General features: G+C 73.6%; 53 protein-coding genes and 1 pseudogene (1 of these 54 only partly in view). 24 read left to right on the plus strand and 30 right to left on the minus strand.

What is annotated here, in order from left to right:
• Nucleotides 1-454: 454 nt before the first annotated feature.
• A complete protein-coding gene (locus tag ACFWUQ_RS10005) occupies nt 455-1297 on the minus strand; it encodes an alpha/beta fold hydrolase (protein WP_384535390.1) in 843 nt (280 codons plus the stop codon).
• A gap of 283 nt (nt 1298-1580) precedes the next feature.
• Here ACFWUQ_RS10005 and ACFWUQ_RS10010 point away from each other — a divergent pair, with 283 nt between their 5' ends.
• Nucleotides 1581-2345, plus strand: coding sequence for a GntR family transcriptional regulator (locus ACFWUQ_RS10010; protein ID WP_384535392.1), 765 nt, complete (start codon nt 1581-1583; stop codon nt 2343-2345).
• A gap of 89 nt (nt 2346-2434) precedes the next feature.
• On the opposite strand, the gene ACFWUQ_RS10015 is transcribed toward ACFWUQ_RS10010, so the two are convergent.
• The 3 genes from ACFWUQ_RS10015 to ACFWUQ_RS10025 all read right to left on the minus strand — a co-directional run bounded on the left by ACFWUQ_RS10015 (nt 2435) and on the right by ACFWUQ_RS10025 (nt 5528).
• Nucleotides 2435-3592, minus strand: a complete 1158-nt coding sequence (locus ACFWUQ_RS10015) for an ROK family transcriptional regulator (protein WP_384535395.1) — start codon at nt 3590-3592, stop codon at nt 2435-2437.
• Between the two features lie 105 nt (nt 3593-3697).
• Nucleotides 3698-4348, minus strand: a complete 651-nt coding sequence (locus ACFWUQ_RS10020) for a response regulator (protein ID WP_384535399.1) — start codon at nt 4346-4348, stop codon at nt 3698-3700.
• A gap of 4 nt (nt 4349-4352) precedes the next feature.
• A complete protein-coding gene (locus tag ACFWUQ_RS10025) occupies nt 4353-5528 on the minus strand; it encodes a sensor histidine kinase (protein ID WP_384535401.1) in 1176 nt (391 codons plus the stop codon).
• A 108-nt stretch (nt 5529-5636) separates the two neighbouring features.
• On the opposite strand from ACFWUQ_RS10025, the gene ACFWUQ_RS10030 reads away from it, so the two are divergent.
• The 3 genes from ACFWUQ_RS10030 to ACFWUQ_RS10040 are packed head-to-tail and all read left to right on the plus strand — an operon-like array spanning nt 5637 to nt 7815.
• Nucleotides 5637-6548 (plus strand): ABC transporter ATP-binding protein, encoded by a 912-nt coding sequence (locus ACFWUQ_RS10030; protein ID WP_384535404.1) that lies wholly within the window; start codon nt 5637-5639, stop codon nt 6546-6548.
• A gap of 36 nt (nt 6549-6584) precedes the next feature.
• The gene (locus tag ACFWUQ_RS10035; protein WP_384535406.1) at nt 6585-7337 is read left to right on the plus strand and encodes an ABC transporter permease; all 753 of its coding nucleotides are present in this window, start codon (nt 6585-6587) and stop codon (nt 7335-7337) included.
• A 40-nt stretch (nt 7338-7377) separates the two neighbouring features.
• Nucleotides 7378-7815: a hypothetical protein gene (locus ACFWUQ_RS10040; protein ID WP_384535409.1), complete on the plus strand. Its 438-nt coding sequence runs from the start codon at nt 7378-7380 to the stop codon at nt 7813-7815.
• Nucleotides 7816-7859: 44 nt separating this feature from the next.
• Here ACFWUQ_RS10040 and mug read toward each other — a convergent pair whose 3' ends face one another.
• From mug to bioB, 9 genes are all read right to left on the minus strand, one after another.
• The gene (gene mug / locus ACFWUQ_RS10045; RefSeq protein WP_384535566.1) at nt 7860-8408 is read right to left on the minus strand and encodes a G/U mismatch-specific DNA glycosylase; all 549 of its coding nucleotides are present in this window, start codon (nt 8406-8408) and stop codon (nt 7860-7862) included.
• A complete protein-coding gene (purB, locus tag ACFWUQ_RS10050) occupies nt 8405-9838 on the minus strand; it encodes an adenylosuccinate lyase (protein WP_384535412.1) in 1434 nt (477 codons plus the stop codon). Before purB ends, mug begins: the two co-directional genes overlap by 4 nt.
• 92 nt (nt 9839-9930) lie before the next feature.
• On the minus strand, nt 9931-10737 hold the full coding sequence (locus ACFWUQ_RS10055; RefSeq protein WP_384535414.1) for an SGNH/GDSL hydrolase family protein: 807 nt from the start codon (nt 10735-10737) through the stop codon (nt 9931-9933).
• A gap of 79 nt (nt 10738-10816) precedes the next feature.
• Nucleotides 10817-11836, minus strand: a complete 1020-nt coding sequence (locus ACFWUQ_RS10060; RefSeq protein WP_384535417.1) for a hemolysin family protein — start codon at nt 11834-11836, stop codon at nt 10817-10819.
• The gene (locus ACFWUQ_RS10065; protein ID WP_384535420.1) at nt 11833-13173 is read right to left on the minus strand and encodes a hemolysin family protein; all 1341 of its coding nucleotides are present in this window, start codon (nt 13171-13173) and stop codon (nt 11833-11835) included. The genes ACFWUQ_RS10060 and ACFWUQ_RS10065 overlap by 4 nt, the downstream gene beginning before the upstream one ends.
• A gap of 309 nt (nt 13174-13482) precedes the next feature.
• On the minus strand, nt 13483-14166 hold the full coding sequence (locus ACFWUQ_RS10070) for a class I SAM-dependent methyltransferase (RefSeq protein ID WP_384535568.1): 684 nt from the start codon (nt 14164-14166) through the stop codon (nt 13483-13485).
• A gap of 518 nt (nt 14167-14684) precedes the next feature.
• Nucleotides 14685-15428, minus strand: coding sequence for a dethiobiotin synthase (bioD, locus tag ACFWUQ_RS10075; RefSeq protein ID WP_384535423.1), 744 nt, complete (start codon nt 15426-15428; stop codon nt 14685-14687).
• A 1-nt stretch (nt 15429) separates the two neighbouring features.
• Complete coding sequence (locus tag ACFWUQ_RS10080) at nt 15430-16758, minus strand: adenosylmethionine--8-amino-7-oxononanoate transaminase (protein ID WP_384535426.1); 1329 nt, start codon at nt 16756-16758, stop codon at nt 15430-15432.
• Nucleotides 16751-18022, minus strand: a complete 1272-nt coding sequence (gene bioB, locus ACFWUQ_RS10085) for a biotin synthase BioB (RefSeq protein ID WP_384535429.1) — start codon at nt 18020-18022, stop codon at nt 16751-16753. Before bioB ends, ACFWUQ_RS10080 begins: the two co-directional genes overlap by 8 nt.
• 156 nt (nt 18023-18178) lie before the next feature.
• Between bioB and ACFWUQ_RS10090 the strand changes: the two genes are divergently transcribed.
• Nucleotides 18179-19375: an 8-amino-7-oxononanoate synthase gene (locus tag ACFWUQ_RS10090; RefSeq protein WP_384535432.1), complete on the plus strand. Its 1197-nt coding sequence runs from the start codon at nt 18179-18181 to the stop codon at nt 19373-19375.
• Here ACFWUQ_RS10090 and ACFWUQ_RS10095 read toward each other — a convergent pair.
• Nucleotides 19372-19605 (minus strand): DUF397 domain-containing protein, encoded by a 234-nt coding sequence (locus tag ACFWUQ_RS10095; protein WP_384535435.1) that lies wholly within the window; start codon nt 19603-19605, stop codon nt 19372-19374. The two genes, ACFWUQ_RS10090 and ACFWUQ_RS10095, sit on opposite strands and share 4 nt — an antisense overlap.
• Before the next feature lie 13 nt (nt 19606-19618).
• Nucleotides 19619-20503 carry a helix-turn-helix domain-containing protein gene (locus tag ACFWUQ_RS10100; RefSeq protein WP_384535438.1) on the minus strand — a complete coding sequence of 295 codons (885 nt, stop codon included), beginning with the start codon at nt 20501-20503 and terminating at the stop codon, nt 19619-19621.
• Nucleotides 20504-20700: 197 nt separating this feature from the next.
• Between ACFWUQ_RS10100 and ACFWUQ_RS10105 the strand changes: the two genes are divergently transcribed.
• Entirely contained in the window at nt 20701-21150 is a 450-nt protein-coding gene (locus ACFWUQ_RS10105; RefSeq protein WP_384535441.1) for an ATP-binding protein, read from the plus strand.
• A gap of 77 nt (nt 21151-21227) precedes the next feature.
• Here ACFWUQ_RS10105 and ACFWUQ_RS10110 read toward each other — a convergent pair whose 3' ends face one another.
• Nucleotides 21228-21617, minus strand: a complete 390-nt coding sequence (locus tag ACFWUQ_RS10110; protein WP_384535444.1) for a VOC family protein — start codon at nt 21615-21617, stop codon at nt 21228-21230.
• 312 nt (nt 21618-21929) lie between these two features.
• Between ACFWUQ_RS10110 and ACFWUQ_RS10115 the strand changes: the two genes are divergently transcribed.
• The 6 genes and pseudogenes from ACFWUQ_RS10115 to ACFWUQ_RS10140 all read left to right on the plus strand — a co-directional run bounded on the left by ACFWUQ_RS10115 (nt 21930) and on the right by ACFWUQ_RS10140 (nt 26542).
• Nucleotides 21930-22232, plus strand: a complete 303-nt coding sequence (locus ACFWUQ_RS10115; protein WP_384535446.1) for an urease subunit gamma — start codon at nt 21930-21932, stop codon at nt 22230-22232.
• Between the two features lie 10 nt (nt 22233-22242).
• The gene (locus ACFWUQ_RS10120; protein WP_384535449.1) at nt 22243-22554 is read left to right on the plus strand and encodes an urease subunit beta; all 312 of its coding nucleotides are present in this window, start codon (nt 22243-22245) and stop codon (nt 22552-22554) included.
• Nucleotides 22547-24269 (plus strand): annotated as a pseudogene (locus ACFWUQ_RS10125) (urease subunit alpha). The gene ACFWUQ_RS10120 and the pseudogene ACFWUQ_RS10125 overlap by 8 nt, the downstream one beginning before the upstream one ends.
• On the plus strand, nt 24269-24943 hold the full coding sequence (locus ACFWUQ_RS10130; protein ID WP_384535452.1) for an urease accessory protein UreF: 675 nt from the start codon (nt 24269-24271) through the stop codon (nt 24941-24943). Before ACFWUQ_RS10125 ends, ACFWUQ_RS10130 begins: the two are co-directional and overlap by 1 nt.
• Nucleotides 24944-24995: 52 nt before the next feature.
• Complete coding sequence (gene ureG, locus ACFWUQ_RS10135) at nt 24996-25682, plus strand: urease accessory protein UreG (RefSeq protein WP_384535455.1); 687 nt, start codon at nt 24996-24998, stop codon at nt 25680-25682.
• A gap of 113 nt (nt 25683-25795) precedes the next feature.
• On the plus strand, nt 25796-26542 hold the full coding sequence (locus tag ACFWUQ_RS10140) for an urease accessory protein UreD (RefSeq protein ID WP_384535570.1): 747 nt from the start codon (nt 25796-25798) through the stop codon (nt 26540-26542).
• 108 nt (nt 26543-26650) lie between these two features.
• Here the strand turns inward: ACFWUQ_RS10140 and ACFWUQ_RS10145 are convergent, their stop codons facing one another.
• The 6 genes from ACFWUQ_RS10145 to ACFWUQ_RS10170 form a co-directional block, all read right to left on the minus strand.
• Complete coding sequence (locus tag ACFWUQ_RS10145) at nt 26651-27361, minus strand: lysophospholipid acyltransferase family protein (protein WP_384535458.1); 711 nt, start codon at nt 27359-27361, stop codon at nt 26651-26653.
• 102 nt (nt 27362-27463) lie between these two features.
• A complete protein-coding gene (locus ACFWUQ_RS10150; RefSeq protein ID WP_384535460.1) occupies nt 27464-27622 on the minus strand; it encodes a hypothetical protein in 159 nt (52 codons plus the stop codon).
• Between the two features lie 32 nt (nt 27623-27654).
• A complete protein-coding gene (locus tag ACFWUQ_RS10155; protein ID WP_384535462.1) occupies nt 27655-28605 on the minus strand; it encodes a cytochrome c oxidase assembly protein in 951 nt (316 codons plus the stop codon).
• Nucleotides 28606-28703: 98 nt separating this feature from the next.
• Nucleotides 28704-29729, minus strand: a complete 1026-nt coding sequence (locus tag ACFWUQ_RS10160; RefSeq protein WP_384535464.1) for a 6-phosphofructokinase — start codon at nt 29727-29729, stop codon at nt 28704-28706.
• A 191-nt stretch (nt 29730-29920) separates the two neighbouring features.
• Nucleotides 29921-30649, minus strand: coding sequence for a type 1 glutamine amidotransferase (locus ACFWUQ_RS10165; protein WP_384535467.1), 729 nt, complete (start codon nt 30647-30649; stop codon nt 29921-29923).
• Between the two features lie 30 nt (nt 30650-30679).
• Nucleotides 30680-31918, minus strand: a complete 1239-nt coding sequence (locus ACFWUQ_RS10170) for a MurT ligase domain-containing protein (protein ID WP_326592547.1) — start codon at nt 31916-31918, stop codon at nt 30680-30682.
• 123 nt (nt 31919-32041) lie between these two features.
• Here ACFWUQ_RS10170 and def point away from each other — a divergent pair, with 123 nt between their 5' ends.
• Nucleotides 32042-32587: a peptide deformylase gene (gene def / locus ACFWUQ_RS10175; RefSeq protein WP_384535470.1), complete on the plus strand. Its 546-nt coding sequence runs from the start codon at nt 32042-32044 to the stop codon at nt 32585-32587.
• An 85-nt stretch (nt 32588-32672) separates the two neighbouring features.
• Here the strand turns inward: def and ACFWUQ_RS10180 are convergent, their stop codons facing one another.
• Nucleotides 32673-33317: a TetR family transcriptional regulator gene (locus ACFWUQ_RS10180; protein ID WP_384535473.1), complete on the minus strand. Its 645-nt coding sequence runs from the start codon at nt 33315-33317 to the stop codon at nt 32673-32675.
• 206 nt (nt 33318-33523) lie between these two features.
• Between ACFWUQ_RS10180 and ACFWUQ_RS10185 the strand changes: the two genes are divergently transcribed.
• A complete protein-coding gene (locus ACFWUQ_RS10185; RefSeq protein WP_384535476.1) occupies nt 33524-34753 on the plus strand; it encodes an acyl-CoA dehydrogenase family protein in 1230 nt (409 codons plus the stop codon).
• Between the two features lie 62 nt (nt 34754-34815).
• Here ACFWUQ_RS10185 and ACFWUQ_RS10190 read toward each other — a convergent pair whose 3' ends face one another.
• A complete protein-coding gene (locus ACFWUQ_RS10190; protein ID WP_384535478.1) occupies nt 34816-35253 on the minus strand; it encodes an SRPBCC family protein in 438 nt (145 codons plus the stop codon).
• Nucleotides 35254-35408: 155 nt separating this feature from the next.
• Here ACFWUQ_RS10190 and ACFWUQ_RS10195 point away from each other — a divergent pair, with 155 nt between their 5' ends.
• On the plus strand, nt 35409-35594 hold the full coding sequence (locus ACFWUQ_RS10195; protein ID WP_384535481.1) for a DUF5999 family protein: 186 nt from the start codon (nt 35409-35411) through the stop codon (nt 35592-35594).
• Nucleotides 35595-35795: 201 nt separating this feature from the next.
• On the opposite strand, the gene ACFWUQ_RS10200 is transcribed toward ACFWUQ_RS10195, so the two are convergent.
• Both ACFWUQ_RS10200 and ACFWUQ_RS10205 read right to left on the minus strand, forming a co-directional pair.
• Complete coding sequence (locus ACFWUQ_RS10200; protein ID WP_384535484.1) at nt 35796-37895, minus strand: ATP-binding protein; 2100 nt, start codon at nt 37893-37895, stop codon at nt 35796-35798.
• Nucleotides 37896-37957: 62 nt separating this feature from the next.
• Nucleotides 37958-38932, minus strand: coding sequence for a fibronectin type III domain-containing protein (locus ACFWUQ_RS10205; protein ID WP_384535487.1), 975 nt, complete (start codon nt 38930-38932; stop codon nt 37958-37960).
• A gap of 183 nt (nt 38933-39115) precedes the next feature.
• On the opposite strand from ACFWUQ_RS10205, the gene ACFWUQ_RS10210 reads away from it, so the two are divergent.
• The 7 genes from ACFWUQ_RS10210 to ACFWUQ_RS10240 all read left to right on the plus strand — a co-directional run bounded on the left by ACFWUQ_RS10210 (nt 39116) and on the right by ACFWUQ_RS10240 (nt 46313).
• Complete coding sequence (locus tag ACFWUQ_RS10210; protein ID WP_384535490.1) at nt 39116-40717, plus strand: ABC transporter substrate-binding protein; 1602 nt, start codon at nt 39116-39118, stop codon at nt 40715-40717.
• Nucleotides 40718-40763: 46 nt separating this feature from the next.
• Nucleotides 40764-41729 carry an ABC transporter permease gene (locus ACFWUQ_RS10215; protein ID WP_384535493.1) on the plus strand — a complete coding sequence of 322 codons (966 nt, stop codon included), beginning with the start codon at nt 40764-40766 and terminating at the stop codon, nt 41727-41729.
• Nucleotides 41722-42678, plus strand: coding sequence for an ABC transporter permease (locus ACFWUQ_RS10220; RefSeq protein WP_384535496.1), 957 nt, complete (start codon nt 41722-41724; stop codon nt 42676-42678). Before ACFWUQ_RS10215 ends, ACFWUQ_RS10220 begins: the two co-directional genes overlap by 8 nt.
• Before the next feature lie 86 nt (nt 42679-42764).
• Nucleotides 42765-43655 carry an oligopeptide/dipeptide ABC transporter ATP-binding protein gene (locus ACFWUQ_RS10225; RefSeq protein ID WP_384535572.1) on the plus strand — a complete coding sequence of 297 codons (891 nt, stop codon included), beginning with the start codon at nt 42765-42767 and terminating at the stop codon, nt 43653-43655.
• The gene (locus tag ACFWUQ_RS10230) at nt 43648-44307 is read left to right on the plus strand and encodes an ABC transporter ATP-binding protein (protein ID WP_384535499.1); all 660 of its coding nucleotides are present in this window, start codon (nt 43648-43650) and stop codon (nt 44305-44307) included. Before ACFWUQ_RS10225 ends, ACFWUQ_RS10230 begins: the two co-directional genes overlap by 8 nt.
• 99 nt (nt 44308-44406) lie before the next feature.
• Nucleotides 44407-44601 carry a hypothetical protein gene (locus ACFWUQ_RS10235; RefSeq protein ID WP_384535501.1) on the plus strand — a complete coding sequence of 65 codons (195 nt, stop codon included), beginning with the start codon at nt 44407-44409 and terminating at the stop codon, nt 44599-44601.
• Between the two features lie 143 nt (nt 44602-44744).
• The gene (locus ACFWUQ_RS10240) at nt 44745-46313 is read left to right on the plus strand and encodes a hypothetical protein (RefSeq protein WP_384535504.1); all 1569 of its coding nucleotides are present in this window, start codon (nt 44745-44747) and stop codon (nt 46311-46313) included.
• A gap of 28 nt (nt 46314-46341) precedes the next feature.
• Here the strand turns inward: ACFWUQ_RS10240 and ACFWUQ_RS10245 are convergent, their stop codons facing one another.
• The 4 genes from ACFWUQ_RS10245 to ACFWUQ_RS10260 all read right to left on the minus strand — a co-directional run bounded on the left by ACFWUQ_RS10245 (nt 46342) and on the right by ACFWUQ_RS10260 (nt 53505).
• Entirely contained in the window at nt 46342-47241 is a 900-nt protein-coding gene (locus tag ACFWUQ_RS10245) for a C40 family peptidase (RefSeq protein WP_384535507.1), read from the minus strand.
• A gap of 155 nt (nt 47242-47396) precedes the next feature.
• Complete coding sequence (locus ACFWUQ_RS10250; RefSeq protein ID WP_384535510.1) at nt 47397-51242, minus strand: helix-turn-helix domain-containing protein; 3846 nt, start codon at nt 51240-51242, stop codon at nt 47397-47399.
• Nucleotides 51243-51402: 160 nt separating this feature from the next.
• Nucleotides 51403-51768, minus strand: coding sequence for a hypothetical protein (locus ACFWUQ_RS10255; protein ID WP_384535513.1), 366 nt, complete (start codon nt 51766-51768; stop codon nt 51403-51405).
• Between the two features lie 234 nt (nt 51769-52002).
• Nucleotides 52003-53505 carry a SulP family inorganic anion transporter gene (locus ACFWUQ_RS10260; protein WP_384535516.1) on the minus strand — a complete coding sequence of 501 codons (1503 nt, stop codon included), beginning with the start codon at nt 53503-53505 and terminating at the stop codon, nt 52003-52005.
• 425 nt (nt 53506-53930) lie between these two features.
• Between ACFWUQ_RS10260 and ACFWUQ_RS10265 the strand changes: the two genes are divergently transcribed.
• Nucleotides 53931-54956: a nitrous oxide reductase family maturation protein NosD gene (locus ACFWUQ_RS10265; protein WP_384535575.1), complete on the plus strand. Its 1026-nt coding sequence runs from the start codon at nt 53931-53933 to the stop codon at nt 54954-54956.
• A 34-nt stretch (nt 54957-54990) separates the two neighbouring features.
• On the plus strand, nt 54991-55419 hold the beginning of the coding sequence (locus tag ACFWUQ_RS10270) for a methyltransferase (RefSeq protein ID WP_384535519.1). 663 nt of this gene lie beyond the right edge of the window; only the first 429 of its 1092 coding nucleotides appear in the window; the start codon lies at nt 54991-54993; the stop codon falls past the right edge of the window.

Genomic DNA, 55419 nt, shown 5'->3' on the forward strand with positions numbered 1-55419 from the left:
TTGCGAACCTGAGCGGGGCCGGAGGAGTGGGACGGGGCTGGGTTCGCTTCGCCTGCGGGGACACCCCCCACCGTCCCCGCACCCCCACCCTGCGGGTCCTCATCTGCCCCGCGCCCCGCCCCGCGGACCGCTATCTGCGCCTGCTGCCTGCGGACCCTTTGCCCTGCGCCTGCTGCCTGCGGACCCTTGTCTGCGCTGCGCCGCCGGTCTGCGGACCTTCATCAGCCCTGCGCCTCCGCCCTGCGGACCCTTATCTGGGCTGCGCCGCCGGTCTGCGGACCCTTATCTGGGCTGCGCCGCCGGTCTGCAGACCGCCCTGGTCATGCGTGCCGCTTCCGCGGACTGTGATCGGGGCCGTGCTCTGCCCTGGGGGACGCCTCGCTTTGCTTCGGGCTTCGTGCCACGAGGGTGGCCGGGCGGTAGGTCTTCGTGGGGGGTCGGGGGCCGGGGGTGGTCAGGTGGTGGTGTTGCGGGTTGTGTCGAGGATTACCCGGGCCACCAGTGCGGGGTCGTCGTGCATCGGTACGTGGCCGCAGCCCGGCAGTCGGACCAGCCGGGCGCCCGGGACGGTCTGCTTGGCCCGTACGCCCTGCCGGCGCAGCAGCAGCCGGTCGCGTGAGCCCCAGGCGATGGTGACCGGCAGGCCCGGTACGTCGTGGGTGAACCGGACGGAACCACCCGCCGCCAGCGTCTGCTCGAAGCCGGTCGCCCCGCGCAGCGCGAGGGTCTCGGCGACGACGGCCTCGGGCGAACGGCGGCCGGGGCGGGCGTAGATGCTGCCGGTGAGTGCGGCGCGCCCGGCCGCGCTGCGCGAGAGGCGTTCCAGCGCCGGGCCGGGCAGAGCCCTCGCGCCGGCGCGCATCGCGAGGAGCGCGGCGAAGGCGTAGCGGCGCTCGCCCGGGGTCCAGAACCCGGCGGGGGAGAGCGCGGTGATCGACCGGACCAGGCCGCTCCGGCCCATTTCGAGCGCGAGCAGTCCGCCGAGGGAGTTGCCGGCCACGTGCGGACGCTCGACGCCGAGCGCCGCGCAGAGGGCGCCGAGTACGGGGGCGACGGTTCCCAGGTCGTACGGAACCCCTTCCGGCAACGGCTCGGAGAGGCCGAAGCCCGGCAGGTCGACGGCTATCACGTCGTGCTCGGCGGCCAGGATGTCCGTCACCGGGTGCCAGGCCTGCAGGTGGTGGCCTATGCCGTGGAGCAGGAGGAGCGGTTCGCCGGAGCCTTTGCGCTCGTAGGCGACGGTGGTGCTGCGGGGGCCCCGCGGCGAGTCGATGGTGACGGAGACCGTGGCGGTCATGCTGCTCCTCGTCGGGATGCATACGAGACGGGCTGTCAGTAGTGCTTCCGTCATGACTACCGCCCGGTAGCCCTTGACTACAAGCCTTCGGGGCGTACGAGAACATCCCATGAACGGCTTGATACCTATGCCCGATCTGCCCGGCAAGGGATGAGTATTGGTCTTGACCAAGGGGGTGCGCCGTCCTATCGTCGCAGGGATAGTGCAGGAACCTTTAATAAACAAAGGCGCGGAACTGCCGCTGGATCACACGGCGAGTGCAGCGATGGCAGGAGGACTCAGGGTGGGGACCATGCAGCTCGAAACGGTGCCGGAGCCGAAGTACTGGCACCTGAAGACCGTCCTCAGCGAAGCGCTCGACCAGGACTTCGCCGTCGGCGAGGTCCTGCCGAACGAGCGCGAGCTCGCCGCCCGCTTCGGGGTCGCACGTGCGACCCTGCGCCAGGCCCTTGAGCAGCTGGAGCTCGAAGGCCGGCTGCAGCGGCGCCGCGGTGTCGGTACCACCGTCGCCCCGCCGCGCGTCGGCGTCGACGTCGGCAGCGCGCAGCACAGTTGGCCCGGCGACAGCGTCGACGGCTGGGAGGCGGTGGACGCCGCCGAGGCGGTCGCGCCGAACGCCGTCCTCAAGCTCCTCGGAACCGCCTTCGCCGCCGACGAGGCGGTGCACGTCGTGCGCCGCACCCGGGTCACCCAGGGGCAGGCCGTCGCCGCCGAACTGCTCTACGTACCGGTCGCGTCGGTGCCGGGGCTCTCCGCGATCGAGGCCCCCGCAGGCCCCGCCCGGGCCCGTGCGGTACTGCGCGAGCTGCAGCGGCTCGTCCTCGACGGGCAGGACCGCTCCGTGGAGCTCGGATCCGCCCGCGCCGACGACGCCAAGGAGCTGGACCGGCTGCCCGGAGCCCCGGTGCTCCTCGTCACCACCCGGTACTTCACCGCGGCCGGAACGGCGGCCGTCTCGGTGGCCACCTACCGCGCCGACACCTGCCGCCTCACCTTCGGGGACTCGGGCGACGTCCAGATCACCCACGAGCCCCGCGTGGCCTCCTGACGCGCGGATCCGTGTACGCCGCCGCTCCGAGCCGCCCCGCGCGGCCGGGGCGGCGGCTGTGCGACCTCCCCGCCCCGAGTCGGGGCGGGTCAGCGGCGGCGGGCCGTGACCGTCTTCTCCACGGCGAAGAGCTCCTCCTCGACGTGGTCCAGCGCGAGCCGCAGCGCCCCCGTGGCCACCGCGGCCTCGCCGAGCAGTGACAGGGCCACCCGGGGCGGGCGCAGGCAGTAGCGCTCCAGTTCCTGGCGGAGGGGTCCCAGTACGCCGTCCAGGCCGGCCGCCCAGCCGCCGAGGACCACCAGCTCCGGGTCCATGGCCAGGACCAGGGCAGCCACGTCGTGCACGAGCCGCTGCAGGAAGCGGTCCACAGCAGCCACGGCCCGGGCGTCGCCCCGCTTCGCCATGGCGAAGACCTCGGCGACGGCGGGCTCGTCGAGCGGGTGCAGGGGCTCACCGGTGGTCGACAGGAGCCGCTCCGGCGTGACCTCGCGGCCGAGCAGGTGCAGGGCGCCGATCTCGCCGGCCGCCCCGCCGAACCCCCGGTGCAGGCGGCCGCCGATCAGCGAGCCGGCGCCGGGGCTGAGCCCCGCCATCACGAAGACGATGTCGTCGGTCTCCTGCGCGGCGCCCTTCCAGTGCTCGGCGACCGCCGCCGCGTTGGCGTCGTTCTCCACCTGCACCGGGCAGCGGAACGAGCGTCGCAGCCGCTCACCGAGCGGCAGCCCCGTCCAGCCGGGCAGTGCAGTGCCGAGGCGGACCGTGCCGTCCGCCTCCACGATTCCGGGACTGCCGACCCCGACCGCCCGCAGCGAGTCGCGCGGGATACCGGCGCGGCGGAGCAGTTCGGCGACCGCCGTCCGCACCCGCTCCAGCCGCTCGTCCGCGGAGGCCGTCTCGGCTACTTCCTTCGTTCCGGCGCCGATGACCCGCCCGTCCAGTCCGGACAGCAGGACCGCGACGCGGTGCGAGCCGATCTCGATGCCGAGCAGATGGCCGGCCTCCGCCCGGAAGCGGAAGCGCCTGGCCGGCCGGCCCTGGCGCCGCGCGCCCTCCTCGGCGTCGGCCTCGACGACCAGCCCGGTCGCGATCAGCCCCTCCACCACGCCTTCGACGGTCGGGCGGGAGAGACCGGTCACCCGGGTCAGGTCGGTGAGGGTCGGCGATCCCGCCGCCCGCAGTGCGCGCAGCACCACGGCCGAATTGATGCGCCGAAGCAGAGAGGGGTCCCCGCCGGTCAGCTGCCCCAACGTGCTGTCCTCCCAGCTAGCGAGCCTGTCAGCCGGATCGTACTGCCCGGTCGGTGCGGCGGCGAGAACCAGCCCCCCATCCACCGGAATACGACAGTCCTGCCCTCAGGCCGGGGCGACGAACCCCGACTCGTAAGCAGTGATCACGGCCTGCGTCCGATCCCGCGCCCCCAGCTTCGCCAGAATCGCGCTGACGTGCGATTTTACCGTCTCCGTGCCGACGATCAGGTCCGCGGCGATCTCCACATTGCTCAAACCCCGTGCCATCAGCCGCAGTACCGCCCCCTCCCGCTCGGTCAGCGCCGCCCGCTCCAGCGCGGCCCGCGCCTGCTGGTTCCCGTATTCGGCCGCGAGGGCGCGTACGGCGGCGGGGAACAGCAGCGTCTCCCCCTCCGCTACCAGGCGTACCGCGTGGACGATCTCCGCGGGCCGGGCCCGCTTGAGCAGGAAGCCGTCGGCCCCCGCCCGCAACGCCTGGTACACGTACTCGTCGTTCTCGAAGGTGGTCACCACGAGGATCTTGGGCGGGTTGTCGATCGTACGCAGGACCGCCCGGGTCGCCTCGATCCCGTCGAGCAGCGGCATCCTCACATCCATCGCCACCACATCCGGGCGCAGTTGCCGTACGAGCGGGATCACGGAGGCGCCGTCGGCCGCCTCACCCACCACGTCGATGTCGGGCTGGGCGTCCAGGACGGCACGCAGACCCGCGCGCACCAGGGGTTCGTCGTCGACGAGTAGTACGGTAACCGGCATCCGGTCAGCCTATTCGCTCCAGCGGAAGCCGTGCGCGCACCCTCCAACTCCCCTCGTACGGTCCTGTCTCCACCTCTCCGCCGAGCAGCGCGGCCCGTTCCCGTATGCCTCGCAGACCGCTCCCGCCGCCCCTCATCAGCGTGGGACCGGTCGGCAGCGGATTGACGACCTCCAAATCCAGACGGCCGACAGCCACTTCGATGCGGATACGGACCGGAACCGGGCCGCAGTGCCGCAGCACGTTCGTCAGTGCCTCCTGCAGGATCCGGTACCCCTCGCGGGTGACGGGCCCCGGCAACTGGGCGATCGGACCCGACAGTTGCGCGTCCACCTCGGAGCCGGACGCGCGCGCCGAGCCCAGCAGCCGGTCCGCCTCCGCGAGGGTGGGCCGCTGCGAGGGGCTCTGCGCCGACTCCCGCAGGACCATGAGCACGCGCTCCAGATCTTCCAGTGCCGCCCGCCCGGTCTCCTCGATGGCCTCCAGGGCCCGGTCAGTGAACGCGGGATCGCCCGCGGCGCGGGCCGCCCCGGCCTGTACGACCGCGACCGTCAGCGCGTGCCCGATCGAATCGTGCAACTCCCGCGCGATCCTCGTCCGCTCCAGCAACTGCTCGGTACGTGCCTCCAGAACGCTCAGCCGCTCCGCGGCCGACGGCCCCAGCAGCTTCCGGGCGATGGATGTGACGGCCTCTCCCAACAGCACCACCGTGGCCACCAGTACCACGAGCGAGAGGGGCACGAGCAGTCCGGCCGCCCAGCGGGGCGGCGCGAAGGGCAGCAGCATGTCGCTGTCGAAGGGCTGCCCGGCGGCGATGCGGCCGAGCTCGATCGAGATGATCGGCAGCCACACCGTGGCCGGCGTCGCCACCGTGGCGAGGACGAGGCGTATCTCCAGCCACAGCACGGTCCGCCAGCGGTCCCCCCACTGGGCGGACGCCGCGGTGCTGATGGAGCCGTCGTGCTTGCCGTGCTCGTGCGGGGTCAACAGGAACTGCGCCTGCAGCCCTTCGGCGAGACGCACCCAGGGGAGCAGCCCGAAGGGCGCGACGATCAGCGCCGGCATCCAGGGCCAAGCGGGCTGTATGAAGAGCCACACGGCCACGATCAGCATGGGCACGAGCAGATGCAGCCAGCGTGTGTACGTGATCCCCCGGATCGGCGCACGAAGCAGTCGGTACATGACCTCATCCTGGCAGCCGGCCGATCACCGGCGTCTCCCCCACGTGGGGGAGACGGTCCCCCCGCATGGGGGAGGAGCGGGGGCGGGGCCGGCGGCGAACCTTGAGGCATGAACCGCATCGAGATCCGAGCACTGACCAAGGAGTACGGCACTACCCGCGCCGTGGACCACCTCACCTTCGACGTCCTGCCCGGCCGCGTCACCGGGTTCCTGGGACCCAACGGCGCCGGAAAGTCCACCACCCTGCGCCTGCTGCTGGGGCTCGACCGCCCCACGTCCGGGACGGCCACCGTCGACGGCCGGGAGTTCACCTCCTTCACGGACCCCCTGCACCGGGTCGGCGCGCTCCTCGACGCCCAGGCCGTCCACGGCGGCCGGACCGCCCGCGACCACCTGCGCGTCCTGGCCGCCTCGAACGGGATCGCGGGCCGCCGGGTGGACGAGGTCCTGGAGGAGGCGGGCATCGCCTCCGCGGCCCACCGAAGGGTCAAGACCTTCTCGCTCGGTATGCGCCAGCGGCTGGGCATAGCAGCGGCCCTGCTGGGCGACCCGGGGGTGCTGCTCCTGGACGAGCCGACCAACGGGCTCGACCCGGAGGGCATCATCTGGATCCGGGAGCTGATGCGCGGCCTCGCCACCGAGGGGCGCACGGTCCTGGTCTCCAGCCACCTGATGTCCGAGACCGCCGCCCTGGCCGACCACTTGATCGTGCTGGGGCAGGGCAGGCTGCTGGCCGACAGCACGACGGAGGCGTTCATCGACGCGCGCAGCACACCTCGGGTGCGGCTGCGGACCTCGGACCCGATCCGCCTGCGAGCCGCTCTCGCCAGGGACGGCTTCGAGCTCACCGGCGCCGACGGCGGGCGCTGGACCGTCGACGGCATACAGGCGGAGCGACTCGGCAGCATGGCCGCCCGGGAGGGCATCCCCATGCTGGAACTCACCGACGAGCGGGCCTCGCTGGAACAGGCCTACCTCGATCTCACCGCCGGGCACGCCCAGTTCTCCGCCGGCCGCTGAGACTCCGACCCCTGACCCCTGACCAGGAGGCCTTCCATGAGCACCGCTCTGCCCACCCTGCCTGTCATGCACTCCGAATGGATCAAGATCAGATCGCTGCGCGGCACGCTCGGCGCCCTGATAGCCGTGCTCGTCACCACCGCCGGCATACAGGCGTTCACCGCTTGGGCGATCGGCACGGCGGAGGAGGGCAGCATGGGCGACGATCCGCTGTTCGCGGCCTACTACGCCATCAACTTCGGACAGGTCGCGGCCATAGCCTTCGGAGCGAATGCCTTCTCCGCGGAGTTCCACAACTCCGGCCTGCGGACCACCTTCACAGCCGTGCCCAACCGCACGCGGTTCTACCTGTCGAAGATCGCCGTGGTGGGCGGACTCGCCCTCGTGGTGGGCCAGGTGACGGGGCTGCTCACCTTCCTCGCCGGGCAGGCGTTCATGGGCCGGTACGCCCTGGAGCTGGGCGCCCCCGGCACGGTGCGCTCCGTCATCGGCTGCGGTCTCTACCTGGCGGTCATCGCCCTGTTCGCGGCGGGCCTGACGGCCATCCTGCGCAGTGGTGTCGCTGTGGTCAGCATTCTTGTCCCCTTCGTCCTGCTGGTCTCCTTCGTCATCAGCGGAGTCGCCGCCGGGGCCGGGCAGTTCACGCCGGACAAGGCTGGTCAGATGGTGATGCGGAGCGAGGACACCGGCGGCGTGCTCGGGCCGTGGACCGGCATAGGTGTGGCGGCGCTGTGGGCCGCGGCGGCGGTGTTCGGCGGCTGGCTGGCGATACGCCGCAGGGACGCCTGACAGTCGGCCAGTTGTCAGTGGGCGCCGGAATACTGATGGCATGACCACGGCAGATCATCTCGACACGATCGACCGGCTGCGCGTACGGGAGTTCCCGGCGGAGCCGGACCGGTCCGGCGGGCGGAGCAGCGGCCCGGGCCACCACCTGGTGGAGGTCGGCCGGACCGGCGGCTGCCGGGAGGACGACGGCTCGGCGTGGATCGCGGCGAGCGATCAGATCAGCGCCGAGTACGGGGCCCTGACCCAGGCTCTGAGCGACCGGTGGGGGGAGCCGCAGGTCTTCGCCCTCGAATCGCTCGCAGTCCGCGCGGCCGAAGGAGAGGAGATACCGGAGCCCTGGGCGGAGGTGAGCGCCAGTACCGACCATGTGCAGCTGTGGCGGGCCGGGGACCACTGGCTGGTGGCGTACGTGACGCGGGGGGACGCGTACGACCCCTACCTGCTGATGGCGGGGGTCACGGTGGTCGACCCGCCGTAGCCCCCGGCCCAATGCGGGGGAGCACAGGCCGGGGACGGGCGCGGTCAGGGGGCGTCGGAGGATTCGGCGGCCGCTCGGAGGCGGGCGTACTCCTGGGCCATGGACTCGGCGGTCCAGTGGGCGTTGAGGCCGCTGGGGTTGGGCAGGGCCCAGACCCGGGTCGAGCCGATGGTGCGCTCCTGGGGGCCGATCTGCGCCGTGCGGTCGCCGAAGGCCGTGCGGTAGGCCGTGACTCCGACGACCGCGAGCCACTGGGGGCGCAGCAGTTCCACCTTGGCCGTCAGGAGGCGGCCGCCCTCGCGGAACTCCTCAGCGCTCAGTTCGTCGGCGCGGGCCGTGGCCCGGGCGACGACGTTGGTGATGCCCAGCCGGTAGCTCAGCAGCTCGTCCTGCTCGGCCGGGGCCAGCCGGCGCGGTGTGAAGCCGGACAGGTGCAGGACGGGCCAGAAGCGATTGCCGGGGCGGGCGAAGTGGTGGCCCGTGGCGGCGGAGAGGAGACCGGGGTTGATGCCGCAGAACAGCACGCGCAGACCGCCCGCGACCACGTCCGGGAGGACGCGGTCACGGGCGGCGTCGAGCTCGTCGGGAGTCAGAGGATCGACCCCGGCGCGTACCCGGCGGCCTCCGGGTGCTGCTTGGCGATCGCCTCGATGCGGGACACCACCGCCGCGACCTGGTCACCGGCGGCGCCGGTGAAGGACAGCTTGTCGGCCATCAGCGCGTCGAGCTGGGCACGGTCCAGCGGCATCCGCTCGTCGGCGGCCAGCTTGTCCAGCAGTTCGTTGCGCTCCGCGCCCTGCTCGCGCATGGCGAGCGCGGAGGCCACCGCGTGCTCCTTGATGACCTCGTGGGCGGACTCGCGGCCGACCCCGGCGCGTACCGCGCCCATCAGGACCTTCGTCGTGGCCAGGAAGGGGAGGTAGCGGTCCAGCTCGCGGGCGACGACCGCGGGGAAGGCGCCGAACTCGTCCAGGACCGTCAGGAAGGTCTCCAGCAGCCCGTCGAAGGCGAAGAAGGCGTCCGGCAGGGCGACCCGGCGGACCACGGAGCAGGAGACGTCGCCCTCGTTCCACTGGTCGCCGGCGAGCTCGCCGGTCATCGAGGCGTATCCGCGCAGGATGACCATCAGGCCGTTCACGCGCTCGCAGGAGCGGGTGTTCATCTTGTGCGGCATCGCCGAGGAGCCGACCTGGCCGGGCTTGAAGCCCTCGGTGACGAGCTCGTGGCCGGCCATCAGGCGGATCGTCTTGGCGATGGAGGACGGGGCGGCGGCCAGCTGCACCAGGGCGGTGACCACGTCGTAGTCCAGCGAGCGCGGGTAGACCTGGCCGACCGAGGTGAAGGCCTGGGCGAAGCCGAGGTGGGCGGCGATCCGCTGCTCCAGGTCGGCGAGCTTGGCGGCGTCGCCGCCCAGCAGGTCGAGCATGTCCTGCGCGGTGCCGACCGGGCCCTTGATCCCGCGCAGCGGGTAGCGGCCGAGCAGGTCCTCCAGGCGGTCGTACGCGACCAGCAGCTCGTCGGCGGCCGTGGCGAAGCGCTTGCCCAGGGTGGTGGCCTGCGCTGCGACATTGTGGGAGCGGCCCGCCATGACCAGCTCGGCGTGCTCGCCGGCCAGCTTGCCGAGACGGGACAGGACGGCGACCGCGCGGTCCCGGGCCAGCTCCAGGGAGAGCCGGATCTGCAGCTGCTCGACGTTCTCGGTGAGGTCGCGGGAGGTCATGCCCTTGTGGACGTGCTCGTGTCCGGCGAGGGCGTTGAACTCCTCGATCCGGGCCTTCACGTCGTGCCGGGTGACCTTCTCGCGCTCGGCGATGGAGGCGAGGTCGACCGTTTCCAGCACGCGCTCGTAGTCGGCGAGGGCCTCGTCCGGGACCTCGATACCGAGGTCCTTCTGTGCGCGCAGTACGGCGAGCCACAGCCGCCGCTCCAGCGTCACCTTGTACTCGGGGGACCACAGGACGGCGAGCTCCGCGGAGGCGTAGCGGCCGGCCAGGACATTGGGGATGCGGGGCTTGGCTGTCACGTGGAGTGATTCTACTTGGGCCGCGGCTGTGCGTTCACGCAGGTGGGCGCCCCGCCCGTGATTGTGCCTTGCTACGAGATCCGGGACACGTGCTACGGCTGTTCCTCGGCCGGCGCCCCGAACGGCAGCAGCTCCGGACGCTTGGCGGGGCGGCCGTCCCCGGACGAGCGGCCGGTCAGGCGCCGCCCGACCCAGGGGAGGAGGTGCTGCCGGGCGAAGCTGAGGTCCTGGGCCCGGCGCAGAGCCCAGCCCGGCGGCAGGCTCGCGGGCAGCTCGGTGCGCCAGTCCTGCTCGGCCGGCAGGCCCAGTGCCTGCCATACGGCCTCCGCCACCCGGCGGTGGCCCTCCGCCGTCAGGTGCAGCCGGTCGACGTCCCACATGCGGGGGTCCGCCAGGGCGGGGGCCCCGTACAGGTCAACGACCAGGGCCCCGTGCCGGGCGGCGAGCCCCTCGATGATGCCGAAGAGCTCCTCCATGCGCGGGCGGAAGCGTTCCATCACCGGTCCGTTGCGGCCGGGGGAGCGCATGAGGACGAGCTGCCGGCAGGAGGGAGCGAGGAGCTCCACGGCCGATTCCAGGTGGTATCGGACACGCCCCATGTCCACCTTGGGGCGCAGGGTGTCGTTCAGCCCGCCGACCAGGGTCACCACGTCGGCGCGCATCGCGGCAGCCACGGGTGCCTGCTCCTCGGCGATCTGACCGATCAGCTTGCCCCGGACCGCGAGGTTCGCGTAGCGGAAATCGGGCTCGCGCGCCGCGAGGCGGGCGGCAAGGAGGTCGGCCCAGCCCCGGTAGGAGCCGTCCGGCAGCAGGTCCGACATGCCCTCGGTGAAGGAGTCGCCGACCGCGACGTAACTGGTGTGACGGCTGTGACTGGTGTACGAGGCATTCATCTCCATGGCGGGACCGATGTTACCGCGCGGTACCCCGGCACGGCAGGGCCGGGGTACCGCACGGGGACGGCCGCCACTGCACGGGCTACACGGAGGTCTGCCGTCCGAACAGCTCGCGCAGGACGTCCTCCATCGTCACCAGGCCCGTCATGGCACCGTCCGGTCCGAGCACCGCCGCCAGGTGGGTGCGGCTGCGCCGCATGGCGGTCAGTACGTCGTCCAGCGGCGTCTCCGCCCGCACCTGGGCGATCGGCCGCAGGTCGGGCAGCGGGAACGGCTGCTCCCGTTCCTCGGCGTCCAAGGCGTCCTTGACGTGCAGGTATCCCAGGATCCGGCGCTGCGGGTCGAGCACCGGGAAGCGGGAGTACCCGTGCTCGGCGGACAGCCGCTCCAGCCCGGCCGGAGTGATGCCCTCCTGTGCGGTGACCACCCGGTGCGCGGGCAGAACCACGTCCGTCACCGGCCGGCGGCCCAGTTCCAGGGCGTCGTGCAGCCGCTCGCTCGCCCGGTCGTCGAGGAGCCCCGCGTTGCTGGAGTCCTTCACCATCCGCGCCAGCTCGTCGTCCGTGAAGGTCGCCGCGACCTCGTCCTTCACCTCCACCCGCAGCAGGCGCAGCAGGGCGTTGGCGAAGGCGTTGATGGCGAAGATCACCGGCCTCAGTGCCCGGGTGACGGCCACCAGCGGCGGCCCCAGCAGCAGGGCGGTGCGCACCGGTTCGGAGAGCGCCACGTTCTTCGGCAGCATCTCGCCGAAGAGCATGTGCAGGTACGTGGCCAGTGCGAGGGCGACCACGAAGGAGATGGCGTGCGACAGTCCGGACGGCACTCCGAAGAGGTCGAAGACCGGGGTCAGCAGGTGGGCGATGGCCGGCTCGGCGACCACGCCCAGCACCAGGGTGCACAGGGTGATGCCCAGCTGGGCCGCCGCCATCAGCGCCGACACGTGCTCCAGGCCCCACAGGACCGCGCGGGCGCGCCGGTCACCCTGCTCGGCGTACGGCTCGATCTGGCTGCGCCGCACCGAGATCAGCGCGAACTCCGCGCCGACGAAGAAGGCGTTGACGACCAGCGTCGCCAGGCCGATCAGCAACTGGATCGCGGTCATCGCTCCCCCTCCGCACTCTCGTCGTGGCCGGACTCGGCCGGCGCGTGCAGCAGGACGCGCGCGGCGCGCCGCCCGCCCGCGTCCACCACGTCCAGCCGCCAGCCGTCCAGCTCCAGGCTGTCGCCGACGGCGGGGATCCGGCCCAGCTCGGTCGCTATCAGACCGGCCAGGGTCTCGTACGGGCCGTCGGGCACCCGCAGCCCGATCCGCTGGAGCTGGTCCGTGCGCGCCGAACCGTCGGCGGAGTAGAGGGAGCGCCCGGACCCGTCCGTACCGGCCGGGGCCAGGTCGGGGGTCTCGTGCGGGTCGTGCTCGTCGCGTACCTCGCCGACGACCTCCTCGACGATGTCCTCCAGCGTGGCCACACCGGCGGTGCCGCCGTACTCGTCGATGACCACGGCCATCGTCTGCTTGCCGGACAGCCGGTCCAGCAGCCGGTCCACGGTGAGCGACTCCGGTACGAGCAGGGGTTCGCGCAGCAGCTTCGACACGGGGTGGCGGTGGCGCTCCTCGGCCGGGAGCGCCAGCACGTCCTTGATGTGGACGGTGCCGACGACGGTGTCGAGGCTGCCCCGGTACACGGGGAAGCGGGACAGGCCGGTGGCCAGGGTCGCGTTCGCCACGTCCTCGGCGGTGGTCTGCACGTCCAGCGCGGTCACCTGCACGCGCGGGGTCATCACGTTCTCGGCGGTCAGGTCGGCCAGGTTCAGGGTCCGGACGAACAGTTCGGCCGTGTCCTTCTCCAGGGCGCCCGCCTTCGCGGAGTGCCGCGCGAGCGCGACCAGCTCCTGCGGCGTGCGCGCCGAGGCCAGCTCCTCGGCCGGCTCCATGCCGAGCCGGCGCACCATGTGGTTCGCGGTCGTGTTCAGGTGGCTGATCAGCGGCTTGAAGGCCCGGCTGAAGACCCGCTGGGGGGTGGCGACCCGCTTGGCGAGGGCCAGCGGGGAGGAAATGGCCCAGTTCTTCGGGACCAGCTCGCCGACGACCATCAGGACGACGGTCGACAGGGCGGTGCCCAGGACCAGGGCGGTGGACGACGCGGCGCCGGACGAGAGCCCGAGGGCCTCGAAGGGGCCCTGGAGCAGGGCGGCGATCGAGGGCTTGGAGATCATGCCGATGACCAGCCCGGTCACGGTGATGCCGAGCTGGGCGCCGGAGAGCTGGAAGGTCAGGGTGCGAGAGGCGGCCAGAGCGCTGTCGGCCCCCCGCTCGCCTCGCTCGACGGCGCCTTCGAGCTCACCGCGCTCGACGGTGGTCAGGGAGAACTCGGCCGCGACGAAGACCCCGCAGGCGAGGCAGAGCAGCAGCGCCACGAGAAGCAGGAGCACTTCGGTCATCGGTCGTTCACCTCCGTCCCATGATCAGCCAGGAGGAGGGGTGCCGCGCGATGTCGCGTACGGGTATGTCGTGGACTGGGAGGCTCGCCCATGGGCGGACGCTCACACCTTTCATTCGGGAGGGATCGTTGCCCCTATGGTAAAGGAGGGGCAAAGTGGCGCGGTCATCCTGGTGGCGGGGTCGCCGGCACCAGGATATGAACGACCTTCATACCAGTCCTGCCCCCGAACGCCGTGACGAGCACGCCCCGCGACACCGGCCGGGCCGTCGCCGTGCCGTGGGAGGCGGGACGCGGGCCGCGGGTCTCGTCAGTCGATTCGGCGTGCCGATCCGATGACGCAGTACGAGGTCGGGAGCGCCGGGCCGCGCTCGGGCAGCCGGAAGCCGCGCTGGGAGACGATGCGGAAGCCGGCCGCCTCGATGGCGGCGAGCGGGTCCCGGGCGGTGTGGCAGCCGCCGAACAGCAAGGGCCACACGGTCCGGTCCAAAGTCCGCTGGATGGCGGCCATGCCGGGACCGGGCGCCAGGCCGTGCTCGAAGAACCGCAGTTCGGCGTCGGGGCGCAGGACGCGGTGCAGTTCGGCGAGGGAGCGCGGCAGGTTCCGGACCGTGCACAGGACGAGCGAGGCGACCGCGGCGTCGAAGGCCTCGCTCTTCACCGGGAGGGCCTCGGCGGTCCCCGGCACGATGTCCACCGGCACCTCGGCGCGCAGGGCGGCGGAGGACGCGAGGCGGCGCAGGGTGCGCTCCGGTTCGACCGCGACCACCTCGGAGACGGCGCGGGGATAGTGCGCGAAGTTCAGGCCGTTGCCGGCGCCGATCTCGATGACCCGGCCGGAGACGCCGTGCAGCAGCTCACGACGGAGGGCGGCGATGCCGCCCCGGGTGTCGGCGGTGGTGCTGGCGCGGGCGTAGAAACGGGCGAAGAGGGGGTGGCGGACGGGATCACGAGCGGTGTCTCGGGGCGGGGTGGTGGGGCGGCGGCGCGGCATGACGACCTCCGGGGGCGGCCGGGTACGTACCCGTACGTGGAGCCTGCCCGGTCGCTTGCGCGTCATCCCTCCCGGGGTGGGGGGTGGGTGCGTGCCGACCGGGGGCTGGGGCGGAGGGTTCCGGCGGAGTCCCAGGGGTGGGCTCGGGTGGTGTGCGGGGCTCCGCCCCGGGCCCCGCGCCTCAAACGCCGGCGGGGCTGTAGGGGGGGCTCCGCCCGGGCCCTGCGTGGGGCTGGACGGGGGCCCGGGCAAAGCCTAAAGCGCCGGCAGGGCTGTAGGGGGCTCTGCCCCGGCCCCGCGCCGCAAGCGTCGGCCAGGCCGGAGGGGGCTCTGCCCGGGCCCTGCGTGGGGCTGGGCGGGGGATTGCCCCGCGCCTCAAGCGTCGGCGGGGCTGGAGGGGGCTCTGCCCGGGCCCCGTGGGGCTGGACTGGGGTGCGCCCCGCGCCTCGAACGCCGGTCGGGCGGGGGTCCGTGGCTCGCCGCGCGGATGGAGGGGGCTCCGCTCGGGGCTCGGGGGGTCAGGGGCCCGTGGGGGTGTAGGGAGGTGGGGACCAGGTGGTCAGGAAGGTGGGGGCGGACCAGGTGCCGGCGAGGGTGGGGGCGAGCCACTCGGGGGCGGACGCGCGGAAGAGGGGCGGCGGGAGGGTGCCCGCGCCCGCCGGGACCGCGCCCAGGAGGGGGAGACCGCAGACGCGGGGAAGGTCCGCCAGGTTGCAGCGGGAGGCGAGGTCCGGGGCGGTGGGCCAACTGCCCACCACCACCCCGAGCGCGGTCAGGGCGCGGGCGCGCAGTGCCTCCGCCGTCAGCGCGGTGGAGTTGAGCGTGCCGAGTCCCGCCGGGGCCACCACCAGGACCGGGGCGTCCAGGAGGCGGGCCACGTCCGCGAGCGAGTGGCCCGCCTCGTCGAACCGTACGAGCAGTCCGCCCGCGCCCTCCACCAGGACGAGGTCGTGCGTCTCGGCGAGCCGCGCCGCCGCCTCCGCGATCTCGGCGGGCGCCGTCGCCGGCAGGCCCGAGCGCCGAGCCGCCGTGTCCGGGGCCAACGGCTCCGGGTAGCGCGCGAGTTCCACCCCCGTCACGGAGGGGCCCGCCAGCCGCACCGCCTCGGCGGCGTCGCCCGGCTCGTCCGGGCCCACGCCCGTCTGGGCGGGCTTGAGCACGGCCACCGAGCGGCCGGCCGCGACCGCGGCGGCCGCGATCGCCGAGGTGACCACGGTCTTGCCGATCTCCGTGCCCGTCCCGGACACGACCAGTACGGACATCTCAGCCTTCCTGCGCCGCCGCGCGCATCGCGCGGCAGATTCGGGCCACGTCGCCGTCGCCGGTGACGAACGGCGGCATGGTGTAGATCAGGTCGCGGAACGGGCGCAGCCACACGCCCTCGCGCACCGCCGCGCGGGTCGCGGCCGCCATGTCGACCGGGTGGTCCAGCTGGACCACGCCGATCGCGCCCAGGACCCGTACGTCCGCGACGCCGGGAATCCCCGCGGCGGGCGCCAGGCCCTCACGCAGGCCCGCCTCGATCCGCTTGACCTCGCCCGGCCAGTCCTGGGCGAGCAGCAGGTCGACGGAGGCCAGCGCCACCGCGGTGGCGAGCGGGTTGCCCATGAAGGTCGGCCCGTGCGCCAGTACCGGGACCTCGCCCCGGGAGATGCCGTCGGCCACGCGGCCGGTGCACAGGGTGGCGGCCAGCGTCAGGTACCCGCCGGTCAGAGCCTTGCCCAGGCACAGCACGTCGGGGGTGATCCCCGCGTGGCCCGCCGCGAACAGGGCGCCCGTGCGCCCGAAGCCCGTCGCGATCTCGTCGAGGATGAGCAGCACCTCGTACTCGTCGCACAGCTCGCGCAGCACCCGCAGGTAGCCGGGGTGGTGGAAGCGCATCCCGCCCGCGCCCTGCACCACCGGCTCCACGATCACGGCGGCGAGCTCGTGCGCGTGCGCGGCGACGAGGGAGCGCAGGTGGGCGGCGTACGCGGGGTCCACCGGGGTGTCGAAACCGCCGGGCGGCGCGTCCGCGAAGACCTGCCGGGGCAGCTGGCCCGACCACAGCTCGTGCATCCCGCCCTCGGGGTCGCACACGGCCATCGGCTGCCAGGTGTCGCCGTGGTAGCCGCCCCGCCAGGTCAGCAGCCGGGTCTTGCCGGGCCGTCCCACCGAGCGCCAGTACTGCAGGCACATCTTGACGGCGACCTCGACGGACACCGAGCCCGAGTCGCAGAGGAAGACGTGCTCCAGGCCCGGCGGGGTGATCTCGACGAGGCGGGCCGCCAGCCGGACGGCCGGCTCGTGGGTCAACCCGCCGAACATCACGTGGGACATCCGGCCCAGTTGGGCGGTCGCCGCCGCGTTCAGCACCGGGTGGTTGTAGCCGTGGATCGCCGACCACCAGGAGGACATGCCGTCGACGAGCTCCTCCTGGCCCCCGGCCTGCGCGGGGTCGGCGAGCCGCAGCCGGACCCCCGAGGCCGAGGCGACGACCAGCGGCTCCTGCCGCCCGGGCATCGGGCCGTACGGGTGCCACACGTGCTGCCGGTCCAGCGCGATCAGGTCGGCGGCCGGCAGCACGTCGTACGCGTGGTGCTGGTCAGGCATTGGGGGCGAGGTCCGTTCCCGCGCCGCGTCGGCGTACGGCGACCAGGTCGGACCGGACCTCGCCGGCCCCGCCGCGCGCGGGGGCGGGCTCGGCCGCCGGCTCCGCGTGCCCGGAGCAGCCGCCGCAGGCCGAGCCGCAGCCGGCCGCCGGGGCCTGCGCGCCCGTGGCCGTACCGGCGCCCGAGCCGCACACCGAGCCGCCACCGGCGGCGGCGTGGGAACCGCAGCCGCCGCCCGCGGCCTCGGCCTCCGCGAGGTCCGAACGGTGCGACGGGAGGGTCTGCGTACCGGCGCCCTCGACCTCGAAACCGGCGTCCGCGATCATGTCCAGGTCGGCCTGGCCGGCCTGCCCCTCGCTGGTCAGGTAGTCGCCGAGGAAGATCGAGTTGACCAGGTGCAGGGCGAGCGGCTGCATGGTGCGCAGGTGCACCTCGCGTCCGCCGGCCAGCCGCACCTCGACGTCGGGGCAGACGAACCGGACCATCGCCAGGATGCGCAGGGCCCGCTGCGGGGTGAGGTTCCACTCCTTGGCGAGCGGGGTGCCCTCGAAGGGGATCAGGAAGTTGACCGGAACCGAGTCCGGGTCCAGCTCGCGCAGCGAGTAGACGACGTCGACCAGGTCCTCGTCGCTCTCGCCCATGCCCGCGATCAGGCCGGAGCAGGCCGACAGGCCGGCGGCGTGCGCCTTCTGCACCGTGTCCACGCGGTCCGCGTAGGTGTGGGTTTTGGTGATCTGGCCGTAGGTCGCCTCGGACGTGTTGAGGTTGTGGTTGTACGCGTCGGCGCCGGCGTCCCGCAGCCGCTCGGCCTGGCCGTCCGACAGCAGTCCCAGGCACGCGCAGACCTCGACGCCCTCGTTCTGCTCCTTGATCGCCGCGATCGTCCTGCCCACGCGGTCCACGTCCCGGTCCGTGGGCCCGCGGCCGCTCGCGACCAGGCAGACGCGCTTCGCGCCGCCCGCGACACCGGCCGCGGCGGCCTGGGAGGCCTCCTCCGGCTTCAGCCAGGTGTACTTGAGGATCTCGGCCTTCGATCCCAGGCGCTGGGAGCAGTACGAGCAGTCCTCCGGACACAGGCCCGACTTCAGGTTGACGAGGTAGTTCAGCTTGACCCGACGGCCGAACCACTGGCGGCGCACCTTGCCGGCCGCGGCCACCACGTCGAGCAGTTCGTCGTCAGAGGTCGCCAGGACGGCGAGTGCTTCTTCGCGGGTCGGCAGCTCGCGCCGCAGTCCCTTTTCCACCAGGGTGTTCAGCAGGTCCATGAGGCCGATCCTGGACCACACCACCACTCCCGGCCAAGGAGAGATCGAACAACATGGCCGGAACGGAGTGTGTGTATCGCCACACCTGACGCTCGGGTAGCGGCCGATAGGGTCGTGCGGGTCTGTGGACTGCCGACAAAAAACGAGGACCCGCCGATGCCCCAGCACGCCCCCGACCCCGTGGACGTCTTCGCCTGGATCGACGACGCGGAGCGGGCGCGCGAGAAGGCCGGACTCGTCCGGACGCTCCGCCCGCGCCCGGCGCCCTCGCCGCTCCTGGACCTCGCGAGCAACGACTACCTCGGCCTGTCCCGCCACCCCGGGACCGTTCGGGGGGCGCGGGAGGCGGCCGAGCGCTGGGGGGCCGGAGCCACCGGATCGCGTCTGGTCACGGGAACCACCGAGCTCCACGCGGAGCTGGAGCGGGAGCTGGCCGCCTACTGCGGCTTCGAGGCGGCGCTGGTCCTGTCCTCCGGCTACGCGGCCAACCTCGCCGCCGTCACCGCGCTCAGCGACCGGGGCACGCTGGTCGTCTCCGACGCCGGGAACCACGCCTCCATCGTCGACGGCTGCCGCCTCTCGCGCGCCGAGACCGCCGTGATCCCGCACTCCGACCCGGCCGCCGCGCGCAAGGCGCTGGCCGCCCACGGGGGCCGGGCGCTGCTGGTCACCGACTCGGTGTTCAGCGTGGACGGGGACGCCGCCCCGCTCGCCGCGTACGCGGCGGCCTGCCGGGCCGAGGGCGCGGCCCTGGTCGTGGACGACGCGCACGGCCTGGGTGTGCTGGGCGAGGGCGGCCGCGGCGCGCTGCACGCCGCGGGGCTCGCGGGGGCGCCCGATGTCGTCGCCACCATGACCCTCTCCAAGTCCCTGGGCAGTCAGGGCGGGGCGGTCCTCGGCCCGGCCAAGGTGGTCCGGCACCTGGTCAACGCGGCCCGCACCTTCATCTTCGACACCGGCCTGGCCCCGGCCGCCGCGGGCGCGGCGCTGGCGAGCCTGCGGCTGCTGCGGCAGGAACCGGAGCGCGCCGACCGCGCCCGCGAGGTGGCCGCCCAGCTGTACGGGCGGCTCACCGCGTCCGGCCTGACCGCGGCCCGGCCGGACGCGGCCGTGGTGTCGGTACGTGCCCCGTCGGCATCGGCGGCACTGCGCTGGGCCGCCGACTGCCGCGAAGCGGGTCTGTCCGTGGGGTGCTTCCGGCCTCCGTCGGTGCCGGACGGCATCTCCCGGCTCCGACTGACCGCCCGGGCCGATCTCACGGGGGAGGAGATCACCCGGGCCGTGGAGACGATCCTGTCGACCGCTCCGGCCGGCGCCGCGGACGGGTGGGCGCGGTCCGAGGGCTGGCTCTAGGCCAGGTCCGCCCGTACCTGTGCGAGGAAGCCGTCCCAGGCCGGCCCGGTGAAGAGCACGGCCGGGCCGTCCGTCCGCTTGGAGTCGCGGACGGCCAGCAGGCCGCCGCCGAGGACGGCCGTTTCCACGCAGTTGTTCATTCCGGTGCTGCGGCTGCTCCGCCGCCACCGCGCGCTGTTCTGAAGTCCGCCGCTCGACAGGGGGGTTGCGGACCGGGGGGTTGCGGACACGGGGGGTGCCTCCTTACGCGTCGTCAGCGAGGGCGCTGATCAGTTCCGACGAGTCCTGGGGCGGGAGGGCGTGCGCCTGGATGGTGCGGAACGCGGCGCTGTACGCCTCAAGGTCTTCCTTCCGCTCCAGATAGAGGCTACTCGTCAAATGGTCGAGTACCACCACATCCAGATCGGCGATGTTCGGAAATGAGAAGATGACGAACGGCCCGGTGAGGCCGAGATGGCCCCCCACGCTGAACGGCAGTACCTGCAGGCTCACTTGGGGCAGTCGCGCCACATCCACCAGATGCCGCAACTGCGCCGCCATCACCCCCGGCCCGCCGATCTGCCGCCGCAGCACCGCCTCGTCCAGGACGGCGCTCAGCTCCAGGGGCGGATCGGCCCGCAGCACGGACTGCCGGGTCAGCCGTACGTCGACCAGCGCGTCCACCTTCGGTTCGGGCAGCCCGCCGAGCGCGGCCCGGGTCACCGCCCGCGCGTAGTCGGGGGTCTGGAGCAGGCCGGGCACCACCGACAGTTCCACGGTACGGGCCGAACGCGCGCCCGCCTCCAGGCTGATGAAGTCCCGGTACTCCTGGGGCAGCAGGCCCCGGTAGTCGTGCCACCACTGGCGGCCCCGACCCGTGTCGCCGCCCGGCCCGGGGCCCGCGGCGGAGACGGCCAGGGCCTCCAGCAGCGCGCGCTGCTCGCGGCTGACGATCTCGCCGTAGGCGTCCAGGAGCAGCCGGATGTCCTCCGGTTTCACGCCACTGCGGCCCGTCTCGATGCGGCTCATCTTCGACTGGTGCCATCCCACGATCCGGGCGGCCTCACCACTGGTGAGTCCGGCCCGGTCGCGCAGGGCGCGCAGTTCCTCGCCGAGCTTGCGCCGACGCACTGCGGGACCGTGCTGCACACCCGCCTCCTTCCACCGGCACAGATCGCACCAGTCTGCCGTCCAAATACGCTCTTCCGTAGCAGAGTTCACCGCTTTGAGCGACAGATATATGCATATCTTGGAGGAACGCCGGAAACGTCGGCACGATGGGTGGCACTCTGGCGTCCAGCGCAGATCCGGGGCGGCTTCGCTCCGGTGGGAAAGGGACCGTCGCCATGGCAGACCACCAGGAAGCATCCGTCACTCTGCCGAGCGATCCCGCCTCGGTCGCCACGGCCCGCCGCTACGTCGCGGAGGTGTTGAGCGAATGGGGGCTGCCCGACGACGCCGACACCGCGGACAGCGTCCGGCTGATCGTCTCGGAGCTCGCCACCAACGCCGTGCAGCACACCCTCGGCCAGTCGCCCACCTTCACCGTCGACGTCCGCCTGGAGCGCGAGGAGTGGCTCCGGGTCGGCGTGACCGACAGCCACCCGCGCTGGCCCAAGCGGCTCCCCGCCGCCGTCCAGCAGGACAACGGCCGGGGGATGGTCATCATCCGCTGGCTCACCGCGGAGGCGGGCGGGCGGCTCTCCGTGACACCCACCGAGGACGGCGGCAAGACGGTGTGGATCGCCCTGCCGTGGACCGCCCGGGCGGCGGCGCGGAGCGTCACCGGCTGCTGATCCGTGCGGACCGCTCCGGGCCCGGGCCCCGATGGCCCCAGGGCCCGCGGCGCTCCCGGGCCCGGGGCGGTCGCTGGTCAGAGGTTGCGCTCGGCGGCGCTGCGCTCGATGCACAGCTCGTTGCCCTCCGGGTCGGCGAGCACGACCCAGCCCGCCACCCCGTCCGGCGACCGGCGGTCGTCGATGATCTTCGCGCCGAGTCCGACCAGCCGCTCGACCGTCTCGTCCCGCGTACCCGTGGGCGGCTGGATGTCCAGGTGCACGCGGTTCTTGACGGACTTGGCGTCCGGCACCCGGATGAAGAGCAGTCCGGGCACACCGGGCTGCCCCGGCTCCAGCAGGATCTCCTCATCGCCTTCCACGTCGTCGGGATGGATCGGAAAACCGGTCACCGAGGACCAGAACTCCGCGGCCCGGTAGGGGTCGAGGGAGTCGAAGGTGATGTGCCGGACGGGATTGACGAACATGGTTCTCCTCGATGGCCCCCGCGCGGGGCCGTATACGGATCGGAGCGCCGATGGCCCCGAAGTCCAACCGGGTACCTGCCCGAAACCTGGGTTAACTCAACGGAAAAACGCGGCCCTTAGCGTGGCGGCCACGTTCGTCCCCCAATGATCACCCATGATCCGGTAAAGCGGCGGTGGTCGGGGCGGAAAGCCTTTCCCCTGGTCGGGGCAAGAGTTGCTTGGCCCGGATACGCGCAGGTCAACGGAGTGTTGACGGGCAGTAGGGTCGCCCCGGCCCGATGTCGATCTCGTCCTGGAAGCAGGGTGGTACATGTGCAACTGACACCGCACGAGCAGGAGCGGCTGCTCCTGCACGTGGCCGCCGACGTGGCCGCCCGGCGCAGGGCGCGCGGAGTGCTCCTCAACCACCCCGAGTCCGTCGCCCTGATCACCTCGCACGTCCTCGAAGGGGCCCGCGACGGACGGACCGTGGCCGACCTGATGGCCTCCGGCCGCTCCGTCCTGCGCCGCGAGGAGGTCATGGAGGGCATCCCCGAGATGATCCGCGACGTCCAGGTCGAGGCGACCTTCCCCGACGGGACCAAACTCGTCACCGTCCACGATCCGATCGTCTGAGGGGGCCCGCGTGATCCCCGGCGAGATCGTCCACGGGGACGGTCCGGTGCTCCTCAACGAGGGCCGGCCGGTCACCCGTCTCACCGTGCTCAACGCCGCCGACCGGCCCGTCCAGGTCGGCTCCCACTACCACTTCGCCGAGGCCAACCCGGGCCTCGACTTCGACCGCCGCGCCGCGCGCGGTCTCCGGCTCCACATCGCCGCCGGTACGGCGGTCCGCTTCGAGCCGGGCATCCCCGTCGCGGTGGAACTCGTACCGCTGGCCGGGCTGCGTACCGTACCGGGACTGCGCGCGGAGACCGGGGGGCCGCTCGATGGCTGAGCTCTCGCGCCAGGTGTACGCGGACCTCTTCGGCCCCACCGCGGGCGACCGGATCAGGCTCGCCGACACCGACCTCTTCATCGAGGTCGAACGGGACCTCGCGGGCGGCCCCGGCCGGGCCGGGGACGAAGCCGTATTCGGCGGCGGCAAGGTGATCCGCGAGTCCATGGGGCAGGCCCGCACCACCCGGGCCGAGGGCGCCCCCGACACCGTGATCACCGGGGCCGTGGTACTCGACCACTGGGGCATCGTCAAAGCCGACGTGGGCATCCGCGACGGCCGCATCTGCGGCATCGGCAAGGCGGGCAACCCCGACACCATGGAGGCGGTGGACCCCGCCCTGGTCATCGGCCCCGAGACCGAGATCATCGCGGGCAACGGCAAGATCCTGACAGCCGGTGCCATCGACGCACACGTGCACTTCATCTCCCCGACCGTGATCGACGAGGCCCTGGCCTCCGGCGTCACCACCCTCGTCGGCGGCGGCACCGGGCCCGCCGAGGGCAGCAAGGCCACCACCGTCACGCCCGGATCCTGGCACCTGGCCCGGAATGTTCGCGTCCCTGGAGGCCTACCCCGTCAACATCGGGCTGCTGGGCAAGGGGAACACGATGTCCCGCGAGGCCATGCACGCCCAACTCCGGGGCGGCGCCCTCGGCTTCAAGATCCATGAGGACTGGGGCGCCACACCCGCCGTCATCGACGCCTGCCTGGGCGTGTGCGAGGAGACCGGCGTCCAGGTCGCCATCCACACCGACACCCTCAACGAGGCCGGCTTCGTCGCCGACACCCTCGCGGCCATCGCCGGGCGCGGCATCCACGCCTACCACACGGAAGGCGCGGGCGGCGGGCACGCACCCGACATCATCACCGTCGTGTCGGCGCCCAACGTCCTGCCCAGCTCGACCAACCCCACCCGGCCGCACACCGTCAACACCGTCGAGGAGCACCTCGACATGCTGATGGTCTGCCACCACCTCAACCCCGCCGTACCCGAGGACCTGGCCTTCGCCGAATCCCGGATCCGGCCCTCGACCATCGCCGCCGAGGACGTCCTGCACGACCTCGGGGCCATCTCCATCATCTCCTCCGACTCCCAGGCCATGGGCCGGGTCGGCGAGGTCGTCCTGCGCACCTGGCAGACCGCCCACGTGATGAAGAAGCGGCGCGGCCCCCTGCCCGGCGACGGACCAGCCGACAACCACCGGGCCCGCCGCTACATCGCCAAGTACACGATCAACCCCGCCCTGGCCCAGGGCCTCGCCCGCGAGATCGGCTCCGTCGAAACGGGCAAACTCGCCGACCTGGTGCTCTGGGCCCCCGCCTTCTTCGGAGTCAAGCCCGAGACCGTCATCAAGGGCGGGCAGATCGCCTACGCGCAGATGGGCGACGCCAACGCCTCCATCCCCACCCCGCAACCGGTGCTGCCCCGGCCGATGTTCGGCGGCCGGGGACGCGCCCCCGGACTCAACTCGATCAACTTCACCGCGCAGGCCGCCCTCGACGACGGACTGCCCGACCGGCTGGGCCTCGACAAGCGGTTCGTGGCCATCGAGAGCACCCGGGAGGTGGGCAAGGCCGACATGCGCAACAACGACGCCATGCCGAGGGTCGAGGTCGACGCAGACACCTTCACCGTCACCATCGACGGTGTCCCGGTGGAGCCGTCGCCGGCGACCGAACTGCCCATGGCCCAACGCTACTTCCTCTTCTGATGAGCCGCGCCGCACTGCTCGTCCTCGCCGACGGGCGATTCCCCGCCGGGGGGCACGCCCACTCCGGCGGGGCCGAGGCCGCCTGCAGAGCCGGACGCGTCCGCGACGCCGCCACCCTGGAGGACTTCTGCCGGGGCCGGCTGCACACCGCCGGTCTCACCGCCGCCGCCCTCGCGGCGGCCGCCGCCCTCGGGGTCGACCCCGCAGACCTCGACCTCGCCGCCGACGCCCGCACCCCGTCACCGGCCCTGCGCGCCGCCGCGCGCCGACTCGGCCGGCAACTGCTGCGGGCCGCCCGGGCGACGTGGCCCGGCCCCGACCTGGAGGCGCTGGCCGCGGCCTTCCCGCGCGGCGCCCACCAGCCCGTGGTGCTCGGAGTCACCGCCCGCGCGGCCGGGCTCGGGCCGGGGGACGCCGCGCACGTGGCGGCGTACGAGAGTGTCGGCGGGCCCGCGACGGCGACCGTGCGGCTGCTGGGCCTGGACCCCTTCGAGGCCAGCGGGGTCCTCGCCCGGCTCGCTCCCGAGCTCGACGCGGTCGCCGCCGAGGCGGAGCGCACCGCGCGCCGCGCCGTCCAGGACGGCTGCGGGGTCCTGCCCGCGGCCTCGTCGCCGCTGCTGGACATCGCCGCGCAGGCGCATGCCGGCTGGCCGGTACGCCTCTTCGCCTCCTGAGCCGCCCGGCTCCCGTCACCGCCCCGCCCGACCGTCCCCTGGGAGATCCGACATGCACCTCGACCACGCCGTGGCCTACCCCCACCGGCACACGCACAGCGCCGCTCCCGTGCGGGCCGACGGCAGCCGCCGCGCGCTGCGCGTCGGGCTCGGTGGACCGGTGGGCTCCGGCAAGACCGCCACCGTCGCCGCCCTCTGCCGCGCACTGCGCGCCGAGTTCGCCATGGCCGTCGTCACCAACGACATTTACACCCGCGAGGACGCCGAGTTCCTGCTGCGCGAGGCCGTGCTGCCGCCCGAGCGGATCACGGCTGTCGAGACCGGGGCCTGCCCGCACACCGCGATCCGGGACGACATCTCCGCCAACCTGGAAGCCGTGGAGGAGCTGGAGGAGACCGTCGGCCCCCTCGACCTGATCCTCGTCGAGTCCGGCGGCGACAACCTCACCGCGACCTTCTCCCGAGGACTCGTCGACGCCCAGATCTTCGTCATCGACGTGGCCGGCGGGGACGACATCCCGCGCAAGGGGGGTCCCGGCGTCACCACCGCCGACCTGCTCATCGTGAACAAGACCGACCTGGCCCCGTACGTCGGCTCGGACCTGGACCGGATGGCCCGTGACGCCGCCGAACAGCGCGGCGCGCTGCCCGTCGCCTTCCAGTCGCTGCGCGGCCCGGACGGAGTGGCCCCGGTGGCCGCGTGGGTGCGCGAGCGGATCGCGGCCTGGACCGTACGGTGACCAGCGCACCGGCCGCCACCCCGCCGACGCCCCTCCGGCCGGCGCCCCTTCCGCCGGCGCCTGTCTCCGGCGGTCCGCCGGACCGCGCTCCCGCCCCGCCGCCCGCCGCCGGACTGCGGGCCACGGCCCGCATCCGCGCCGTCGCCGACGGCCGCGGCGGGACGGCCCTGCCGGTGCTGGCCGGTGAGGGGCCGCTGGCGCTGCGCCGCACCCGGGGACGGGCCACCGAGGCCGGGGTGGTGCTGGTCGGGGCGATGAGCGGCCCGCTGGGCGGGGACCACCTCGCCGTGGAAGCCGTGGTGGAAGCGGGCGCTCACCTGCGCCTCACCTCGGCGGCGGCCACCCTGGCCCTGCCGGGCCGCGGCGGCGAGTCCGCCCGCTACGACGTGGACCTGACCTTGGAGGAGGGGGCCTCGGTCCGCTGGCTTCCGGAGCCCCTGGTCTCCGTGCGCCGGAGCGACCTGCGGGTGCGCACCCGGGCCCGGCTGGCCCCCGGCGCGCGGCTGCTGCTGCGCGAGGAGCAGGTACTGGGCCGCGCCGGCGAGGCCTCGGGGCTGCTGCGCAGCCGGCTGACCGTGAGCCGGGGCGGGCGCCCGCTGCTCGACCAGGAGCTGGCCTGCGGTCCGGGGGCGCCGGGCGGCTGGGACGGCCCGGCCGGTCTGGCGGGCCACCGCGCCATCGGCCAACTCCTCGTGGTGGACCCCGCCTTCACGACCCGTCCGGCCGCCGCCGCGATGCTGGGGGAGTTCGCCTCGGTGACGCCGCTCGCCGGTCCCGCCGTACTCGTGACGGCCCTCGCCCCGGACGGCCTGCGGCTGCGGGAGCTGCTCGACTCGGCGCTCGGTGCCTACGGCTGGTGACCCGCCGGCCTGCCGCCGGCCGCGACCGTGCGGGCGGCGGCGGGACACGGGGCCCCCACGCGGCGCCCCCGTACCGGTCCGCCGGACCCGGGGCGTGCCGGCGAGGGGTCAGCGCGGCCTGCGGCGGGCCTTCTTGCGCTCCGCCTCCGCCTCGGCCTTGACCTCGCCCGCGTAGCGGTCGACGTACTCCTGGCCGGACAGTTCGAGGATCGCGTACATGATCTCGTCGGTGACCGCCCGCAGCACGGCCCGTTCGCCCTCCAGACCGGCGTACCGGGAGAAGTCCATCGGCTCGCCGAAGCGGATCGTCACCCGCCGGATCTTCGGGATCTTCTGCCCGGGGGGCTGGATCTCGAAGGTGCCCACCATCGCGCACGGGACCACGGGCACCCCGGCGCCCAGGGCCATCGCGGCCACGCCCACCTTGCCCTTGTAGAGCCGCCCGTCGTGCGAGCGGGTGCCCTCGGGGTAGATGCCCAGCAGCTCGTCCTTGGCCAGGACGCCCAGGCCCTCGCGCAGGGCCGCCCGCCCGGCGTCCTTGCCAGAGCGGTCCACGGGGATCTGCCCGGCGCTGCGGAAGAAGGCGGCGGTGAGCCGGCCCTTCACCCCGGGGCCGGTGAAGTACTCGGCCTTGGCGAGGAAGGTGATCCGCCGTTTGAGGATCGCGGGCATCAGGAAGTGGTCGGAGAACGACAGGTGGTTGCCCGCGATGATCGCGGCCCCCTCCTCGGGGATGTGCTCCAGTCCCTCGATCCGCGGCCGGAAGAGCAGCCGCAGCAGCGGCCCGAGCAGTACGTGCTTGAGCAGGTGGTAGAACACCAGGCGGCTCCTGTCGATGTCCCGTTGTCACGGACATCGTACGGACAGTCAGCCACCGGCCGAAGGCCCGGTCGGGAGGAGCGGCCCGGACCGAGCCCCGCGCTAGGTGTTGCGGGAGGCGGCCATTCCTGCGGTCAGCAGTCCCAGGACCACCCAGCCGAACCACAGCCAGCCGTTGCTGCCGAGTGCCACGGAGTACGTGGCCACGGCCACCAGGGCGGCGAAGGTCATAACGGCCATCGCCTTAACGGAAGGGGTCATGCCCCATGGTGGCCCGCGAAGGTGCCGGTGCGCTAGCGGCCACGCGCTTGGAGCGAGGCGAGATACGCGTTGTACGCCTCCAGCTCCTGGTCGCCGTTGCGGTCCGCCGCCCGGTCGGAGCGCTTCGCCGCCCGCTGCTCGGAGTGGTACCACTGGTAGACCAGCGCGATCAGGACCAGGACGGACGGGATCTCGCTGAAGGCCCAGGCAATGCCGCCGCCCCACTGCTGGTCGAGGAGCGCGTCGACGCCGAGGGAGGCCGGCGGGCTCGCGTACGTCTTGATCATGGGCTCGCTCGCCATCATCAGGGCGATGCCGAAGAAGGCGTGGAAGGGCATGCCCGCGAAGAGCTCCAGCATCCGCATGACGTAGCCGGGGCGGTGCGGGCCCGGGTCGACGCCCATGATCGGCCAGAAGAAGATGAGGCCGACGGCGAGGAAGTGCACCATCATCGCGATGTGCCCGGTCCGGCTCTCCATGAGGAAGTCGAAGAGCGGGGTGAAGTAGAGGCCGTAGAGGCTGGCGATGAACATCGGGATGGTGAAGGCCGGGTGGGTGACCACCCGCATGTAGCGGCTGTGCAGCAGCATCAGGAGCAGCTCGCGGGGGCCCTTGCTGCCGCGCCGGGCGGGCGGCAGGGCGCGCAGCGCGAGCGTCACCGGAGCGCCGAGCAGCAGCAGGATCGGGGTGATCATGCTGATGACCATGTGCTGGACCATGTGCACGCTGAACATGACCATGCCGTAGTCGTTCAGCTTGGTGCACATCACCAGGACCACGCTGAGCACGCCGGCCGTGAAGGCGACCGTGCGGCCCGGCGACCAGGAGTCCCCGCGCCGGCGCAGCCGCAGCACCCCCCAGCCGTACAGCGCCAGGCCGGCCAGTGAGGCGAACAGGAAGAAGGCGTCGAAGGAGAACTCCAGCCCTCGTCCGAGAGTGAACGGCGGCAGGTCCATGTCCATGCCGTGCCCGCTGTGATCCATCTGTCCACTCCCTTGACCTGTGGTGCCCCACCACAGTAATGCGGCCCCCGGACGCCGAAGCGTCCGGGGGCCGCACAGGGGTCATGACGCGGGACACATCACAGCACGTTCTGGGCCTCTTCGTACCGCTCGGAGGGGACGGTCTTGAGCGTCTGCACCGCCTCCGCGAGCGGGACCATCACGATGTCCGTGCCGCGCAGCGCCGTCAGCATGCCGAACTCGCCCCGGTGCGCCGCCTCCACCGCGTGCCAGCCGAATCGGGTCGCGAGGACCCGGTCGTACGCGGTCGGCGTGCCGCCGCGCTGCACGTGGCCCAGGATGACCGGCCGGGCCTCCTTGCCCAGGCGGTGCTCCAGCTCGACGGCGAGCCGGTTGCCGATGCCGGCGAACCGCTCGTGCCCGTACATGTCGGTGCCGCCGTCCTCGAAGTCCATCGAGCCCGGGCGCGGCTTGGCGCCCTCGGCGACGACGACGATCGCGAAGCGCTTGCCGGCCGAGAAGCGCTCGCCGACGATCGCCGTCAGCTCGTCGATGTCGAACGGGCGCTCGGGGACGACGATCGCGTGCGCGCCGGCGGCCATGCCCGAGTGCAGCGCGATCCACCCGGTGTGGCGGCCCATGACCTCCACGACCATCACGCGCTGGTGCGACTCGGCGGTGGTCTTCAACCGGTCGAGCGCCTCGGTGGCGACCCCGACGGCCGTGTCGAAGCCGAAGGTGACGTCGGTGGACGCGATGTCGTTGTCGATGGTCTTCGGGACGCCCACGATCGGCAGGCCGGCCTGCGCGAGCAGGTTCGCGGCCTTCAGGGTGCCCTCGCCGCCGATGGGGATGATGGCGTCCAGACCGAGGTCGGCGACATGCCCGCGGGCCCGCTCCACACCGTCGCGCAGGTGCGCGGGCTGGACCCGGGAGGAGCCGAGGATGGTGCCGCCGCGGGCCAGGATGCCGGCGACCGCGTCGAGGTCGAGCTTGCGGTAGTCCGCCTCCAGCAGGCCCTTCCAGCCGTCGAGGAAGCCGATCACCTCGTCGCCGTGGTCGACCACGGCGCGGTGGACGACAGAGCGGATGACGGCGTTCAGACCGGGGCAGTCGCCACCGGAAGTGAGCACACCTATGCGCATGGCAGGGAGAGACCTTTGCAACGTGGGCCGACGACCGGACCACGTCGTCCGGTGGGAACTACGGCCACCCTACAAGCGGATCGCGGGTGGGCTGAACCATCCTCCACATGCTGGTCGCGCCCGTCGTGCGAACGCACGTCGGCCCGGATCCCCAGCGGGATCCGGGCCGACGGCCGGGTGCGGCCGGAGCCCTACGCGGGCTGCGTCGCCGCCGCGATGCGCTCGGCGCGCAGCGCCTCGTACCACCGGTCGTCTATGGCCGGCAGCGCGTTCACGTCGAGGGCCAGCTTCAGCAGGTGGTCCGCGATGTGCGGGTTGCGGGCCATCACGGGGCCGTGCATGTACGTGCCGAACACCGTGTCGTTGTACGCGCCTTCGGTGCCGTCGCCGGTGCCGTTGCCGCGCCCCAGGCGGGTGCGGGCGAAGGGCTTGGCGCTCGGGCCGAGGTGGGTGATGCCCTGGTGGTTCTCGAAGCCCGTCAGCTGCGGGAGGCCCAGCCCGGGGTCGATGTCGGCGAGCACGTCGCCGACGCACCGCTCGCCCTCACCGCGCAGGGTGACGACGTCGAGCAGGCCCAGGCCCTCCTGGCGCCGGCCCATGTCGTTGACGAACTCCGTGCCGAGGATCTGGTACCCGGCGCAGACGGAGAAGACGATCGCCCCGTTCGAGACGGCGCGCTCCAGGCCGCCGTCGCGCAGCAGGCGCTCCGCGGCCAGCCGCTGGGGCCGGTCCTCGCCGCCGCCGATCAGGTAGATGTCCCCCGAGGTGGGGATCGGCTGGTCGCTGCGCACGTCCACGCGCTGCACGTCCAGGCCGCGCTGGCGCGCCCGGCGCTCCACGACGAGGGCGTTGCCCTGGTCTCCGTACGTGCTCAGCAGGTCGGGGTAGACCCACACCAGACGCAGGCTGTTGTCGCTCATGCTCTTGTCCTCTGCGGTTCTGTCGGGGCGCTAGTTGCCGACGCGGCGGCGCACGTCCTGGAAGGCGGTGTAGTTGGCGATGAGCTCGATCTGCCCGGGCGGTGCGAGCTGCACGGCCTCGTCGAGGGTCTCGCACACCCGGAAGTCCAGTCCCGCGACTTCGAGGCGGACCGCCAGGTCCAGCTTGCGGTCACCGATCACGAAGATCGGGTGGCCGGCGAGGCGGGGGTAGTCCACGTCCCACAGCCAGGAGGTGTCGGTGCCGTCGGCGCCCCGCGCGTTCACCGAGAGGATCACCGGAGTCGGCGGCGGGTCGATCAGGGAAAACGTTTCGAGCCAGCCCGCCGGGTTCTTGGCGAGCAGCAGGCGCAGTTCGCGGCCCTGGAAGTTCACCACGTCGTAGCGGCCGGCGACGGCCTGCACCTGGTACATGCGCTCCAGCGCGACCTGCGGCGGGACGCCGAAGACGGCTGCCACGGCGGCCGAGGTGGCGGCGTTCGCCTTGTTGGCGCGGCCGGGCAGCTGGAGGTGGATCGGCCAGGCCGAGCCGTGCGGGTCGAGCACGTGGTCGCCGGAGAGCACCCAGGTCGGGGTCGGCCGGCGGAAGCCGCACTCACCGCAGAACCAGTCGTCGCCCGGGCGCTGCATGACGCCGCCGCAGGAGGGGCACGACCAGGCGTCGTCCTTCCACTCCTGGCCCGCGGCGACCCACACCACGTTCTGCGAGGAGGAGGCCGACCACACGATCAGGGGGTCGTCGCAGTTCGCGACGATCACGGCCTTGGAGCCGGAGAGGCCCTCGCGCCACTTCTCCGCGAGCATGCGGGTCTCGGCGGCGCGGTCGAGCTGGTCGCGGGAGAGGTTCAGCAGGGCGATCACCTTGGGGGTGACGTCCCGGGCCACCCCCGCGAGGTACTTCTCGTCGACCTCGATGACGCCGTACTTGGCGTCCGAGCCGCCGGCGAGGGCGGAGGTGATGCCCGCGGGCATGTTCGCGCCGAGGGCGTTGGAGACCACCGGACCGCTGGCCCGCAGGGCCTCCGCGATCAGTCGGGTGGTCGTGGTCTTGCCGTTCGTCGCGGATACGAGGACGACGTCGAGGTGCTGGGCCAGCGCTCCGAGAAGATCGGGGTCGAGCCTGAGCGCGACCTTGCCCCCGATCACCGATCCGCTCCCGCGTCCCGCGGCCCGCGACACCGCCGCCGCGGCCTTGCCCGCCGTCACGGCCAGCTTGGCCCGCGGCGAAAGCGGCTCCGTGTTGCCTGCCATCGTCCCTTGTCCTCCTTGCGTCGGTCGGCCCCAGCCTATCCAGTACCTGCCGGGGCCTTGACCGCGGCGCCCCCACGCCGCGGCAGATCTCCTCATATATTCGTCCGTCGTACCCTTACGGCCATGCGACAGCGCTCCCTCCCCGGCACGACCGGCCTCGTCCGCCCCATGAGCCTGCTGGGCGATCCGGTGCTCCACTCCGCGTGCGAGGAGGTCACCGACTTCGGTCCGTCCCTCGACCGGCTCGTCGAGGACATGTTCGCCACGATGTACGCCGCCGAGGGCGTCGGCCTCGCCGCGAACCAGATCGGCGTCGGCCTGCGGGTGTTCGTGTACGACTGCCCCGACGACGAGGACGTCCGCCACGTCGGGCACATCGTCAACCCCCGGCTGGTGACGGCCGACGGGGACGAGTTCCTGGGCCCCGAGGGCTGCCTGTCGCTGCCGGGGCTGGAGGCGGGCACCGCGCGCTTCGACCACGCGGTCGTCGAGGGGGTCGCCTCCGACGGGGCGCCGGTGCGGATCTCCGGGACCGGGTTCTTCGCCCGCTGCCTGCAGCACGAGTGCGACCACCTGGAGGGCACCGTGTACGCGGACCGGGTCACGGGCCTGCGCGCCAGGCGCCTGCGGCGGGCGATCCGCAAGTCCCCGTGGGGCCCGCGGACCTAGGTCGTCCCGGTCGGTTCACCGGGGGCGCGGTTCCGTCGGGCACCGGGGCCCGCCCCGTACGCCGGGGGTCCGGACCGGCGGGCTGTCAGAACCCGGGGCCGTCGGCGCGGTTGCCGGCCGTGGAGAGGCGGCCCCAGAGGAGGTCGGTGAGGGCGGCGACCAGTTCCGTACGGTCGCAGGGGCGCTCGCCGAGCCACCAGTCGCCGGCCGCGTGCATCATGCCGACGATGCCGTGGCCCCAGACCCGGGCGAGCTGCTCGCCGCCGGGACCGAGGTCCACGCGCTCGCTGATGACCTGGGCGAGCTCCTCACCGAGCCGGCGCAGCAGCGGCGCCGAGTGGAGGCCTACGTCGAAGCCGCGCTCCGGGGTCTGCGGGTCCTCGGCCGGGTGCATCAGGAAGCGGTAGACCTGAGGGCGGGCCTCGATGGCCGCGAGGTAGGTCTCCAGGGTGGCCTCGACCCGGCGGCGGCGCTCTGCCGGGGCGTCGAGCGCGGCCCGCAGGGAGCCGAGCAGCGCGTCGGTGTGACGGACCGCGAGCGCCTGGTAGAGCCCCGCCTTGTCCCCGAAGTGGCGGTAGAGGATGGGCTTGGTGATCCCGGCCTCCGCCGCGATGGCGTTCATGGAGGCTTTGGGGCCGTCCCTGAGAACGACCCGTTCGGCCGCTTCGAGCAGCTCCCGCCGTCGGCGCTCGGCCGATCCCGGCTCGCCTGCCTGCTGCGTGGTCTCCATGACGTGTTTCTCTCCCCGCCCTTGCGATGTGCGTGCCGCCCACGCAACGTAACACCCCGCGCACCCCGACCCGTCGGAGCGGCGGACCCGTGTGACGGGATCGCTCGCGCTTGACAGTGCTTACTCGCCGGTAACAGACTGTGTTCACCGTTGTGGGTTACCGCTAGTAACCGACGCCTGGACGAGCACAGACAGCTGGAGGGGACATGGCGGAGTTCACCATGGAGCTCAACGACGACCAGAAGCAGGTGCGGGACTGGGTGCACGGCTTCGCGGCCGATGTGATCCGGCCCGCGGCCGCGGAATGGGACGAGCGCGAAGAGACTCCGTGGCCCGTCATCCAGGAGGCCGCCAAGGTCGGCATCTACTCGCTGGACTTCTACGCCCAGCAGTTCTTCGACCCGACCGGCCTCGGCATCCCGATGGCGATGGAGGAGCTGTTCTGGGGCGACGCGGGCATCGCCCTGTCCATCGTCGGCACCGGCCTCGCGGCCATCGGCGTCGTCGCGAACGGCACCGAGGAGCAGATCGGCACCTGGATCCCGCAGATGTACGGCGACCAGGACGACGTGAAGGTCGCCGCCTTCTGCTCCTCCGAGCCGGACGCGGGCTCCGACGTGGCCTCGATGCGCACCCGGGCGGTCTACGACCAGGCCAAGGACGAGTGGGTGCTCAACGGCACCAAGACCTGGGCGACGAACGGCGGCATCGCCAACGTCCACATCGTGGTCGCCGTCGTCGACCCCGGGCTCGGCAGCAAGGGCCACGCCTCCTTCATCGTCCCGCCGAACACGCCGGGGCTGTCCCAGGGGCAGAAGTTCAAGAAGCACGGCATCCGCGCCTCCCACACCGCCGAGGTCGTACTGGAGGACGTACGCGTCCCCGGCTCCTGCCTCCTCGGGGGCAAGGAGAAGCTCGACGAGCGCCTGGCGCGGGCGCGTGAGCGCGCCCGCAGCGGCGGCGGGGAGCGTGTGAAGAACGCCGCCATGGCCACCTTCGAGGCCTCCCGGCCGGCGGTCGGCGCGATGGCCGTGGGCACGGCGCGCGCCGCCTACGAGGTCGCGCTCGACTACGCCATGACGCGCACCCAGTTCGGCCGGCCGATCATCGACAACCAGGGCGTGGCCTTCCAGCTCGCCGACATGCGGACGCAGATCGACGCGGCGCGGCTGCTGGTGTGGCGGGCGTCCTGGATGGCGGTCGCGGGCCGGCCGTTCACCTCGGCGGAGGGCTCGATGTCCAAGCTCTTCGCGAGCGAGGTGGCCCAGAAGGTCACCGCCCAGGCGATCCAGATCCTGGGCGGCAACGGCTACACCCGCGAGTACCCGGTGGAGCGGATGCACCGCGACAGCGCGATCTACACCATCTTCGAGGGGACGAGCGAGATCCAGCGGCTGGTGATCGCGCGCACGATCTCCGGCATGCCGATCCGCTAGAACCCGGGGGCGGTGCGGGCCCCGCGCGGCCGGCGCCGCCCGCGCTGCCCCGCCGTGCCCGGTCAGCGGGGCAGGAGGTCGCGCAGGGCGCGGGTGAAGAGCAGGCGGGAGGCCCGCCGGACGACGGGGTCCAGGGCGCGGGGGAGGCCGCGGACGCGGAGGTCCTCGCGCCATTCGACCTCCGAGCCGCCCCCGGCGAGCGGGCGCAGGCCGATCTCCGCCCAGCCCGTCACCGCGCGACCGCGCTTCTCCAGGCGGACCAGTCCCGCGGCGCCCTCCGCGGGGGGCCGCCATACGACGACCTCCATGGGGTCCTCGAATGTGACCCTTCCCACGCCCGTGCGCGCCGTGAAGATCGTCCCCACCCGCGTCGGCGGCGCGGTGACGACCACCGTCCGGGTGAACGGGACGAGAGCGCCGTGGCGCGGCCAGTCCGTCACCCGCTCCCAGGCCTCCGCCGGCGGGAGGAGCGTGCGGTGAATGATCCGGATCGCGGGCATGAGCGCATGGTAAGCGGGCATACACACCGTGAACTGGACCGCGAATATGGGTTCCGTCCGGGGGCGGCGATCAGTAATACTCACCGCCACCGTGGATCGCGGATTCGACCGGGTGACCACCGGCCCTCCCGCCCCACTCTGCGAGGAGGTGCGCCATGTGCTCCCACCAGCCCCCCTGCCCTGCCGTAGACAGCGCCGACCACGATGCCGCCCGGACCGTGGCCTTCCACCCCGAACAGGGCTGGAGCCTGTTGTGCAACGGTGCGGTGGTCTTCGACGACACCGGTGAACTGCTCCCCGACGGCCGCACGGTGGAACCCCGCCGCCCGGCCCTGGTCTGAGCGAGGAGGCAGCCATGCGCCAGCAGCTGATCCGCAAGCCCGTCCCCAAGCCCGCCCCCGCCCCCCGAGACCTGGACCTGCGCACACCGTCGGGCAGAACCCTCCCGTACTGACGGGAGCCCCGCCCTGACCCGACGAGGGTCCGCGCACACCGCCGTCCACCGGCCGTCGATCAGCCGGTGGAGGCCGCCGGGCCGCCGATCAGCCGGTGGAGGCCGCCGCGCCGCCGAGGAACGCTGTCTCGTACGCCGTGTCGCCGATCGCCGCCCTGGCCTCGCGCTCGCCCCGGTCGCGCAGCGCCGTCAGGGTGGGCGACCCGCCCATCTGCGGCAGGCCCACCGTCCGCCACCAGGCGTGCCCGGTGCCCAGCAGGCGCGCCGCCAGCTCCCCGTCGCCCAGGCCCGCCACCGCCGCCGCCAGCACATCCAGTCCCAGCGCGATCCCGAAGCGGTCACCGAGGAGCCGCTTCCCCGACAGCATGGCCCGGACGTGCCGGGCCGCCTCCCCGTGCTCGCCGCGTCCCAGCGCCGCCACCGCCAGCACATAGTCCGCGTACGCCCGCAGCCAGCGCTCGCCGAGCTCCGCGCAGGCCTCCCGCAGGGCCCCGGCCTCGGCGGCCGCCTCCTCAAAGCGGCCCAGGTCGCACAGGGCGTACGAGGTTGCGAGGCGGCACAGCAGCCATCCCGCGGCCGTGGTGCGCCCGCCGTGGCCCGCCCGCGCCCTGGGGCCGGCCAGCGCCAGGGCTCGTACGGGGTCCCCGGGCATCAGGACCGCCACGGAGAGCAGGTAGGCGGCGCGCAGCTCCCCCTCGGGGTCCGCGAGCCGGCCGGCCTCCCGTACGCACTCCTCGCCGAGCTCCCGGGCCCCGCCCAGGTCGCCCCGGAGCAGCGCCGTCAGCCCCAGCGCCCACAGTGCCCGGGTGTACGCGGCGCCCGTGCGCGGACCGGCCCGCAGCGCCCGTTCGAGGAAGCTCCGGCCCTCGCGCCCGCGCCCGCACGCGAACCAGTGGAACCACAGCGCCCCGGCCATCTCCAGCGCCGCCGTCGGATCGGAGCCGATCAGGTGCTCCAGCGCGGTGCGCAGCTGCGCGTGCTCGGCGGTCATCCTGCGGTACCAGTCCACCTGCCCGGGGCCCAGCCAGCCCCGTTCGGCGGCCTGGGCCAGCGCCGCGTACCAGTGGGCGTGCCGGTCGGCGGCCAGGGCCGCCTCGCCGAGCTCGGCCAGCCAGTCGTGCCCGTACTCCCGGATCGTGTCGAGCATCCGGTAGCGCGCGCCGGTGCCGCGTTCCTCGCTGCGCCGGACCACCGACTTCGCCACCAGCGCCGCCAGCAGCCGCTCCACCCGGGCGGCGGGCAGCGGGCCGCCCGCGCACACGGCGCGGGCCGCCGCCAGGTCGAAGTCCCCGGTGAAGACGGAGAGGCGGGCCCACAGCAGGCGCTCCAGCGGCTCGCACAGCTCGTGGCTCCAGCCGATCGCGGTCCGCATGGTCCGGTGGCGGGGCAGTCGGGCGGCGCGGCTGTCCGCCAGGACGTCCAGTCGGGTGCCGAGCCGTTCGGCCATCTGCTCCACGCTCCACAACCGCAGCCTGGCACCGGCGAGTTCCAGGGCCAGGGGGATGCCGTCGAGGCGCCGGCAGACCTCCGCGGCCACCGCGGCCCGCCCGGGGTCCTCGAAGACGGCCGAGGTCCGCGGGCTCGCGGCCAGGGCACGGGCGCGGAAGAGGGCCAGGGCGTCGCTGCCGGGGCCCTCGCAGGGCAGCGGGCCCACCTCGACGACCCGCTCGCCCGGCGAGCCGAGCGGCTCCCGGGAGGTCACCAGCACGGTCAACCCGGGCGCCGACTGCAGGAGTTCGGCCACCAGGTGCCGGCACGCGGCCACCAGGTGCTCGCACGTGTCCAGGACGAGGAGGAGTTCCTTGTCGGCCAGCCAGGCGCACAACTCCTCGTCCAGGGGGCGCGGGGAGTGGCCGGCGAGGCCGACGGCGTGCGCGACGGCCGCCGTGATCAGACCGGGGTCGCGCAGGGGCGACAGCTCCACCCACCGGACTCCGCGGGAGCGCGTCCGGCGGGCCTCGGCGGCGGCCCGCAGGGCGATCCGGGACTTGCCCACCCCGCCCGCCCCGGTCAGGGTGATGAGCCTGTGCTCGCGCAACAGGTCCTGGAGCACACGGAGTTCGCGCTCCCGGCCGATGAAGCTCGCCGATTCCGGGGGCAGGTTTCCCGGCGCGGCGGCGGAGTCCGGCCCAGGGCCGGGCCCGTCGGGATCCGACTGGTTGTCGTTGAACGAGTACGCACCGAACACGGATGTATTGTGCGTGATCTTCTTTCGCGGCAGGGCCGTTCCCGGCAGATCGCCGGTCCGTCTCAGCCGGTGAGCGTGACCCGGCGCTCGGCGGAGAAGGAGCCCCAGGTGCCGTCGGGCAGCCGGGCGCGCAGCTTCAGGGTCCACACCGTGCCGGCCGGCTCGGTCACCGTGAGGCGGTGCTCGGCCCTGCCGCTGGGCACCGCGCCCGCACCGAATTGGATGACGGTCGTGGGACGGCCGTTGACGTGGAGCTCGTACTCGGTGGTCTCGCGACCGGTCTCCGGAGCGGTCCACGCGAGGGTGACGGCCCCCGGGGAGGCGGTGGCCTCGAACCCGGCGGGAGCCGTGCCCGGTCCCTCGCCCGTGGCGGGCGGGGTCGTCACGTCGGCGCCCGGGCCGTCGGCGGAGGAGTTGTCGGCTCCGTCCCGGGCCCGCACCGTGAAGGTGTAGACGGTGTCCGGCCGCAGGCCGGTCAGCGCGGTGCCCCTCTCGGCGGGGCCGGCGGTGTGGATGCGGACGCCGCCCTGGTAGACGTCGTAGGCGGTGACGCCCGTGTCGTCGGTCGCCGCCGACCAGGAGACCCACGCGGCTCGCGGGCCGGTCGCGCGACCCGTCGTGGTGGCCGGGGCGGTGGGCGCCGTACGGTCCTCGGCCGCGGCGGCGGGGGTGGTCGCCCGGGCCGCCGGAGCGGCCTCGGAGAGGTTCCCGGCGGCGTCGACGGCGCGGACGGTGAAGTCGTAGCCCGTCTGCGGCGCGAGGCCGGTGACGTCCACCATGGTCTTGTCGGCCGGGAGTTCCCGCACCAGGCGGTCGGCCTGGAAGACCCGGTAGCCGGTCACCCCGTCGCGCTCCGGCGCCGCGTTCCACATCACGTGCACGCTCGTGGCGCTGCCCGCCTGCGCGGTCAGCCCGGCGGGCGCCGCGGGGGGCTCGGTGTCGGACGCGCCGCACGCCGCCAGGGCGAGCAGGGCGGCCGAGGCGAGGCAGGCCGCGGCCGGGCGGAGGGCGGACGGGGCGGGAGCGGTGCGGTGCACGGGTGCCTTCCTCGGACTTCCTCCAACAGGTCTAGACATGTATGGCACGCGGAGCGCGGCCCGGGCAAGACCCCTGCGCCGGCGGGCCTCGCCCCGGGGCCGGTTCGTCTTCTTGTGATCCTGTCTGGCATTATTGCGAGCTCTTTGCAATAACAGATGATCGCGAACAGGGATGTGCACTGCATGACGGCCCGGACAGCACGGGGAGCGGCCGCGGCGACGCTGGCCGCCGCACTCATCACGGGCGTGGCGGCCTGCTCGAACCCCGCCGGGGGCGCCTCGGGGGGCGCCTCGGGCGCGGACTCCGCCGTGGTCGGCATCGCGACCGAGCCCGAGAGCCTCAGCCCGCTCCTGGGCTACGGCAAGGACGGCAACTCCAAGATCTTCGACGGACTGCTCACGCACGACGCGGACATGAAGCTCAAGCCCGCGCTCGCCGAGTCCCTCCCGCAGGTCTCCGCCGACGGCCTCACCTACACCTTCAAGCTGCGGCCGGGCGTCAAGTTCAGTGACGGAGTGCCCTTCTCCGCCCAGGACGTCGTCTTCACCTACCGGACGATCCTCGACGCGAGGACGAACAACGCCTCCAAGTCCGAGCTCGACGCCGTCGCGGGCGTCGAGGCACTCGGCGAGGACGGGGTGGTCTTCACCCTGAAGTACCCCTACGCGCCCTTCGCCGAGCGGACCGTCCTGCCGATCGCCCCCGAGCACATCGCGGGCCGCCAGGACGTCAACAGCGGCGACTTCACCACCCGCCCCGTCGGCACCGGCCCGTACCTGCTCACCGGCTGGTCCAAGGGCGAGAAGCTCAGCTTCAAGGCCAATCCCGGCTACTGGGGCGGCGAGCCCGCGGTGAAGAAGTTCACCATGGCGGTCGTCAAGGACGACGACGTGCGCGCCACCCGGCTGCGCTCCGGTGAACTGGACGCGGCGGTCCTCCCGCCGAATCTCGCCCGGGGCTTCGCGAAGGACGCGACGCGCAGGACGTACGCCGCCAAGACCTTCGACTACCGCAACGTCACCCTGCCCACGGCGCACCCCGTCACCGGTGACGTCGCCGTCCGCCAGGCCCTCGACATCGCCGTGGACCGCGGCGCCATGGTCGACAAGCTCCTGGAGGGCGCGGGCAAGCCCGCCTTCGGGCCCGTCCCGACCGGCAGCCCGTGGTTCACCGCCGGCACGGAACGCACGTTCGACCCCGCCCGGGCCGCGCAGATCCTCGACGCCGCCGGCTGGAAGACGGGCGGCGACGGCGTCCGCGCCAAGGACGGGGTCCGCGCCACCTTCCCGCTCTGGTACACCTCCGGCGACAAGATCCGCCAGGACCACGCGCTGGCCTTCGCCTCCGACGCGAAGAAGGTCGGCATCGAGGTCAGGACCGAGGCCGGGACCTGGGAGGTCATCGAGCCCCGGATGAAGACCGACGCCGTCCTCGCCGGCGGCGGTTCCCCCGCCGACCCGGACTTCGACCAGTACCAGCTGCTGACCTCCTCGCTCGGCGGCGACGGCTTCAACAACATGGCCCGCTACGCCAACCCGACCGTCGACGCCGCCCTCCTCGACGGCCGCCGCAGCGGCGACCCGGCCGCGCGCAGGGCCGCGTACGACACCGTGCAGCGCGAGCTCGTCAAGAACCCCGGCTACGTCTTCCTCACGCACATCGACCACCTGTACGTCGTGAATGACACGTGGGACGGGCCCGCCACGCAGGTCGAGCCGCACGACCACGGCCTCGGTACCGGCCCGTGGTGGAACATCGAGACCTGGAAGCCGAAGCAGAAGTGAGCCCGGCCCCGTGACCACCCCCTCCGCCCGTCTCCCCTGGGGGAGCATGGCGCGCATGACCGGGCGGCGGCTCCTGTCCGCCGCCCCGGTCCTGCTCGTCGTCACCCTCGGCGTCTTCGCCGTCGCGGCGCTGTCCCCCTTCGACCCGGTCAAGGCCTACGCCGGCACGGCGGGGCTCACCGCCTCCCAGGACAGCCTCGACCAGCTGCGCGCCAACCTCGGCGCGGACCAGCCGCTCCTCGCGCGCTGGTGGGACTGGCTCACCTCGGCCCTCACCGGCGACCTGGGCACCTCCGCCGTCATGCGCCAGCCGGTGGCCGACGTGATCGGGGAGCGGGTGGGCTGGTCCGCGCTGCTCGCGGCCTGCGCCTTCGCCCTCGCGGTGGCGGCGGGCACGGGCCTCGGCGTACTGGCCGCCCGCCGGCCGGGCGGCCCCCTCGACCGGGCCGTCTCCTCCCTCGCCTACACCCTGGAGGCGGCGCCGGCCTTCTGGCTGGGGCTGCTCGCCATCTGGTTCTTCTCGGTACGGCTGGGAGTACTGCCCTCGGGCGGGCTGACCGACGCCGGCAGCGACGCGGTCACCTTCGGGCAGGTGGCCTCCCACCTCGTCCTGCCCGCACTCGTCCTCGGCGTCTCCCAACTCCCGTGGTTCTTCCTGTACGTCCGCCAGGGCGTCGCCGACGCGCTGGACGAGGACCCCGTACGGGGCGCCCGCGCGCGGGGACTGGCCGAGCGCCGGGTCCTGCTCGGGCACGGCCTGCGCTCCGGCATGCTGCCGATGCTCACCCTGATCGGCTCCCGGGTCCCGGAGCTGATCACCGGGGCACTGCTGGTGGAGACCGTCTTCAGCTGGCCGGGCATAGCCGCGGCCACCGTCCAGGCGGCCACCTCCGTGGACTTCCCGCTGCTGGCGGCCCTCACGGTGCTGGCCACGGCGGCGGTGCTCGCCGGGAACCTGCTGTCCGACCTGCTGTACGGACTGGCCGACCCGAGGGTGGGCTTCGATGGCTGAGGCCGAGACCCCGGTGGAGCGGGCGTGGAAGTCCGCGGGCGGCGCCGGGCGTTCGAGCCGGCCGGGCCGTTCGGCGGCGTCGGCGCGGTCCGCACGGGCGGCGGGTTCGGCGCGGTCGGCTCGTTCGGCGCGGACCCTGCGCGTGCGCGCCTCGGCGGCGGTCCTCGCGGTGGTCGCGGCGGCCGTGCTGATCGTGCCGCCGCTGGCCCAGCTGGACCAGCAGGCGGTCGACCTGTCGGCGAAGCTCCTGCCGCCCTCGTGGTCCCACCCCTTCGGGACGGACGACGTGGGGCGCGACCTGCTGCTGCGCTGCGTGTACGGACTGCGGGTCTCGCTGCTGGTCGGCCTGGTGGCGGCGGTGGTCGCCACCGTCATCGGCACAGCGGTGGGCGCGGCGGCGGGGGCGCTGGGCGGGTGGACCGACCGCGTGGTGATGCGCGCCGTGGACGCCCTCTCCTCTGTCCCGCACCTGCTGCTCGGCATCTTCGTCGTGGCGATGTTCCGCCCCGGTGTCTGGCCGGTGATCGTCTCCGTCGCCGTCACGCACTGGCTCTCGACGGCCCGGATCGTCCGGGCGGAGGTGCTGTCCCTGCGCGGCCGCCCCTACGTGGACGCGGCGATCTCGGGCGGCGCCTCGCGGCTGCGGGTGGCGGTACGGCACCTGGTGCCGGGCGTCCTCCCGCAGGCGGGCCTGGCCGCGGTGCTGATGGTGCCGCACGCCATGTGGCACGAGTCCGCCCTGTCCTTCCTCGGCCTGGGCCTGCCGGCCCACCAGGCCAGCCTGGGCGCTCTCGTGCAGACCGGCCGGGGCTCCCTGCTGGCCGGGGACTGGTGGCCCACTCTCTTCCCCGGCCTGCTGCTCATCGTCCCGACGCTGGCCGTCGCCGGCCTGGCGGGCGCCTGGCGGGACCGCCTGAACCCCCGCCGCCGTTCGGAGCTGACCCTGTGAACCGCCACCCGGCAGCCGCCGCCGCCGGCCCGTACGCCCCCGTCGGGCCCGTCCTGACGGTCGAGGCCCTGTCCGTGCGCTTCCGGATGCGGGCCGGCCAGTACGTCGAGGCCGTCACCGACGCCACCTTCCGCCTCGCCGCCGGCGAGTGCCTCGCCCTGGTCGGCGAGAGCGGCTGCGGCAAGTCCGTCCTGGCCTCCGCGCTGCTCGGCCTGCTCCCGGGCAACGCCGAGACCGCCGGGGCGGCCCGACTGTCCGACGGCCTGGACCTGATGGCCGCCGACGAGCGGACCCTCGCCCGCACGGTACGGGGCCGCCGCGTCGGCCTGGTGCCGCAGAGCCCGGCCGCGCACCTCACCCCCGTCCGCACCGTACGGGCCCAGCTGGAGGAGACCGTACGGGAACTGGCGGGCACCCGCGGGACGGAGCTGCGGGCGGCGGCGGAGGCCGCCGCCGCCCGGGCCGCGTACCCGGCCGGCCACCTCGACCGCTATCCGCACGAACTCTCGGGAGGCCTCGCCCAGCGCGCCGCCACCGCCCTCGCCCTCGTGGGAGACGCGCCGCTGCTCCTGGCCGACGAACCCACCACCGGGCTGGACCGGGACCTCGTACACCGCACCGTGGACGAGTTGCGCGCCCACACCCGCGACGCCGGACGGGCCCTGCTGATGATCACGCACGACCTCGCGGCGGCCGAACGGATCGCCGACACCGTCGCCGTGATGTATGCGGGGCGGATCGTCGAACTGGCGCCCGCCGCCGTCTTCTTCGGCCGCCCCGGACCGCGCCACCCCTACGCCCGGGGCCTGCTCGACGCCCTGCCCGAACGCGCCTTCGTCCCCGTCCCCGGCGCACCGCCCGCACTCGGCGCGCTCCCGGCCGGCTGCGCCTTCGCCGCCCGCTGCGCCCGCGCCGACCGGACCTGCCGTACGGAGCGGCCCGAGCTGACCGAAGGGGTGGCCTGTCACCATGCTTGAGCTCAAGGACATCACCGCGGGCTACGACCGGCGCGCCCCCGTCGTCCGCGGGGCGCACCTCGCACTGCGCCCGGGCGAGTCCCTCGGCCTGCTCGGACCGAGCGGATGCGGGAAGTCCACCCTGGCCCGGGTCGCGGCCCTGCTGCACCGCCCGGACCGCGGGACCGTGCTCCTCGACGGCCGCGCCGTGACCGGCTGGCGCCACCGCGCCCCGCGCGCGCAGCGGATCGCCGTCGGCGTCGTCTTCCAGCAGCCCCGCCTCGCCGCCGATCCCCGGCTGCGGCTGCGCGACCTCGTGGCCGAGCCCCTGCGCGCCACGGGCCGCCGTACGGAAGTGGACTCAGCGGTCGCGGAGTTGACGGAACGTGTCGGACTCGGGGCGGATCTGCTCGGTCGGCGCCCCCACGAGGTCAGCGACGGGCAACTGCAACGCGCCTGCCTGGCACGGGCCCTGGTGCTGCGCCCGCGCTGGCTGGTCTGCGACGAGATGACCGCCATGCTGGACGCGTCCACCACGGCCGCCCTGGTGGCGGTGGTCGAGGAGTACCGGGCCGACAGCGGCGCCGGGCTCCTCGCGGTCGGTCACGACCGGGTCCTGCTGGAGCGCTGGTGCGACCGGACGACGCGCTGGAGCGAGATCGTCAAGGACTGACGGCTCGTCACGGACGGTCAACACCCGTACGGCGGACACGTCTTTCGCCCGAAGGCACCCCCTCCTGCGCCACCATGGCGCCGATTGAAGGAGGTTTCGATGGTGATCACCCTCTCCGCGGTCGTCCTGCTGCTCGTCCTCGTGTGCGTCTTCGTGCGCGGCGGCGGTCTCAAGTTCTCGCACGCCGTCGTCTGCGTGCTGCTCGGCTTCTACCTCGCGAGCAGCAGCATGGCCGCGACCATCCACGACGGCCTCTCGGCCACCGCGAACGTGGTCTCCGGCCTGCGGCCCTGAACCGCCGCATCCCGGGCGACTGTTGCGCGTTCGTGAAGCAGCCGTCCCCTCCATGGACTCCTCGGGCACCGCGACCTAGCGTCAAGCCGCGGCACGACGTCCCGGGCGGTCCCGTGCGAACCGAGGAGAGGGAGGAAGCCCGCATGCTTTCCCGCGCGCTGAACTGCGCCGTGCTACCCGTCGTCGTGGCCTTCACGGTGCTGTCCACCACCGCCCCGACCCGCGCCGAGGAGATACCGAAGGCCCCGGGCCACCGCCTGGTCAGCCACTACGACGGCAGCCCGGCCGCCCCCGCCCCGCTGCCCGGTGAAGCGCCCCCGCAGCACCCCTTCCTCGCCCCCAACGGCCGCAGCGGTATGCACTCCGACGCGGCCGGCAGCGCCACCTCGCCCTGGTCGGGCCCGCTCGGCAGGAACCCGCAGGTCACCAGTGCGAGGATCGCGGCCCTGGGCGGCGAGTGCGCTACCGCCACCTTCGACTCGGCGGGCCGTCTCGTCACCGTGTGCGGGACCTTCTCCGGTTTCAAGGTCAAGCTGCTGGAGCCCCGCACCCTCGCCACGCTCGCCGAGTACCAGCTCCCGCAGCGCTCCTCGACCGTCGAGGCGGTCACGTCCCTCGACTTCTCGAAGATCCTCAAGGACACCTCGGGCGGCGCCTACTTCTACCTGGACCACCAGGACCGCGCCGTCCTCGCCGACTCCCGCCGGCACATCCTGCGCCTGTCCCACACCCGGCACGCGGACGGCGGCCCACGGTTCGAGGTCGAGGACGACTGGGACCTCACCGGCCACGTCCCGCACGACTGCGCCACCTGGACCGACGTGCGGCCGAGCGGCACCTGCGACCCCGTCACCTCGGTGATGCCCGACTGGGACGGCCGCATCTGGTGGGTCACCCGCCACGGCCGCGTGGGCACCGTGGATCCGGCCACCTCGCTGATCCGCTCCGTCCGGCTTCCCGGCGAGGAGATCCAGAACTCCTTCTCCGTCGCGCGGGACGGCGTCTCGATCGTCACCGACCACGCCCTCTACAGCTTCCGCGCCGCCGCCGACGGCACCCCCGAGGTGCAGTGGCGCGAGACGTACGACCGGGGCACGGCCGCCAAGCCCGGCTCGGTGAACCAGGGTTCGGGCACCACACCGGACCTCTTCGGCGACGGCTACGTCGCCATCACCGACAACGCCGACGACCGGATGAATGTCCTGGTCTACCGGCGGGGCACGGACGTCGAGGCCGGCCGGCGGCTGGTCTGCGCCGTGCCGGTCTTCGGCGCCGGCGCCTCGACCACCGACAACTCCCTGATCACCTGGGGCAACAGCATCGTCGTGGAGAACAACTACGGCTACGAGGACCCCACCACCGTGCTGTTCGGCAGGTCCGTCGTCGGCGGCGCGGCCCGTATCGACGTCCGCGCCGACGGCAGCGGCTGCGACCGGGTGTGGCAGAGCGACGTCCGCGCCCCCTCGGTCGTCCCCAAGCTCTCCACCGCGAACGGCCTGCTCTACTTCTACGAGAAGGACCCCAACCCCTGGGGCATCGACGCCTGGTACCTCACCGCCGTCGACTTCCGCACCGGCGAGCGCCGCTGGCGCCGCCTGACCGGCACGGGGCCGCTGTACGACAACAACTGGGCGCCGATCACCCTGGGCCCGGACGGCACCGCGTACATCGGGGTCTTCAACGGGATCGTCGCGGTCCGCGACGCGGACTGACCCGGACCGCTCCGAAGGCCCGCACGACTCAGGTCGTGCAGGTGGGCACGTCGTCCAGCCAGGCGGGGCCCTGGATGTAGATGTTGGTGACCCAGGCGCCGTAGTCCGGCAGGTAGGACCAGGCATCATTCGTCCAGCCCTCGGCGGTGACCGTCTCCGCGTGCTTCTGGCACTCGACGCGGATCGTCGTGGGCCCCGGGAAGGCGTACACGCGCGCGGCCGCCGTGGACGGCCGCGCCTTGGTCCAGACGCCCGCGCCCCAGGTGCGGAAGACCGGGCCGGCCACCGGACCGGGATCGATGCGGACCGCGCCGTAGTACCCGTTACCCAGACGCACGTCACTGACCATCAGCTTCGTGCCCGACTGCCTGGCCTCGGCCATCCTGCCGGCGCCCAGGTAGAGGGCGATGTGGTGGATGTGCTGCGGGGTACCCCAGACCAGCAGGTCGCCGGGGACCAGCGGATCCAGGCCCTGCGCGGCCGTGAAGCGGCCCGCGGCGCGGTGCGTGTAGTACTGGGCGTCGGCCACGCCGTTGAGGATGTCGGACCCGGTGGCCTCGGCGTAGGCGTGGCGGACCAGCCCCGAGCAGTCGAAGCCCAGCCGCTGCGGATCGTGTTCGCTGGCCGGGTCGCTCGGGTCGACCATGCCGTACGTGGGGCCGGGTTGGGGGCCGTGGCCGCCGCCCCAGGTGTACCAGACGTCCGCCGCGACCTGGGCGCACGCGGCGGCGACGGCCCGCTCGGCCGTCGGGGAGGCGCCGGGCGCCCGTACGGCGCAGGTGTCGTCCGCGGCGGCGTGCGGGGAGGCGGGGGCGGCGGCCGTGCGGGTCACAGGTGCGCCGGTGGCGCCCTGCGCGCCCCACAGCAGCAGGGCCAGTAACCCGAAGACGGTGCCGACAGTGCCTGTGAATCCGGATCGGTGAAGCATGCGTGGACCTCGATTCGTGTCGCGGTGGTGCCGGGTGTGAGCAGCGTGCGGTCCGCGGACCCCCTCCGGCGAGCCCCGGGCGGCACCCCGTCGCGACGGGCAACGGGAAACCCCCGGGGAAACCCCCGCCGACCGGGCCGTTCACCGACGTCCCGTCAGCGGCGGGGGCAGGCGCGGTCCACGGACACCGGTAGGCCGGGCGGGAACGGCGGGCGCTCCCTCGGGCCGGCGCCCTCCGCCAGCCGGCAGACCTCCCGCAGCCGCGCCCCGACGTCCAGGTCCCACAGCCGTACGGTGCCGTCCGTGCTGCTGCTGGCCACCGTCCGCCCGTCGGGGGAGAAGACCACGCCCCAGACCGCGTTCGTATGACCGGCCAGTGCGGCCCTCGGCTCCCGTCCGCCCACGTCCCACAACCGCACCGTGCGGTCGTTGCCGCTGCTCGCCAAGGTGCGGCCGTCGGGGGAGAAGGCGATGCCGCGCGCCGATCCGGTGTGTCCGGTCAGCGCCGCCTCGAACCGGTGCCGGAGCGCGTCCCACAGGCGTACGGTGCCGTCGTTGCCGCTGCTCGCGAGGGTGCGGCCGTCCGGGCTGAACGCCACCCCCCGGACCGCCCCGGTGTGGCCCGAGAGCACGGCCAGCGACCGGCGGGTCGCCACATCCCACAGCCGGACCGTCAGATCGTCGCCCGCGCTCGCCACGGTCCGCCCGTCGGGGCTGAACTCCACGTCGTTGGCGAAGTCCGTGTGGCCCGGGAGGCTGCCCAGCGGACGGCGCGCCGGCACGTCCCAGAGTCGGACCGTGCCGTCGGAGCCGGCGGAGGCCAGGGTGCGGCCGTCGGGGGAGTAGGCCACCGAGAACACCGTCCCGCTGTGCCCCGCGAGTACGGCCGCGGGTGCGCGCGCGGCCGTGTCCCACAGGCGCAGCGTGCCGTCGGAGCCGGCGGAGGCCAGGGTGCGGCCGTCGGGGGAGAAGGCCACCGAGAAGACGGTCTCGGTGTGCCCGGTGAACGTCCTCAGGACCCGGTGGCCGGCCAGGTCCCACACCCGTACCGTGTGGTCGGCCCCGGCCGTGGCCAGCAGCCTCCCGTCCGGGCTGTACGCGGCGTGCCAGATCTCGCTGAACGGGCGCGGGGTGAGCGCCGCGCCGCGCAGGTCCCACAGCACCACCGACTGGTCGAACCCCGCCGTGGCCAGCAGCGCCCCCCGCGGGTCCACGGCGACCCCGAGCACGTAGTCGGTGTGCCCGGCCAGTGTCGCCGTCGGCCGGCCGCCGCGCACGTCCCACAGCCGGGTCGTACCGTCGCCGCCCGCGCTGATCACCGTCGTCCCGTCCGGGGTGTAGGCGACGGCGTTGACGTCGTCGCTGTGCCCGGAGAAGGTCGCCGTCGTGCGGCGGCCGGCCACGTCCCACAGCCGCACCGTACGGTCGATCCCCCCGGTGGCGACGGTCAGGCCGTCCGGGGCGAATGCCGCGCCCAGCACCTCGTCGGTGTGCCCGGTGAGGACCCCGAGGGGGGCCGCCCGCTCCGGGTCCCACAGCCGCACGGTCCGGTCCGCGCCGGCCGAGACCAGGGTCCGCCCGTCCGGAGCGTACGCCAGCGCGTGGACCTGTCCCGCGTGCCCGCGCAGCGTGGCCGCGCCCCGGTGCTCCCCGGCCGCCCCCCACAGCTGGACGGAGCCGTCGGGGGCCGCCACGGCGAGTGTCCGCCCGTCGGGGGCGAAAGCGACGGCCCGGGCGCCGACGGTGCTGTCGGGGAGGACCGCCGCCCACCGGCGGCCGGCGGTGTCCCAGAGCCGGGCTGGCCCGGCCGTGGACGTGGCCGCCAGGAGCCGGCCGTCGGGGCTGAAGGCCACCGCCCGTACCCGGCCGGGCAGGGTGAGGGTCGCCGTGGTGCGGCGGTCCGCCGTCCGCCGCAGGACCACGGTGCCGTCGGAGCCGGCGGTCGCCAGCGTGCTGTTGTCGGGCGCGAAGGCCACCGCGTTGACGGGCCCGCCGTGTCCGACGAGCCGGGCGACGAACGGCTGGGACTGCGTGCTCAGCAGCGCGCCCCGGGCCTCCGCCGTCGCCGAGGTCCGGTACGCCTGCGCGGCCAGGAGCAGCGAGCCCTCCGGCTGCCCGGCGGCCAGCGCGGCGGACTGGAGGGCCAGGGCCCGCGACCGCGCGACCCGCTCCTGGACCAGTGCCCCCGAGCGCTGCTGGTACGCCAGGCCGCCGGCGCCCACCGCGAGGACGAGCAGCACGACGAGCGTGGCCAGCATGCGCTGCCGCAGCCGGACCTGGCGCCGGCCCTGCCGCTGCCGGGCGGCCTCGGCGTCCTGGCTCCCCCGGAGGAAGGAGGCCTCCTGCGGTCCGAGCCGGCTCCGGCCGTCGAGTTCGTCGGCCCAGGCCCGGGCGGTCTCCAGCCGGGTGCCGCGGTAGAGGGCCGAGGGGTCGTGCCCCTCGCGCTCCCATTCGGCGGCGGCGTGCGCGAGCTGCTGGAGGATCAGGAGCCCGGCCCGGTCCGCGTGGATCCAGCCGTCCAGCCGGGGCCAGGCGTGCAGCAGGGCCTCGTGCGTGATCTCCACGGTGTCGCTGCCCACGGTGATCAGCCGGGCCCGCACGAAGGCGTCGAGTGCGGCGGCCGCCCCGTCCCCGGCGTCCGCACGGCCCAGCAGGGCGGTGCGGCTGACGCGCCGCCGGGTGGCGCCCGCGCCGTCGGCCACGTGGACCAGCCGCACCAGCACGCGCCGGATCGTCTTCTGTTCGGCCGGGTACAGGCCGGCGAAGACCGTCTCGGCCGTCCGCGCGACGGCGCCCTGGATGCCGCCGGTGTGCTCGTACCCGGCGACGGTCAGCGTGGCGCCCTCGCGGCGCTCCCAGGTGGCCCGCAGGGCGTGCGACACCAGGGGCAGCGCCCCGGACGGGGTGTGCCCCGCGTCGCGCAGGAGCAGGGAGACCAGACCCGGTTCGAGCGTGAGCCCCGCGAGCTCCGCCGGCCGCGTGATCGACTCCCGCAGTTCGTCCGCGGACATGGGGGGCAGGACGAACAGTCCGCCGGTGAACACCGGTGCCAGCTCCGGCAGGTCCAGGCAGTCGCCGGTGAAGTCCGCCCGTACGCCGAGCACCACCACGGCGGCGTCGGCGCCGCTGTCCGCCGGCCGCGCGGCCGCCACCGCGAGGAGCACCCGTACGAAGGCGCGCCGCTCCTCCTCGTCGGCGCAGAGCGTGAACAGCTCCTCGAACTGGTCGACGAGCAGGACGAGCCGGACCGGCGGGGACGGAGGCCCACCGGCGTCGGGCCCGCGGCCCGGCGCCGTCCGCCGTACCGCGTCGAGCAGTGCCTCGGGCCGGTCCCGTACCTCCCGCGCACCGAGGCCGAGATCGCCGCCCAGCACCTTCGCGGTGCGCTCCAGCAGCTCCTCCAGCGGCCGGGCACCGGGGGCGAACCGCACCACCGGCCAGGTGTCGGCCCCCGGCATGGGGAAGCCGCCCGGGCGCCGCAGGGCCGGTACGAGGCCGGCGTCGAGCAGGGAGGACTTGCCGGCGCCCGACGGGGCGACGAGCATCAGCGGGCCGTTCCCGATCCGTTCGAAGACCCGCTCGACCAGCTCGGCCGTCGCGCGTTCCCGGCCGAAGAACCGTCCCGCGTCCTCGGCGGTGAAGGCCGGCAGGCCCGGGTAGGGGCACGCGTCGTCGGCGGGCGGCTGGCCCGCGCCGGGAGCGGCGCCGGACGGCCTCGGAAGAGTTGGAGCCCGCTCCGGGTCCCCTACCAGGCGCAGCAGTCGGCCCTCCGCCCGCAGTACCTCGTCGCACCGGCGGGCGACGTCGGCGGTGGCGCGTTTGGAGCCGGTCTCGATCTTGCTCAGGTAGCCCTTGCTGTAGTGCGTCCGGCGGGCCAGGTCGGCCAGCGAGAGGCCGCGCTGCCCGCGCAGCCGACGCAGCTGCGCGGGAAAGGACACCGCGGCGTCGTCGGTCGGTGCGTGGTGGTGATCGCTGTCGTCCCGGCGGTCCGGATCGCCCACAACATCCCCCATGGCAGAGCGGGCCCAGGCCGCGAGACGGCTCGGTCCAGGCTACAGCGGGGGTCGGACGGCCGATCGCGTCCAGCGCCGGTGCGGGGGGCGCGCGGGAAGGCCCGGGACCGCCCGGAGGCGGTCCCGGACCGGGGCCCGGTAACAGGTGTCAGGGCCGGTTCAGGCGGATGGAGTTGATGGGGCCGAGGTCCGCGTACACCCCGGTGTGGGCGGCGATCCGGTCCCCGCAGCCCGCGCCGTTGTAGCCGGTGCACAGGTTCGCGGAGGCCCCGCCGGTCTGGTTGTTGAGCACCCAGTGGCGTCCGACCTGGTTGCTCAGATTGTGCGCCCCGTAGGCGTGGTAGATGTGCGTGGGCTTGACGGCCGGGTTCTGGTTCTCGGGATAGATGCAGACCGCCCCGTCCGGACAGCCGGCCCACGCGTCGGCCGGGGCCGAGGTCGCCGTGCCGCTGAGCGCGATCACGGCGACGGCGGCGGTGGCGAGCGCGGCGGCGCCGCGGATCATGTTGCGCATGATGTCCCCTTGTGGTCTTGCCTGGTGCGAACGGTTCAAGCCTGTCCCGGACCGGCACCGGGGTCGACGGGTTGACCGTTGCCCACCGCGGCGGCGCGGCGGGAAACCCCTTGCGAGCTGGGCGGTCCCGGTACGGGAGGCAACACGCCGGGGGGCGCGGGGCGGTGGACCCGGCGGTGGACCCGGCGGTGGGCCCGGCGGTGGGCCCGGCGGCGGGCCGGGGGCGCGGCGGCGTCAGCGCGCGGCCGCACCGCCGCTGAGGCTCTCGTGGAGACGGGCACTGGGTTCGTTCAGCCCGATGATCTCGACGCTCGCGCCGCGTTGCGCGTACTTCGCGGCGACGGCGTCCAGGGCCGCCACGGAGGAGGCGTCCCAGATGTGCGCGGCCGTCAGGTCGACGACCACCCGCGCCGGGTCGTTCGCGTAGTCGAACGACTGGGCCAGTTCGTTGGCGGAGGCGAAGAACAGCTCGCCGGTGACCGAGTAGACCACCGTGGTCCCGTCGGGGTCCGTGACGGAGGTGACGTGCGCGTGGCGGGCGACGTGCCGGGCGAAGACGACCATCGCCGTGACCGACCCCGCGACCACGCCGACGGCGAGGTTGTGCGTCAGGACCACGCAGACCACGGTCACCACCATGACGACGGTCTCGCCGACCGGCAGCCGGCGCAGTGTGCGCGGGGCGACGGACTGCCAGTCGAACTGGGCGAAGCAGACCACCACCATCACGGCGACCAGCGCCGCCATCGGGATGTCGGAGACCACCGGTCCGAAGGCGACGCACAGCACCATGAGGAAGACGCCCGACAGGAACGTCGACAGCCGGGTCCGGGCCCCGGAGACCTTGACGTTGATCATCGTCTGGCCGATCATCGCGCAACCGCCCATGCCGCCGAAGAACCCGGTGACGATGTTGGCGACGCCCTGCCCGACCGACTCGCGGGTCTTGGAGGACGGCGTGTCGGTGATCTCGTCGACCAGCCGGGCCGTCATCAGCGACTCCATCAGGCCGACCAGGGCCATCGCGAGCGCGTACGGGGCGACGGTCGCCAGCGTGTCCCCGGTGAACGGGACGTCCGGCAGCCCGGGCACCGGCAGCGCGGAGGGCAGCGCGCCCTTGTCGCCCACGGTCGGTACGGCGATCCCCGCCGCCACCGTGAGGGCGGTGAGGGCGGCGACGGAGACGAGCGGGGCGGGCACCGCCGTCGTGATCCTCGGGAAGAGGACCAGCAGCGCCACCCCCGCGGCGAACAGCGGGTACACGGGCCAGGGCACGTCCCGCAGCTCCGACATCTGGGACATGAAGACCAGGATGGCCAGCGAGTTCACGAAGCCGGCCATCACCGGGCGCGGCACGAACCGCAGCAGCCGGGCCACGCCCAGCGCGCCGAGCACGATCTGCAGGACCCCGGCCAGGATCACCGCGGCGACCAGGTACCCGAAGCCGTGCTCGCGGTTGAGCGGCGCGATGACGAGCGCGACCGCGCCGGTGGCGGCGGAGATCATCGCCCGGCGGCCGCCGACGACCGAGATCACGACGGCCATGGTGAAGGAGGCGAACAGCCCTACCGCCGGATCGACCCCGGCGATGATCGAGAACGAGATGGCCTCGGGGATCAGCGCGAGGGCGACCACCAGGCCGGCGAGCACCTCGGTGCGCCAGACCTTCGGATCGGAGAGCCACTCGGGGCGCTTCGCGCGCAGCCGGGCGAGGGGGGACGGGGCGGGGGAGGGCACGGCGCGCGGAACCTGTCGTGTGGGGCGCCCGCGGTGGAACACGGGGCGGGCGGAGCGGTACGGGGCCCGGCGGCCCGGGCCGGGCTGGTGAGCGGCCCGGGTGAAAACGGTACCTCGGCCGGGCGGCCCCGGGAGCGGCGGCCCGGACAGGCCCCCGGCGTCGCCGCGGGTGCGGCGCCCCGGGTGCGGCGCCCCGGACCCCGTTCCCGGGATCCGGACCCGCCGGCGCCCCGGCCCGCCGGTGCGCGGCCGAACTGATGCGCAGTCACCGCGGACCCGCCACCCGTCCGGACCTCAAAATGCCGCCGTTTGGTGACGGGATGTATCCATCCGCTCACCCGGTGTGGCGGGCGGCGGTGATCGCCCATAACTTCGGCATCGTGACGAACCGACAGCTCAAGCGCCTCACATGCATCTCCGTCGTCATGGCCGCGGGACTCGGCGCGACGGCGCCCACCGCCGCCGCGGCCGGACACACGGTGCATCCCGGCGAATCGATCCAGGAAGCGGTGGACGCCGCGAAGCCGGGGGACAGCATCATCGTGCTGCCCGGCACCTACCGAGAGAACGTGCTGATCACGAAGAGGCTGACCCTGCGGGGGTCGGGCAAGCTGACAGTGATCAAGCCTCCCGCCACCCCGCCCCCCGCGCGCGCGGCCGCCACCCCCTGCTCGCAGGCGGACTCCGGAATCTGTGTCATGGGCACGCCGGAGCAGACCGTCGACCGGGTCAGTATCCGGTCGCTGACCGTCTCCGGCTTCAAACGCAACGGGATCTGGGCCTCGCGCACGGACCGGATGACCGTCGAGCAGGTGACCTCCGAGAACAACGGCACCTGGGGCATCGCCCAGGAGCGCTCCACCCGGGGCGTGTTCCGGAGCAACACCGCCCGCGACAACGCCGAGTCCGGCATCTTCATCGCGAACACCGTCGACCGGGAGGGCGGCGCCATCGACACCCTCGGCGCCGTGGTCCGCGACAACACCCTCACCGGCAACCGGATCGGTGCCACGATCCGGCGGGTCCGCAACCTCGCGGTGAGCGGCAACTCCCTCACCGGCAACTGCGGCGGGATCTTCGTCGTCGGCGACGAGGGCGAGCCGGGCGCCGGGGACATGACCGTCCGGGGCAACCGGATCGTCAAGAACAACAAGTTCTGCAAGGGGAACAGCCGCCTCCCGGACATCCAGGGCGTCGGCATCGTCCTCACCGGCGCCGAGGAGACGGTCGTCCGCGCGAACACCGTCCGGGACAACGTGGGCTCCTCCCCGCTGTCCGGCGGAATCCTGCTCTTCAAGAGCTTCGTGGGCGCCCAGAACACCGACAACGTGATCACGGGCAACGACGTGACCGGCAACCTGCCGGCGGACCTGGCGAACAAGGGGACCGGGACGGGCAACCGGTTCGTCGGCAACCGGTGCCGGACGTCCGAACCCGCAGGGATGTGCTGACCGTGCTTCCCGCCATCAGGAGAATCGAGGCCGCATGACCACGGTAAGTCCCACCCCCACCGCCGCCCAGGCCCCCGCCGTGCACGTGCGCACCGCGACCGTCGCGCCCCCACCCGCGATGCGGCTGCGCGAGCTCGTCTTCGGCGCGGCCTGCGCCGCGGCCGTCCGCGCGGCGGCCCGCCTCGCGGTGGCCGACGCGCTGGGGGAGTCCCCCGCCACCGCGACGGAGCTCGCCGAGGCCGTGCGCTGCGACCCGAGGTCGCTGCACCGGCTGCTGCGCGCCCTGTCCTGCTACGGGATCTTCGCGGAGACCGAGGACGGCTCGTTCGTCCACACCGACATGTCGCGGATGCTGCGCGAGGACGACCCGAACAGCCTGCGCTACATCGCCCTGTGGTGCACCGAGCCCTGGACCTGGCAGGCCTGGCCGAGGCTGGACGACGCCGTGCGCTCCGGCGGAAGC

This window comes from Streptomyces sp. NPDC058662 (assembly GCF_042716255.1).
In the GTDB taxonomy this organism is placed as follows: Bacteria; Actinomycetota; Actinomycetes; order Streptomycetales; family Streptomycetaceae; genus Streptomyces.

Excerpts from the sequence above, each read along its gene's own strand:
- ACFWUQ_RS10005 (WP_384535390.1), bottom strand. The coding sequence starts at position 1,297 with ATGACCGCCACGGTCTCCGTCACCATCGACTCGCCGCGGGGCCCCCGC.
- ACFWUQ_RS10020 (WP_384535399.1), bottom strand. The coding sequence starts at position 4,348 with ATGCCGGTTACCGTACTACTCGTCGACGACGAACCCCTGGTGCGCGCG.
- ACFWUQ_RS10025 (WP_384535401.1), bottom strand. The coding sequence starts at position 5,528 with ATGTACCGACTGCTTCGTGCGCCGATCCGGGGGATCACGTACACACGC.
- ACFWUQ_RS10030 (WP_384535404.1), top strand. The coding sequence starts at position 5,637 with ATGAACCGCATCGAGATCCGAGCACTGACCAAGGAGTACGGCACTACC.
- ACFWUQ_RS10035 (WP_384535406.1), top strand. The coding sequence starts at position 6,585 with ATGAGCACCGCTCTGCCCACCCTGCCTGTCATGCACTCCGAATGGATC.
- ACFWUQ_RS10040 (WP_384535409.1), top strand. The coding sequence starts at position 7,378 with ATGACCACGGCAGATCATCTCGACACGATCGACCGGCTGCGCGTACGG.
- ACFWUQ_RS10055 (WP_384535414.1), bottom strand. The coding sequence starts at position 10,737 with ATGGAGATGAATGCCTCGTACACCAGTCACAGCCGTCACACCAGTTAC.
- ACFWUQ_RS10060 (WP_384535417.1), bottom strand. The coding sequence starts at position 11,836 with ATGACCGCGATCCAGTTGCTGATCGGCCTGGCGACGCTGGTCGTCAAC.
- ACFWUQ_RS10065 (WP_384535420.1), bottom strand. The coding sequence starts at position 13,173 with ATGACCGAAGTGCTCCTGCTTCTCGTGGCGCTGCTGCTCTGCCTCGCC.
- ACFWUQ_RS10070 (WP_384535568.1), bottom strand. The coding sequence starts at position 14,166 with ATGCCGCGCCGCCGCCCCACCACCCCGCCCCGAGACACCGCTCGTGAT.
- bioD (WP_384535423.1), bottom strand. The coding sequence starts at position 15,428 with ATGTCCGTACTGGTCGTGTCCGGGACGGGCACGGAGATCGGCAAGACC.
- ACFWUQ_RS10080 (WP_384535426.1), bottom strand. The coding sequence starts at position 16,758 with ATGCCTGACCAGCACCACGCGTACGACGTGCTGCCGGCCGCCGACCTG.
- bioB (WP_384535429.1), bottom strand. The coding sequence starts at position 18,022 with ATGGACCTGCTGAACACCCTGGTGGAAAAGGGACTGCGGCGCGAGCTG.
- ACFWUQ_RS10090 (WP_384535432.1), top strand. The coding sequence starts at position 18,179 with ATGCCCCAGCACGCCCCCGACCCCGTGGACGTCTTCGCCTGGATCGAC.
- ACFWUQ_RS10105 (WP_384535441.1), top strand. The coding sequence starts at position 20,701 with ATGGCAGACCACCAGGAAGCATCCGTCACTCTGCCGAGCGATCCCGCC.
- ACFWUQ_RS10110 (WP_384535444.1), bottom strand. The coding sequence starts at position 21,617 with ATGTTCGTCAATCCCGTCCGGCACATCACCTTCGACTCCCTCGACCCC.
- ACFWUQ_RS10130 (WP_384535452.1), top strand. The coding sequence starts at position 24,269 with ATGAGCCGCGCCGCACTGCTCGTCCTCGCCGACGGGCGATTCCCCGCC.
- ureG (WP_384535455.1), top strand. The coding sequence starts at position 24,996 with ATGCACCTCGACCACGCCGTGGCCTACCCCCACCGGCACACGCACAGC.
- ACFWUQ_RS10150 (WP_384535460.1), bottom strand. The coding sequence starts at position 27,622 with ATGACCCCTTCCGTTAAGGCGATGGCCGTTATGACCTTCGCCGCCCTG.
- ACFWUQ_RS10155 (WP_384535462.1), bottom strand. The coding sequence starts at position 28,605 with ATGGATCACAGCGGGCACGGCATGGACATGGACCTGCCGCCGTTCACT.
- ACFWUQ_RS10160 (WP_384535464.1), bottom strand. The coding sequence starts at position 29,729 with ATGCGCATAGGTGTGCTCACTTCCGGTGGCGACTGCCCCGGTCTGAAC.
- ACFWUQ_RS10165 (WP_384535467.1), bottom strand. The coding sequence starts at position 30,649 with ATGAGCGACAACAGCCTGCGTCTGGTGTGGGTCTACCCCGACCTGCTG.
- ACFWUQ_RS10170 (WP_326592547.1), bottom strand. The coding sequence starts at position 31,918 with ATGGCAGGCAACACGGAGCCGCTTTCGCCGCGGGCCAAGCTGGCCGTG.
- def (WP_384535470.1), top strand. The coding sequence starts at position 32,042 with ATGCGACAGCGCTCCCTCCCCGGCACGACCGGCCTCGTCCGCCCCATG.
- ACFWUQ_RS10180 (WP_384535473.1), bottom strand. The coding sequence starts at position 33,317 with ATGGAGACCACGCAGCAGGCAGGCGAGCCGGGATCGGCCGAGCGCCGA.
- ACFWUQ_RS10185 (WP_384535476.1), top strand. The coding sequence starts at position 33,524 with ATGGCGGAGTTCACCATGGAGCTCAACGACGACCAGAAGCAGGTGCGG.
- ACFWUQ_RS10190 (WP_384535478.1), bottom strand. The coding sequence starts at position 35,253 with ATGCCCGCGATCCGGATCATTCACCGCACGCTCCTCCCGCCGGCGGAG.
- ACFWUQ_RS10195 (WP_384535481.1), top strand. The coding sequence starts at position 35,409 with ATGTGCTCCCACCAGCCCCCCTGCCCTGCCGTAGACAGCGCCGACCAC.
- ACFWUQ_RS10210 (WP_384535490.1), top strand. The coding sequence starts at position 39,116 with ATGACGGCCCGGACAGCACGGGGAGCGGCCGCGGCGACGCTGGCCGCC.
- ACFWUQ_RS10215 (WP_384535493.1), top strand. The coding sequence starts at position 40,764 with ATGGCGCGCATGACCGGGCGGCGGCTCCTGTCCGCCGCCCCGGTCCTG.
- ACFWUQ_RS10220 (WP_384535496.1), top strand. The coding sequence starts at position 41,722 with ATGGCTGAGGCCGAGACCCCGGTGGAGCGGGCGTGGAAGTCCGCGGGC.
- ACFWUQ_RS10225 (WP_384535572.1), top strand. The coding sequence starts at position 42,765 with ATGCGGGCCGGCCAGTACGTCGAGGCCGTCACCGACGCCACCTTCCGC.
- ACFWUQ_RS10230 (WP_384535499.1), top strand. The coding sequence starts at position 43,648 with ATGCTTGAGCTCAAGGACATCACCGCGGGCTACGACCGGCGCGCCCCC.
- ACFWUQ_RS10235 (WP_384535501.1), top strand. The coding sequence starts at position 44,407 with ATGGTGATCACCCTCTCCGCGGTCGTCCTGCTGCTCGTCCTCGTGTGC.
- ACFWUQ_RS10240 (WP_384535504.1), top strand. The coding sequence starts at position 44,745 with ATGCTTTCCCGCGCGCTGAACTGCGCCGTGCTACCCGTCGTCGTGGCC.
- ACFWUQ_RS10245 (WP_384535507.1), bottom strand. The coding sequence starts at position 47,241 with ATGCTTCACCGATCCGGATTCACAGGCACTGTCGGCACCGTCTTCGGG.
- ACFWUQ_RS10255 (WP_384535513.1), bottom strand. The coding sequence starts at position 51,768 with ATGCGCAACATGATCCGCGGCGCCGCCGCGCTCGCCACCGCCGCCGTC.
- ACFWUQ_RS10265 (WP_384535575.1), top strand. The coding sequence starts at position 53,931 with ATGGCCGCGGGACTCGGCGCGACGGCGCCCACCGCCGCCGCGGCCGGA.